Raw genomic sequence first — 41,477 nt, forward strand, 5'->3', positions numbered from 1 at the left:
CAGCGCCTGCCAGCCCGACAGAACGGGCCGGTGCATGACGCGGGCGCGGGCCATGCGCTGTGCGGCGGCCTCGACGATCTTCAGTTCCGTCACGACGGCGGGGCCCGCGCCCTCGATCTGCTGCAGCCGGGCCGGGGGTGCTGTGATCACACGGTTGAAATCGCCGAAGTTTTCGATCAGGCGCCGGGCCAGCGGCTTGACGTCCTGACGCGGGATGGCGCGGAACAGCACCAGTTCCAGCAGTTCATAATCCGGCATCGCCGCCGCGCCGCCCGCCATGAACCGCTCGCGCAGGCGCGCGCGGTGATCGGCCAGATAGGACGGTCCCGCGCCGCGCGGCTGCGCGGGCGCTGGCAGCGCCACGTCATCAGGCGCGGGCTGGAACAGGGGCAGGGGCATTTCGCCAAAGGCACGATTCGGGTCCATGCCGCCAGCATGATCCCGAAGCCGTAAAGAAATCGCTAACGCCTCAGCGGGTCATGCCGTCCCAGAAGCTTTTGACCTTGTCGAAAAAGCTGTCCGATTGCGGGCTGTTGTCCGATTTCTCGGCCTCGAACTCGCGCAGCAGCTCTTTCTGGCGCGACGAGAGGTTCACCGGCGTCTCGACCGTCAGCTCGATCAGCATGTCGCCAAAGTCGCCACCCGCGCCGGGACCGTGCCGCAGCGGCGGCATGCCCTTGCCGCGCAGCCGCATCTGGCGCCCCGACTGGCTGCCCGCAGGCACCTTGACCCGCGCGCGGCCGCCGTCGATCGTGGGCACCTCGACCTCGCCGCCCAGTGCCGCGGTCGCCATGCTGACCGGCACCTGACAGGCCAGCATCTTGCCCTCGCGCAGAAAGATATTGTGCTCGGCCACGTCGATAAAGATATACAGATCGCCCGCATGGCCACCGCGCAGCCCGGCCTCGCCCTCGCTTGCCAGACGGATGCGGGTGCCGGTCTCGACGCCTGCGGGAATATTCACCGCCAGCGTGCGGTCGCGCTCGATGCGGCCCGCGCCGTGGCAGGCCTTGCAGGGGTTCTTGACGATCTGGCCCGCGCCGCCGCAGGTCGGGCAGGTGCGTTCGACGGTGAAAAAGCCCTGCTGCGCCCGGACCTTGCCCATGCCCGCGCAGGTGGGGCAGGTGGCGGGCTGGGTCGCGCCCTCGGCGCCGGTGCCGTCGCATTCCTCGCAGGCGACCGAACCGGGAACGGTGATCGACTTCTGCGTGCCGCGATAGGCATCCTCCAGCGACACCTGAAGGTTGTAGCGCAGATCCTGACCGCGCTGCGACCGGGACCGTCCGCCCCCGCCACCGCCGCGCCGTCCCATCATATCGCCGAACAGATCCTCGAACACATCGGCGAATGCTGCGCCGAAATCGCCGGGATGGCCGCCCGGAGCCCCGCGCGCGCCGCCGAAACCGCCGCCGCCGCCCTCGAAGGCGGCATGGCCAAAGCGGTCATAGGCGGCCTTTTTCTGGTCGTCCTTGAGGCATTCATACGCCTCGTTCACTTCCTTGAAGCGCGCCTCGGCGGTGGTGTCGTCCTGATTGCGGTCGGGGTGCAGTTCCTTGGCCTTGGTGCGGTAGGCCTTCTTGATCTCGTCCGCCGCAGAGCCGCGGGCAATCCCCAGAACCTCGTAATAGCAACGCTTGCCCATTTGTCGTCCTGTTCAGAAGTCGCAACGAGCAGGCCGGCCCGCTTGCTTGCGCGGACCGGCCCGGTGCTGGACGCGGCTGCGATCAGCCGCGCTTCTTGTTGTCGCCCAGATCCTCGAAATCGGCGTCGACGATGTCGTCGTCAACGTCGCGGGGCCGGTCGCCATCATCGCCCGATGCCGCCTCTTCGCCGCCCTGCTGGGCTTTGTAGATCGCTTCGCCAAGGCGCATGGACGCATCCATCACGTTCTGAATGCCCGAACGGATCTTGCCCGAATCATCGGATTTCAGCGTCTCTTCCAGCGCGCCGATGGCCAGTTCGATCGCCTCGACGGTCGAGCTGTCGACCTTGTCGCCATGCTCGTCCAGCGACTTTCTGGTCGAATGGATCAGGCTTTCGGCCTGGTTGCGGGCCTCGACCAGTTCGCGGCGGCCCTTGTCAGCCTCGGCGTTCTGTTCGGCGTCCTTGACCATGCGTTCGATATCCTCGTCGGTCAGACCGCCCGAGGCTGCGATGGTGATCTTCTGTTCCTTGCCCGTGCCCTTGTCGCGGGCCGAGACCGACACGATGCCGTTGGCGTCGATGTCAAAGGTCACCTCGATCTGCGGCATGCCGCGCGGCGCGGGCGGGATGTTTTCCAGATTGAACTGGCCCAGCATCTTGTTGTCCGCCGCCATCTCGCGTTCGCCCTGGAAGACGCGGATGGTCACCGCGTTCTGATTGTCCTCGGCGGTCGAGAAGATCTGACCCTTCTTGGTCGGGATCGTGGTGTTGCGGTCGATCAGGCGGGTAAAGACACCGCCAAGCGTCTCGATCCCCAGCGACAGGGGCGTCACGTCCAGCAGCACGACATCCTTGACATCGCCCTGCAGAACACCGGCCTGAATGGCGGCGCCAAGGGCCACGACCTCATCGGGGTTCACGCCCTTGTGGGGTTCCTTGCCGAAGAATTCGGTCACCTCGGCCACGACCTTGGGCATGCGGGTCATGCCGCCGACCAGAACCACCTCGTCGATGTCGGATTTCGAGCAACCGGCATCTTTCAGGGCTTCCTGCACCGGCTTCATCGTGCGCTTGATCAGGTCGGCCACAAGGCTTTCCAGCTTGGCGCGGGTCAGCTTGACGACAAGGTGCAGGGGCGTGCCGCTGTTCTTGTCCATGCTGATGAAGGGCTGGTTGATCTCGGTCTGGCTGGAGGACGACAGTTCGATCTTGGCCTTTTCAGCGGCCTCTTTCAGGCGCTGGAGGGCCATCTTGTCCTTGGACAGATCGACACCGTGTTCCTTTTTGAACTCGTCGGCCAGATACTGGACGATCCGCATGTCAAAGTCTTCGCCACCAAGGAAGGTGTCGCCGTTGGTGGATTTCACCTCGAACAGACCGTCGTCGATTTCCAGAATGGTGATGTCGAAGGTGCCGCCGCCAAGGTCATAGACCGCGATGGTCCGGCTTTCCTTCTTGTCCAGACCATAGGCCAGCGCGGCGGCGGTCGGCTCGTTGATGATGCGCAGCACTTCCAGACCGGCGATCTTGCCCGCGTCCTTGGTCGCCTGACGCTGAGCGTCGTTGAAATAGGCGGGGACCGTGATCACGGCCTGGGTGACGGTCTCGCCCAGATAGGATTCAGCGGTCTCCTTCATCTTCTGAAGGATCATCGCGCTGACCTGTGCGGGCGAATATTTCTCGTTCTTGACCTCGACCCAGGCATCGCCGTTGCCGCCATCCACGATGGAATAGGGCACGAGATTGCGGTCTTTTTCCACGGCTGCATCGCCCATGCGACGGCCGATCAGGCGTTTGACGGCAAACACGGTGTTGGTGGGGTTGGTGACGGCCTGACGCTTGGCGGGCTGGCCGACCAGACGCTCACCATCCGTGAAGCCGACGATCGAGGGCGTGGTGCGTGCGCCTTCGCTGTTTTCGATGACCTTGGGCTGGCTGCCGTCCATGATTGCGACGCAGCTGTTCGTGGTGCCGAGGTCGATGCCGATGACTTTTGACATATGTGTGTAACCTTCTCTTGCGGCGATGTTCTGGGTCTTGGGTCCGTTATGGCCCCCGCGGCCCGATCCCTTGGTAGTACGTTGGCCCGGAACCTCCGGGGTCGTCGCGGCTGTATATAGGAATGGAATTCCGGCCCGCAAGCCGGGTGAGGGGGCAAATGAGGTAAGATCACGACACGGGGGAAGCCGGTCGCAACCTGATCTCAGGACCGCATGCTCCAGCTGAGGGATTCATATTTGCGGGTGGTAAAGTTGATCAGAAGCCCGATCATCAGCGCCGCAATGGCGACGTAAAGCGGGTAAAGCAGGACCGTTCTTTGCGGCGTGTAGTTGATGAACATGTAGCCGCGCATCTGGTCGATATTGTGGAAAAGCGGGTTCCAGATGAACCACGGCAGCAGGAAACCCGGCAGCAGATTGGCCACGAACATCTTGCCGGACAGGATCAGCTGGATGCGCATGTAGATGGTCGAGATGACGCCGGATCCCGACGGAAACCACGGGCGGATTCCCAGAAAGACCAGCCCGACACAGCAGCCGCTGAACCACGCAAGCCCGATCATGGCGGCGACGCCCAACGGGTCGTAGATATAGACCGGGGTGAACAGCAGATGATACGAGCCCAGGATGATGAGCAGCGCAAAGGTCTGCTGGTAAAGCGCCGCCAACGCCGCCGCGCAGATCAGAACGAACGCGTTCAGCGGCTCATGTTTCAGCACGCCCTTGCTGATCGAATGGGCGCCCGACACGGCTCCGACCGACTTGACATGCGTCATGAAGCAAAAGATGCCGGTCAGGATATAGAGCAGAAAGTCACCGCGAATAGGCGCGTTCCTGATCCCGATCAGGTAATACATCGCCAGCAGGATGCCGACCATCACCAGCGACTGCGAGACCTCAAGGAAGATGCCAACCAGCGCGTTGCGGTTGTTGGTGCGCAGTTTGTAGGCCGTCTGATGGTGGATCAGCGCCAGTGTCGCCATGGTCGCGTCGAGCATGGTTTTCGGGCGACGTGGCTCAAACATGGGCTGACCTCCGGGTCGGGCGGGGCTGAGGACGCTTGTCCAATGCGCCCCGGCTAATCTACATAGCGACAACGGCTGCCACAATACTGCCAAGGCCCGCCGGGCCCGCGCCACGAAAGGAAACTGGATGCAATTCGATCGACTGACGACCGAGATGCGTCGTCTGGCATTGCTGGCCGGCGAGCGGATCATGCAGATCTACACTTCGGATGACTTCGATATCCGGGCCAAGTCGGACGATTCTCCGGTCACGGCGGCCGACGAGGCCGCGGATGCGCTGATTTCAGAGGGGCTGCGCGCCGCGTTTCCCGACATCGCGCTGGTGACCGAGGAACAAGCCGAGACCCACGGTCAGGTTCTGAGCAGCTTTCTGATCGTTGACCCGCTGGACGGGACCAAGGAATTCGTGCAGCGGCGCGGCGATTTCACGGTCAACATCGCTTATGTGCAGGACGGCATTCCGGTTCGGGGCGTGGTCTATGCGCCCGCCAAGGGCAGGCTGTTCTATACAACTGATGACGGTCGATCGGTCGAAGAGACGGGGCCGTTTGGCGAGATGCCCGGTGCAACCACGCCGATCGGGGTCAATGCGACACCCGACAACCGGGCGCTGATGGTCGTGGCCTCCAAGTCGCACCGCGATGCGGCAACCGACGACTATATCGCGCGCTATGGCGTGCGCGACATGACCAGCGCGGGCAGTTCGCTGAAGTTCTGTCTGGTGGCTACGGGCGAGGCCGATCTGTATCCGCGCCTCGGCCGCACGATGGAATGGGACACGGCGGCAGGCGATGCGGTCCTGCGCGGCGCGGGCGGCGAGGTTGTGCGCTTTGACGATCACAGCCCGCTGATCTATGGCAAGCCGGGCTTTGAAAACCCGTTCTTTATCGCCTACGCGCCGGGCGTTCTGCTGGCGAAAGACTGAAATGTCGGTGCTGATCGTCATTCCCGCCCGCTTTGCCTCGTCCCGCTATCCGGGCAAGCCGCTGGTCGGATTGCGCGGCGCCACCGGCGAGTCGCGCAGCCTGATCCGCCGCAGCTGGGAGGCCGCGATGGGCGTTCCGGGCGCCGGTCGCGTCGTCGTCGCCACCGATGACGACCGTATCCGCGACCATGCCGAGGGTTTTGGGGCCGAGGTGGTGATGACCAGCCCCGCCTGCCGCAATGGCACCGAGCGCTGCGCCGAGGCTGTGAACAATCTTGGCCTCACCCCCGAGATCGTGGTGAACCTGCAGGGCGATGCACCGCTGACGCCCGCATGGTTTGTCGAGGATCTGGTCGCGGGTCTGCGCGCCGCGCCCGATGCCGAACTGGCCACGCCGGTCCTGCGCTGCACCGGCCAGATGCGTGCCGACCTGATTGCTGATCGCCATGCCGGCCGGGTGGGCGGCACCACGGCTGTTTTCGGACATGACCATCAGGCGCTGTATTTCTCGAAAGAGGTCATTCCTTTCGCCGCTGCCTCTTTTCAAGGCGATGCCCCCAGCCCGGTCTTTCATCATGTCGGCGTCTATGCCTATCGCCCCGCGGCGCTGGCGGCCTATCCCCACTGGCCCGAAGGCGTGCTGGAGCGGCTGGAGGGGCTGGAACAGTTGCGCTTTCTGGAACAGGGGCGCCGGGTTCTGTGCGTCGAAGTGCAGGCGCGGGGCAGACAGTTCTGGGAACTCAACAACCCCGAGGACGTTCAACGTCTGGAGCAAATGTTGGCACAAATGGATCAATCTTGAACTTTCAAGGTGTTGCCGCAGCGCAGAATGCGAATTTATTGTGTAACTTTATATGGTTTTCAAGGAATCTCTTGGCGGTATCCTGCCTAGACATTAAACTCGCATTTGAACATGGCTGTGGGTTGTGTACTGCAGCGGCAATGAAACTGTTGCGCGAAAGCGCGGTGCGAACACACGAGGTATCCCTATGGGTCGCAAGGTTACGAAGGCCATCTTTCCGGTAGCCGGGTTGGGCACACGATTTCTGCCAGCCACCAAGAGCATCCCAAAAGAGATCCTCTCTCTGGTCGATAAGCCACTGATTCAATACGCAATCGACGAGGCCCGCGCCGCTGGTATCAAGGAATTCATCTTTGTGACCTCGCGCGGCAAGGGGGCGCTTGAGGACTATTTCGACCACGCCCACGAATTGGAGTCGAACCTCAAGAAGGCCGGCAAGGACAAGCTGCTGGAGGTTCTGCGCCAGACAAACATGGATTCGGGCGCCATCGCCTATATCCGCCAGCACAAGGCTCTGGGCCTCGGTCACGCCGTGTGGTGCGCCCGCCGCCTGCTGTCCGATGACGAACCTTTTGCTGTCGTGCTGACCGATGACGTGATTCAGGGCGAGCCGCCCTGCCTGCAGCAGATGATCGAGGCCTATGGCGAAACCGGCGGCAGCATGGTCGCCACGATGGAGGTGCCCTCGGACAAGGTGTCGTCCTATGGCGTGCTGGACGTGGCCGAGGATATGGGCGCCATCGTCCGTGCCAAGGGCATGGTGGAAAAGCCCGCACCCGGCACCGAGCCGTCGAACCTTGCCGTGATCGGGCGCTATATCCTGGCGCCGACCGTGATGAAGAACCTCAACAAGCTCAAGCAGGGTGCAGGTGGCGAGATCCAGCTGACCGACGCCATCGCGGACGAGATTGCTGCCGGTCGCGGCGTTTATGGCCTGCGCTTCCGGGGTCAGCGGTTCGACTGCGGCTCCAAGGCGGGCTTTCTGCAGGCCACGGTGGCCTTTGGCCTCGAACGTGAGGATCTGAAGGAAGAGTTCGCCGAGTACCTCTATCAGGTCATGGCGATGCGCCGCGCGGCGGAGTGATCCGATGAGCGATGTCGTTCTTGTAACCGGCGGTGCCGGTTACATCGGCTCGCATGCCTGCAAGGCGCTGGCGGCGGCGGGCTATACCCCGGTGACGCTGGACAACCTGTCCACAGGCTGGCGCGATGCGGTGAAATTCGGTCCCTTTGTCGAAGCCGATCTGATGGATCGCGCCGCGCTGGACGCGGCCTTTGCCGAATGGAAGCCCGTTGCGGTTCTGCATTTCGCAGCCTTGTCGCAGGTGGGCGAAGCAATGGCCGAGCCGGGCAAATACTGGCGCAACAACGTGGCCGGGTCGCTGAACCTGATCGAGGCGGCCGTGGCGGCGGGTTGCATGGATTTCGTCTTCAGCTCGACCTGCGCGACCTATGGCGACCGCGACGGCGAGGTGCTTGACGAGGACACGCCGCAGGCGCCGCTGAACGCTTATGGCGCCTCGAAGCGCGCGATTGAGGACATGCTGGTCGATTTCGGCGCCGCCTATGGGCTGCGCCATGTGATTTTCCGCTATTTCAACGTCGCGGGCGCCGACCCGGACGCCGAGGTGGGTGAATTTCATCGCCCCGAGACGCATCTGATCCCGCTGATTCTGGATGCGGTCGATGGCAAGCGCGCGGCGCTGACCATCCACGGCACCGACTATCCGACCGAGGACGGCACCTGCATCCGCGACTATGTCCATGTGATGGATCTGGTCGATGCGCATGTGAAGGGTCTGGAATGGCTGCGCGCGGACAAGGGCAGCCGGGTCTTCTGTCTGGGCACCGGCGACGGGTTCTCGGTCCGCGAGGTCGTGGATGCGACGCGCCATGTCACCAACCGCGCGGTGCCGATGGTCGATGGCCCGCGCCGGGGCGGCGATGCGGTCAAGCTGGTCTGCGGCAGCCAGCGCGCCAAGACCGATCTGGGCTGGACGCCCGACCGCTCTACCATGAAGCAGATGATCACGGATGCCTGGCGCTGGCATCAGTCGGGCGACTACAGGGCGTGACCGATCTGCTGCGGCAGGTCTGGTGGGCCTATCGCCTGCGCTGGAAGCGGCGCCGCCTGCTGTGGCGGTGCTGGCGCGCGGCGCGCAGGCTGCGTCCGATAGCCGACAGGACGGCGGCCATCACGCCGGACGCGATCCTTGCTGTCGTCACCATCCGCAACGAGGCGCTGCGGCTGCCAGAGTTTCTGGCCCATTACCGGGGGCTGGGCGTTGACCACTTTCTGATTGTGGACAATGACAGTGATGACGGCTCGACCGAGTATCTCGCGGCGCAGCCGGATGTGTCCCTGTGGCACTGCGGTGACAGTTATCGTGCGGCCCGCTTCGGGATTGACTGGGCGGGGGCGCTGCTGTGGCGCTATGGCCACAGGCACTGGTGCCTGACGGTCGATGCCGATGAACTGCTGATCTATCCCGGCCATGACGGCCGCGACCTGCACGCCCTGACCGCGTATCTGGACGCGCAGGGCGTCGCGGGATTGGGGGCGCTGATGCTGGACCTGTATCCTCAGGGACCGCTTGGCACGGCGGATGCACCCGAGGGCGCGGCCCTGACCGACCGCCTGCCGTGGTTCGATGCCGGGCCGCATCGCAGCCGCCGCATGATGCCGCGCCGCAATCTGTGGGTTCAGGGCGGCGTGCGCGACCGGGCCTTTTTCGCCGACAGACCCCAGCGCGCGCCGACCCTGAACAAGCTGCCGCTGATCCGGTGGCGGCGGGGCTATGCCTATTTCAACTCGACCCATTCGATGCTGCCGCCGCGGCTGAACCTGCTGTGGGACGGGCCGGGCGATCCGCGCCTGTCGGGGGTGCTGCTGCACAGCAAGTTCCTGCCCGAGATCATCGGCAAGTCGCAGGAAGAGCTGGATCGCCGCCAGCATTTCGTCGATCCCGACCTCTATCGCAGCTATCATCAGGACCTGACCGATGCGCCCGTTCTGCATGGTCCCGCGTCATGCCGTTTTCTGGATTGGGGCCAGCTTGTCGGGCTGGAGCTGATGGGGACGGGCGGTTGGATGGATCAAGAACTGACCGATTAGCCCTTGCCAAGCGGCTCCGGCCTGCACATTGCTGTAGCGTGATGTTGTTTTGTAACGAGTGTGACGCCAGCAGGGGTTTATGCTGCGGTTAAGTCAAATTCCTGTGCCCGACCGCCTGCGCCGCAGGACCGAACGGCAATATCTGATCGCGCGGGCATTCAACCGTCGGCGCGCACTGAAACCTGTTCAGGACCGCAGCGCGCAGATCCGCAAGGACGACATCCTTGCCTTCGTCACCATGCGCAATGAGCGCGAGCGGCTGCCCTATTTCCTCGACTACTATCGCAATCTGGGTGTGAACCACTTTCTGTTCGTTAACAACGACAGTGAGGACGGCAGCGGCAACTACCTGCGCGAGCAACCCGATGTGTCGCTGTGGTGGACCAGGGCGCGCTACAAGAACGCCCGCTTCGGGATGGACTGGATCAACTGGCTGTTGCTGCGGCATGGCACCGGGCACTGGTGCCTGACGGTCGATCCTGACGAGTTTCTTGTTTATCCCCATTGCGATACCCGCCCGCTCTCCGCGCTGACAAGCTGGCTGGAGGCGTCGGGGCGGCGCAGCTTTCCCGCGATGCTGCTGGACATGTACCCCAAAGGCGATCTTGAGGATCAGCCCTACGCCGAGGGGATGGACCCGTTCACCATCGCGCGCTGGTTCGATCCGGCCAATTACACCATCAGCAAGAACGCCTTTTACGGCAATCTGTGGATCCAGGGCGGCCCCCGCACGCGAGAGTTCTTCAAGGCCGAACCTCTGGCCGGACCGGCCCTGAACAAGATCCCGCTGGTCAAATGGCACTGGCGCTATGCCTATGTCAGCTCGACCCATATGTTGCTGCCACGCAGCCTGAACATGGTTTATGATGAGGATGGCGGCGAACAGGCCTCGGGTTGCCTGCTGCACGCCAAATTCCTGTCCAGCTTTGGCGAGAAATCCGCCGAAGAGCTGGACCGCCGCCAGCATTACGCCAACAGCAAGGAATATCAGGCCTATCACGCGGGTCTCAGCAAGCGGGGCATGAATCTGTGGTGCAGCGAATCGCGGGAATACGAGGATTGGCGGCAGCTTGAGGATATGGGCCTGATCTCGCGGGGGAACTGGGCATGACCGGGCCGGTCCGGCTGGGTGTCGTGCTGCTGTGCCACTCTGAGCTGGAGATGGCGGCCCGGATGGCGCGCATCTGGGTGACGGGCGGGGCGAAGGTCGCGATCCATGTGGATGCCAAGGCCCCGGCGGCTGCGGTCGCTGCGATGAAGGCGGCGCTGTCCGATCTGGGGGGGGTGATCTACAGCAGCCGTCACCGCTGTGACTGGGGACGGTTCAGTCTGGTGCGCGCCACGCAGCAGGCGGCCGAGGCGCTGATGTCAGAGTTTCCGGACCTGACCCATGTGTATCTGGCCTCGGGATCGTGCCTGCCGCTGCGCCCGGTCGGTGATCTGATGGCCTATCTGGCCGAAGACCCGCTGCGTGATCACATCGAGTCGGTGAATGCGCTGGATGTCGGCTGGACCGTCGGTGGGCTGAACGAAGAGCGGTTTACCCTGTTCTATCCGCTGGACTGGCGGCGGCACCGCTGGACGTTCGACTGGCTGGTAGAGTTGCAGCGGTCGTTCAGGATTGCACGGCGTATCCCAAAGGGAATCATGCCGCATCTGGGGTCGCAATGGTGGTGCCTGACCACCGCCACGCTGCGCGCCATTCTGGAGGACCCCCGCCGCGCCGAATTCGACCGCTATTTCCGCCTGACGTGGATTCCCGATGAAAGCTATTTCCAGACCCTGGCACGCCATCATGCGGTGCGGATCGAAAGTCACTCGCTGACGCTGGCCAAGTTCGACCATGAGGGGCGACCCTATCAGCTGTATAATGACCACCTGCGGATGCTGGAGGAATCGCACTGCTTTGTCGCGCGCAAGGTCTGGGCGGGCGCGTCAGACCTGATGGAGCAGTTTCCCCGCGCGCCCGCAGGCAGGCCGGACCCGGCACCACCGCAGCCGCAGCGGTTTGAACGGCTGATCAATCGCACGGTGCGCCGCCGCCTGCTGGGCCGGCCGGGTCTGTATATGCAAAGCCGGTTTCCGCGCAAGGATTGCGAGAACGGCAAGACCTCGGCCCCCTATGCGGTGTTTCAGGGCTTTGGCGATATTTTCCATGGGTTCGAGGACTGGCTGGCCCAGCATGTCGAGGCAGATGTGCATGGCCATCTGCTGGGCCCCGACATGGTCGAATTCGCCGGACGGCCCGAGATCGGGCCGGGGGCCATCTCGTCCAACACGCTGATCCGCGACCGCGATCCGCAGGGGTTTCTGACGGCCTTGTTGCGCGTCACCAGCCGGATGCAGCTGTTTCAGTTCAGCCCGCGGGACAATCAGGCGCTGAACTGGTTCATGGCGACGGACCCGAACGCGCATTTTCATGTGATCACAGGGGCGTGGATGCTGCCGCTGCTGCAATGCGACATGCCCTTTGACGACATCCGCCGCGTGACCGCCCAGCTGCAGCGGGCGGAGCTGAAGCAGCTGGACGTACTGAACTCGGTCTGGGTCAAGGCGCGGGTGCAGGTCCACGAGCTGACCGATTTTCTGGCGCGCCCGCAGGCGATCCTGGGCGCGGCGCTGCAACAGCTGCAGGTGCCCGCCCGCGCGGTCACCGATCTGCCGCCGATGCGCGACATGACCGGGCTGTCCGAGTTGTTGCGGCGGCTGCGCAACTCCGGCCTTCAACCGCGGCTGACCGGTGACGGTCTTCCGGTCCCCGAAATTCCTCAGGCTGAAAGGACGGCTGCCGAATGACCGCCCCGTTTCGCTCTTTCGTGATCTTTGCCGAGATGCGCACCGGCTCGAACCTGCTTGAGGCGACGCTGAACGCCGTCAAGGGCGTCACCTGCTTTGGCGAGGCGTTCAACCCCTACATGATGGGCTGGCCCGACAAGGACGAGCTGCAGGGCATCACCCGCGACCAGCGCGAGGCCGAACCGCTGCAACTGTACCGCAAGCTGATGGACCGGCCCGGCCATCTGCCGGGATTCCGCTATTTCCACGACCACGACCCGCGCGTCTTCGATACGATCATCGACGACCGGACCTGCGCCAAGGTCGTGCTGACCCGCAACCCGCTGGACAGCTATGTCTCGACCCGGCTGGCATGGGAGACCAACCAGTGGAAGCTGAACGAGACCGAGACCCCGATCCCCGCCGCCACCACCTATGACGGCACCGAGTTCCGCGACATGACCACCGCGGTCGAGCGGTTCCAGCGCCGCGTGCTGCACCGGCTGCAGGTGTCCGGGCAGGCGGCCTTCTGGCTGGGATACGAGGATCTGCGCGATGCCGATGTGATGACCGGCCTGATCCATTGGCTGGGCCGCACCGATATTGCGCGCGTTGAACCGGCCCGCGATCAGGTGCCCCAGAATCCGCGTGAACTGGCCGAAAAGGTGCGCAATTTCGACGAGATGCAGGCCGATCTGCGTCAGCTTGACCCGTTCATGCTGCGTCGCGTGCCGAATTTCGAGCCGCGCCGTGGCCCCTCGGTGCCGGGATTTGTCGCGGTGGAGGCGGGGCAGGGGCTGTTGCACATGCCGGTCAAGGGCGGGCCTGCGGGCGTTCTGGACTGGATGGGCAGGCTGGGCACGCCGCAGACCGGCTTTACCCAGACCACGCTGCGCCAGTGGAAGCGCAAGCATCCCGGCCATCGCAGCTTTACCGTGCTGCGCCACCCGCTGTTCCGGGCCTGGACCGCCTTTGGCCAGTTGCTGACCGACGCGACCCCCGACACCCGGCAGCTGATGCGCGATGTTCACCGCGTGGCCTTGCCCCATGACGCGGACCTGCCCGGCCTGGGCCAGGACCGCAAGCTGGAGCTGTTCGCGGCCTTTCTGGATTTCCTGCGCCGCAACCTGAACGCGCAGACGACGCTGCCCACCCATCCCGCATGGGCCAGCCAGTCCGAGGTCGTGGCCGGGTTCGCCCGCTTTGTCCCGCCCGACATGATCCTGCGCGAGGACCGGCTGGCGCAGGACCTGCCCGCCCTGACCGATGCCGCCGGGATCAGGAACGCGAAGCCGCAGCATCTCGAACCTGAACAGATGCCCGGCTTCCTGCGCGACAAGCCGCTGTTGCAGGCCGCAAAGCAGGCCTATCTGCGCGACTACATCGCATTCGGTTTTGCGGACTAGCCCTCCAGCCCGGACCAGCCCTGCTCCACCACCGCCTCCATCGCCACATAGCTGGAGGTGGCAGTGATATGGGGCAGGGCCGAGATCTGCTCGGCCATGATGCGGCGGTAATCGGCCATGTCGCGCGACCGGACCTTGAGCAGATAGTCGAAGCCGCCCGCGATCAGATAGCATTCCTCGATCGCCTCGATCTTGCGGATGGCTGTGTTGAACGCCTCCAGCGCCTTTTGCCGCGTGTCCGACAGGCGCACCTCAACATAGGTCACATGGGTCAGCCCCAGCTTCAGCGGCGACAGGATCGCGCGGTATCCAGTGATCAGCCCGGCCTCTTCCAGCTGCCGGATGCGCAGCGCCACCGGCGTCTTGGACAGCCCCACCTTGCGCGCCAGCTCGGTCACCGGAATGCGGGCATTGGCCACCAGTTCCGACAGGATGCGGCGGTTGATCGGGTCCAGAAGGTCGGTCATGGCGGCTTTCTTTGTGCAATACGCCCATCATTCTGCCCCAGATTGGACACATTGACCACGCGCTATCCGCTATCCTGCGGTCATCATCTTCAGGAGTCCGCCATGACCGATCTGTCCGCCTTCGCCTCTGCCGCCAAATTCGCGCCCGAGCGTGAGGTGCTGGACCGGTTGGTGTCCGAAACCGCCCTGTCGTCCGAGGCCCGCGCCCGCATCAGCGCGGATGCCGCCGGTCTGGTCCGCAGCATCCGCGCCCAGTCCCGCCCGACGATGATGGAACACATGCTGGCCGAATACGGGCTGTCCACGCGCGAAGGCGTCGCCCTGATGTGTCTGGCCGAGGCGATGCTGCGCGTGCCCGACCGCATGACCATCGACGCGCTGATCGAGGACAAGATCGCGCCCTCGGACTGGGGCCGCCACCTGGGCGAAAGCGCGTCCAGTCTGGTGAACGCCTCGACATGGGCGCTGATGCTGACCGGCCGGGTGCTGGATGACCCGCAGCCGGGCATCGCGGGCACGCTGCGCGGCGCCATCCGCCGTCTGGGCGAGCCGGTGATCCGCACCGCCATGCAGCGCGCCATGCGCGAGATGGGCCGCCAGTTCGTGCTGGGCCAGACCATCGGCGCGGCGCTGGACCGCGCGCGGTCGCTGGAGGTCAAGGGCTATAGCTATAGCTATGACATGCTGGGCGAGGCGGCGATGACCGCCGAGGATGCCGACCGCTATGCCCGCTCCTATGCGGACGCGATTGCAGCGATTGCCAAGGCCTGCACCAGGGGCGATGTGCGGATGAATCCCGGCATCTCGATCAAGCTGTCGGCGCTGCACCCCCGATACGAGGTCGCGCAAGAGGCCCGCGTGATGGCCGAGCTGGTGCCGGTGGTGCGGGATCTGGCCCGCGCCGCGCGCGCCGCCAATATGGGCATGAACATCGACGCCGAGGAGCAGGACCGTCTGGCCCTGTCGTTGCAGGTGATCGCGGCCGTTCTGGCCGATCCCGAACTGGCCGGGTGGGACGGCTTTGGCGTGGTAGTGCAGGCCTATGGCAAGCGCGCGGGCGCCACGATCGACTGGCTGTATCAGCAGGCCGTGCGGCATGACCGCCGCATCATGGTGCGTCTGGTCAAGGGCGCCTATTGGGACACCGAGATGAAGCGCGCGCAGGTCGAGGGGTTCGATGATTTCCCGCTGTTCACCTCGAAAACCGCCACCGATGTCAGCTATATCGCCAATGCCGCCAGGCTGATCGGCTATGCCGACCGCATCTATCCGCAATTCGCCACCCATAACGCCCATTCCGTCGCGGCGATTCTTGAGATGGCGCAGGGCGTCGATTACGAATTCCAGCGCCTGCATGGCATGGGCGAGCGTCTGCACGACATCGTGCTGTCGGATCGCGGCACCCGCTGCCGCATCTATGCTCCCGTCGGCGCGCATCGCGACCTGCTGGCCTATCTGGTGCGCCGCCTGCTGGAAAACGGCGCCAATTCCAGCTTCGTCAACCAGATCGTGGACGATGAGGTCGCCCCCGAAGACATCGCCCGCGACCCCTTCGACGCCCTGCCCGAAGCCCGCGCCCCCGAAGCCCTGAAGGCGCCCACCGCCATCTATGGCGCGGGTCGCGTCAACTCGCAGGGCTTCGATCTGACCGCGCAGGACGTGCTGGCCCGCATCAACGCCGCCCGCGACGGCGCCATTGCCGATGCAGGCCCGCTGACCGTCCGCCCCGCCACCGGCACCCCCGTCCCGGTCCTGAACCCGGCCACCGGCGAGACGCTGGCCCATGTGACCGAGGCCGATGCCGCCACCGTCGCCCGCGCCATCGACGACGCGCAGCCCTGGGACGCCGCGCCGCGCGAGCGCGCCGCCACCCTGCGCCGCGCCGCCGACCTGTATGAGGCCGAATTCGGCCCGATCTTCGCCATCCTCGCCCGCGAGGCGGGCAAGACCCTGAACGACGCCGTGGCCGAACTGCGCGAGGCGGTCGATTTCCTGCGCTATTACCCGACCCAGGGTGAGGTCCGCGCCGATGCCCCCCGCGGCATCATCACCGCCATCAGCCCGTGGAACTTCCCGCTGGCGATCTTCACCGGCCAGATCGCGGCGGCCCTGATGGCAGGCAACGCGGTGCTGGCCAAGCCCGCCGAACAGACGCCGCTGATCGCCGCATTGGCCGTGCGCCTGCTGCATCAGGCGGGCGTGCCCGCATCGGCGCTGCAATTGCTGCCCGGCGACGGCGCCACGGTCGGCGCGGCCCTGACCCGCGATCCGCGCATCACGGGCGTGGTCTTCACCGGCTCGACCGACACTGCGCGTCTGATCGCCACCAGCATGGCCCAGCATATGGCGCCCGGCACGCCGCTGATCGCGGAAACCGGCGGCCTGAACGCGATGATCGTGGACAGCACCGCCCTGCCCGAACAGGCGGTGCGCGACATCATGGCCTCGTCCTTCCGCTCGGCGGGGCAGCGCTGCTCGGCCCTGCGCTGCCTCTATGTGCAGGAAGACATCGCCCCCCACCTGATCCAGATGATCAAGGGCGCGATGGACCAGCTGACAGTCAGCGACCCGTGGCACCTTTCCACCGATGTCGGCCCGGTCATCGACGATGAGGCCCGCGCGGGCATCCTCGACTGGACCCGCGCCCGCGGCACCGATGTGCTGCACCAGCGCCCCGCCCCCGATACGGGCTGCTTCGTGCCCCCCGCCCTGATCCGCGTTTCGGGCATCGAGGATATGGACCGCGAAATCTTTGGCCCCGTCCTGCATGTCGCCACCTACAAGGCCCGCGATCTGGACCGGGTGATCGCCGCCATCAACGCGCGCGGCTACGGGCTGACCTTCGGGTTGCACACCCGCATCGACAGCCGCGTGCAAGAGGTGACCGACGCGATCCATGCAGGCAACCTCTACGTCAACCGCAATCAGGTCGGCGCCACCGTGGGCAGCCAGCCCTTCGGCGGCGAGGGCCTGTCCGGCACCGGCCCCAAGGCGGGCGGTCCCCTCTACCTGCCGCGCTTTTTCGCGCCCGAGGCCCCAAAGGCCACCGAGGCATGGGAACACCCCGAAGACCCGGCCCGCCTGAGCACGGCCCTGACCGGCCACAGCGCGCAGCGCGTGGACGAAATGCTGATGCCCGGCCCCACCGGAGAGCTGAACCGCCTGACCCTGCTGTCGCGCCCGCCGGTCCTCTGCCTGGGGCCGGGTGCCGCTGCGGCCGAGGCGCAGGCGCAGGCGGTGCGCGCCCTTGGCGGGCAGGCGGTCACCGCCACCGGCACGCTGGACCCCGACGCGCTGACGGATCTGCCCGATCTTTCGGCAGTGCTCTGGTGGGGTGATGCGGCACAGGGCCGCGCGCTGGCACAGGCCCTGTCGCGCCGCCCCGGCCCGCTGGTGCCGCTGATCACCAGCCACCCCGACCGCGCCCATGTCCTGCACGAGCGTCACCTCTGCGTCGACACCACCGCCGCCGGAGGCAACGCGGCCCTGCTCGCCGGCTGATCCGCTTCTTCTTCACTGAAATATCCTCGGGGGGTCCGGGGGGCGAAGCGCCCCCGGCCGTCGCGGGACGCTCAGCCGCGCCCGACCCCAGAACCGGCCATCGCCGTCAGGGCTGAATCCAGCAGCAGCCCGTCAGCATGCGCGCGTCCTTGCCGGTCAGTACGGCAAGCGCGCGCATCCCCATGACCCGGTCCGACATGCCGTCGGAACACAGCTGCGGCGTGGCGGTCAGGGTGATCCCCTCGGCCACCACCGCACGGGTGGGGTCACGGAAAACGCCCGTGCTCAGGATCGCGCTGACCGGGCGGCGCTCTTCGACCATATCCGGGGTCGAATAGATCAGATCGGTGCCCGCGACGTGCATCGACCAGAATGGCTCGGTGCCATAGCAGCGAAAGCTGTCGGGCAGATGGCCCTCTTCCCAGACGTCAGTGCGATAGCTCAGGTAGCGCATCGAGACCCAACCCGAAACCTCACCCACCGACACACGGCCCCAGCTCCGCCCTTCTTCCACGACCTCGATCCGGGTCGCGTCGGGGGCGAGGGTGCCGATGATCTCGGCGCCCGCATTCGGAGCGGCGCGGATGTTCAGCACATCGTCCGGTGCCACGTCGGACACATCAAACAGGGTCGGCAGATAATACTCCTGTGTCGCGAATGCCGGGACGGCCAGGGTCAGCGACAGGATCAGCGCAAGCGGGGACAGAAAACGCATGGGGCACCTCTGGGCAGTGATCCCTTCAGCTTAGCGCGGCGCTGATGTGCGCGCGAGTCCCGGAGGCGTCGGGAACAATCGGCCTCCGGGCCGGTTAAGCAGCCCCAACACAGGCGGGACAGCCCCGCCGCTGCCCCATCGAAGGAGAGACGGATGACCACGAAGACATTGGACACTCTGTTTTACGCCACCCTGCGCGACGTCTATTATGCCGAGCGCAAGATCCTGAAATCCCTGCCCAAGATGGCGCGTGCCGCGCAGTCCGAAGATCTGCGCGCGGCGTTCAAGCATCACCGCGAGGAAACCGAAGTCCAGATCGAGCGTCTGCAGAAGGTCTTTGACCTCATCGGCAAGGCCGCACGCGGCAAGACCTGCGATGCGATCGAGGGTATCATCGCCGAAGCGGAAGAGATCATCGAGGACTTCGACGGCTCACCTGCGCTGGATGCGGGGCTTGTCGCCGCCGCGCAGGCGGTCGAGCACTACGAGATCGCCCGTTATGGCACCCTGAAGCGGTGGGCCGAGGCCCTGGGGATGGACGAGGCCGCGCGCCTGCTGGACGAAACCCTGGCCGAAGAGAGCGCGACCGACGAGAAGCTGACTGCACTGGCCGACAGCACCGCCAACCCCAAGGCGCTGGAAGCCGCATAAGACCGGCGCGCCCCGGCATCGTGCCGGGGCGTGGCGCCCGTCCGAGCCTCAGGCGTCCTCGTGCAGGGCGCGGCGCAGGATGCCGCGGGCGCGGTTCACGCGGCTTTTGATGGTGCCGATGTCGCAGTCCAGCACCTGCGCCGCATGCTGATAGCTTTCGCCGATCACCGCGACCAGCACCAGCGCCTCGCGGTAATGGACCGGCATGTCCCGCAGCGCCGCCTGCATTTCCCGCGAGGCCATGTGCCAGTCCTGCGTCGGCTGCATCACCGGGCCGCCGGACACGCAATCATCCGCCCCGGTGCGTTCGCGCGCCCGTTTGCGGCAATCGGTATAGAACCGGTTGCGCATGATGGTGAACAACCAGGCGCGCATATGGGTGCCGGGGCGATAACTGTCGGAATGTTCGATCGCGCGCAGCAATGTCTCCTGCACCAGATCCTCGGCGTCAGGGGCATTCCCGCACAAAGAGCGACCATATGCCTTCAGCGCGCGGACATGAGCTAGGATGTCATCTGACATGGGGCACTTTCGGCAGGTTTGGCTGAACATCGGGTCAATGCAGGACTGCATGTTTCAGTTCCTCAAGACCGCGCGCATGAGGCCGCGTTCGGCGGCAGGCCGCTGCCGCCCTGGAACAATCGCGGCCCGCCCCGGTTGCCAGCGCGGACGCAATTTCCGGAGGCCAAGATGAAAACCTATCCCAAACCGCCGTTCCCCAGACAGACGCAGGATCTGCCCGGCAGCTTTCGCAAGATGGACCCGGTGCCGGATCACGGCGAAGACTCGTGGGTCGGCGCAGGCCGGCTGGAGGGGAAGGTCGCGTTGATCACCGGCGGCGACAGCGGCATCGGGCGCGCCGTGGCCATCGCCTATGCCCGCGAGGGCGCCGACATCGCCCTGTCCTACCTGTCCGAGACCGCGGACGCCGCATCGACCGCAGAACTGGTCGAGGCCGCAGGGCGACGCTGCCTGCGCCTTCCGGGCGATATTGCCGATGCGGAGCATTGCCGGTCGCTGGTGGCCCAGACGGTCGACAAGCTGGGCGGGCTGGATGTGCTGGTGAACAACGCCGCCCATCAGCGCCTGTTCGACCAGATCGAGGATCTTCCCGATGAGGAATGGCAGCAGACCTTCGCCATCAACATCCATTCGATGTTCTATCTGTCCAAGGCCGCGATGACGCATCTGGAAAACGGCGGCGCGATCATCAACACCTCCTCGGTCAATGCCGACATGCCCAATCCGGGGCTTCTGGCCTATGCCACGACCAAGGGCGCGATCCAGAACTTTACCGCCGGTCTGGCGCAGATGGTGGCCGGGCGCGGTGTGCGGGTGAACTGCGTGGCGCCCGGCCCGGTCTGGACGCCGCTGATCCCCGGCAGCTTCGAGGCCGAGGAAACCGCCGAATTCGGCGCCAAATATCCGATGGGGCGGCCCGCGCAGCCGGTCGAGCTGGCCTCGGCCTATGTGATGCTGGCCGAGGATATGTCCAGCTATGTCTCGGGGGCGACCATCGCGGTGACCGGCGGCAAGCCGATCATCTGACCCGAGGGCGCGCGTGGCCGCCGCGGATCAGCGCGGCGCGTCGCCGGAAAGGTCTGCGGATGCGGCCAGATCGGCGATGCGGCGGTATTCGTCGGCCAGCGCCAGTTCCTCGGCCGCGTCCTCGACCGGGACGGCGCCGGGGTCTTCCTGCCCGTCACGCATGACCGTGCGGGTGTCGATCCAGTCGGTCAGGGTGCGGCGGTCAGACTGTGGCAAGGATGCGACAAGTTGCGCCAGCACGCGTCGATGCGCCAACAGACGCGCCTCCAGACTGGCCACGAGTTTCGGACTGTCGGTCATGGTCTGCCTCTCTTCTGATGGTCCGGGCTGGCCGGATGACGCCAGCTTGTCCGACAGTTGCCGCGCAAGCGCCTGCAAAACGTCCGAGACGGGCTCATCCTGCACCTGACGGCCCATCGCGGCCAAGGCCTCGGTCACCTTCTGGTCGTCATCCTGTTGGTCGCGGGCCATCGTTATCTCCGTCAGATGCCTTCAGATATAACTGAGATCAACGGCGCGGCCCATGTGGCTGATGCACCGGCGCCCGGTTTTTTCCGGCAGTGTGGCCGGGCACAGGGACAGTCCGGCGGGAACCCGCCCGTCGGGGCGGCGTTCCGTCACGAATGCGCGACACGCATATCCCGGCAATGAGGTCTGACATGTCCCCCACCCGCCCTGCGACTGCGCCGCATCTGACACCATGGGCGCGGCTTTTGCTGGGGCTTCTGGGACTGGTTCTGCTGGTCCTTGGCGGGGGAACCGCGTGGTTCGGGGTGCAGCTCGCATGGGCCGGGGGCAACTGGTACTACATGATCGCGGGCGTGCTGCTGGCCGTTGCCGGGCTGGCGCAGATCGGCGGGCTGGCCCGCGTCGGCGTGCCGCTGCAGGCGCTGGTGCTGCTGGGCACCGTGATCTGGTCGCTGTGGGAGATCTGGGGCAAGGGGTTCCTGCCTGCCTGGGGCGCAGATTTCGCGGGTCGCGTCGGCGTCATCGCGGCGCTGTTCCTTCTGTCGGCGCTGATTGCCGCCGCGGGCACGCCCCGGACCCTGCGCGCGCCCGGCCTGCTGCGGCTGACCTTTGGTGCCACGGCGGTCGCAGGGATCGCCGCCCTCGGGCTGATCGCGCTGTATTGGGAGCGGGTGCAGAGCCCCTCGGATCTGGCGCAGATCGCCCCCACGCCCCTGCCCGAGGGGTTGAACGATGCCGGGGAATGGCCCGCCTATGGCGGCTCGGCCCATGGTCAGGCGTTCACGCCCGCCCGCCAGATCACCCCGCAGAATGTCGCCGGAATGACCGAGGTCTGGCGCGCGCGGACCGGCGACCTGCCACCCAACGACCGGGTGTTCTATTCGGCCCAGAACACCCCGACCGTGGTCGAGGGGCGGCTGTTCACCTGCACGCCCAGCAATCAGGTGCTGGCGCTGGACCCGGCAACGGGCGCGGAACTGTGGCGTTTCGATCCCGGCGCCACCCCCGAGGATATGGAATCGCTGTTCTCGGCCGCCTGCCGCACGGTTGTCCATTACCGCGTGCCGGATGCAACGGGCCCTTGCGCCGCGCGCGTCCATGTCGCGGTGGTCGATGGCCGCATGTATGGCCTCAGCGCCGAGACGGGCGAGGTCTGTGCCGGTTTCGGCGATCAGGGGATCGTCGATCTGACGCTTGGGATGGGGATGCAGGAGACCGGGCTGGCCTCGTCCACCTCGGGGCCTGCGCTGGTGGGCGATGCGCTGATCGTGGGTCAGCAGGTCAGCGACAATCAGCGCCGCGATGCGCCCTCGGGCGTGGTGCGGGCCTATGATGCGGCGACGGGCGATCTGCTCTGGTCGTGGGATGCGCTGCGGCAGGGTCAGTCGCAGGAGCCGCTGGCCGAGGGCGAGGTCTATCCGCGCGGCACGCCGAATGTCTGGAACATCATCTCGGGCGATCCGGCGGCGGGGCTGGTCTATATCGGCACCGGGAATTCGGCCAACGACCACTGGGGCGGCTCGCGCACCCAGCCCGAGGACCGCTTTACCTCGGCGGTTGTGGCGCTGGACCTGGCGACGGGCGAGACGGTCTGGGATTTCGCCACCGTCACCCACGATCTGTGGGATTACGACATCGGCGCCCAGCCCATCGTGGGCGAGGTGACCATCGACGGGCAGACCGTGCGGGCGGTGATCCAGGGGACCAAGACCGGCTCGATCTTTGTGTTCGACGCGGCGACCGGTGAGCCGCTGACCGATATCGAGATGCGCCCCGCCCCGCAGGGCGCGCTGCCCGGCGACTGGACCGCAGAGGCGCAGCCGCAATCGGTGCGCTATCCGAATTTCGCGGCCCTGCCCGGACCCGAACCCGAGGTGATCGACGCCCGCCACGCCTTTGGCATGACGCCGCTGGATGCCGCGATGTGCCGGCTGGAGTTTCAGCGGATGCGCTATGAGGGGATGTTCACGCCACCGACCGACGATCCGGGCGGGATGCTGCTGTTTCCGGGCACGATCGGCGGGCTGAACTGGGGCGGTCTGGGGCTGGACCGCGACCGCAACATCCTGATCACCAACCATTCGCGCCTGCCCAACAAGGTCGTCATGGTCCCGCGCGACGAGGTGGCCGAGCTGCCCGTTGGCATGGGCGGCGCCCGCCCCGATCAGGAGGTGGCGCCGCATTACTTCTCGCCCTATGGCGTGGACCGCCCGATCTGGCTGTCGGCGCTGGAGGTTCCCTGCATCGCGCCGCCCTGGGGCTTTGTCGCGGCCACCGATCTGGACAGCGGCGAATTGCTGTGGAGCCAGCCCCTTGGCACCGGCTTTGACACGGGCCCGCTGAACCTGCCCACGTTCCTGAAGCTGCCCATCGGCACCGCCAATGTCGGTGGTCCGCTGGTGACGGCGACCGGGCTGACCTTTATCGCGGCCAGTCAGGACAACTGGCTGCGCGCCTACGAGACCGCGACCGGGCGCCTGCTGTGGCAGGGGCGCCTGCCCGCGGGCGGGCAGGCATCACCGATGAGCTACGAGGTGGATGGCCAGCAATATGTGGTCATCACGGCAGCAGGGCATGAACGGCTGCTGACCGATATGGGCGATTACATCGTGGCCTTCGCGCTGGAAACGACTGATGGCGGCGGGTGATCCCCCGCCGCGCGGCTAGTCCGCCTTGCGTCGCCGCAGCGACCGCAGCCCGGACGCGACACTGCGCATCGGACGGGTAACCCGCCAGGAGGTGCTGGCCAGCAGCCCCTCAACCTCTGCATGACGTGCCTCGGCCAGCGCGCGCATCTCTTCGGTCTGGCTGTAGGCCTTGGCCAGCTCGTTCCGCGTGGACGCCACCTGCTTGCGCGCGGCCGCTATCTCGGCGGCCCGACGCTCCAGCATGGCGGTCAGCGTTCTGATCTCGTTCTGACGCTGATGGGCCAGTTCTGTCGCTTCGTCGCGCGAATCAACGGTTGCCTGCAGCTGTTCTGCCACTTGCACCAGTGAGGATTCACGTGATTTCAGCCGCTGTTCCTGCGCAGCGAGGCGGGCGTGCAGATCGTCCCGCTCGGTCGTTGTGACATCAAGCCGGGCCTTCAGTTCCTCGGCCAGTTCGTTCGCCTTGGCACGTGCAGCTTCAAATTCGGCCACCTCGCGCTCGTGGGCTTCGGTTGCAACCTGAACCTCGGACAAACGCTGGTCGGCCAAGGTGCTGGCCGCGTCGCGGGCGTCGAGTGCCTCCTGTAGCTCGTCGCGCAGTTGCGCCAGCGAGGTCTCGTGCGATGCGAGTTGCTGTTCCTGTTCGGCAAGGTGCGACAGAAGGTCGTCGCGCTCTGTGGTGACGGATTCAAGCTCGGCTTTGCGCGCTTCGGCCAGTTCGGTTGCCTTGGTGCGGGCGGTTTCGACCTCGGCCAGCCCGCGTTCATGCATGGCCGTCAATGCCTGCACGTCGGACAGGCGCTGATCCATCAGCGTCCTGGCCTCGTCGCGCGCCTGCATCGTCGCCCGCAGATCTTCGGCCATCTGAGCCAGCGACATCTCGCGCGTCTGAAGCTGCTGTTCCTGAGCATCGAGACGGCCCAGCAATTCGTCACGCTCGGCGGTCAGCGCCTCGACCTCAGCCTGTCGCACCTGGACAAGCTGGCGCGCGCTGGCGCGGGCCTCTTCCATGTCCGTCAGCCCACGCTCGTGGATCGCGGTCATGGTCTGGACCTCTAACAGGCGCTGATCGGCCAGTGCCTTTGCCTCTGCGTGCCCCCGGGTGAGCGTCTCCAGCCTGTCGGCCATCCGGGCCAGCGCAACCTCTCGCGCGGCCAGTTTCTGTTCCAGATCGGCCTGATACGCCGCCAGGCCGCCATCCGGCCCAAGGTCCGGATGCGGATCGGCATGGGCTTCGTCGTTCGCGCATGACGTGCACTGCGATCTGTCGTCGCATCCGTTCAGCATGGCACGCAACTGCCGGGCTGTGCTGCGCTGCTGATCGGCCAGCGCGGACAGGTCTGCAAGCTCTGCTTTCAGGTCCGTCAACGCCGCCGTCATGACAGCCCCCGGTCCCGACTTTGAGCGCCGCCGCGAGGTTGGGCGCGGGGCCAGGGCTGTCAGCTGTTCGGCCAGTTCGGACAATCGCGCCTGAATCCTCGCGGCTTCCGCAAACTGCCGGGCTTCGGCTTCGTCGGAAAGAGGAGCCCCGTCCTGATCGGGCAGGGTGGCCAGAGGCTGTTCTGCGCTGCCGGATGCGGGATCGCCCGCAGCCGTCTCATCCGTGGTCATGGTTAATCCCTTTTGTTCGACACGTCGGTCTGCGGAAGCTGATAGGCCGCACGCCCATCTCCGTGCAGCACGACATCAAAATACTGCGCGATCGCAAAGCCCATATGCTCGGGCTTTAGCAGACCCGGCTCGACATGGAACTCGGCCATGCGGCCGACCATCCTGACAGGCTGGATGATATTCTCCACCTGCCGGTATTTCGGGCGGTCCGTATAATCATCGAACAATACTGTCACCGGCTGCGTGGCGCGCAGCATGGTGGTCATCAGGCAGGCGGTCCGGAAGCGGCCGTCGATCAGCACCACATCCGGATGGCGAAAGAAGGGCTGGTCCCAGACGCCGTTCGGGTAGGCGTGATAGTTGCGCCATGCGCGGTCATCCAGCGCGCGGCCCCATGGGCCGGTGGGGCCGATATCTGCATAGTGAATCACGACCGTTGCCAGTGGCCCGGACGCTGCGATCTCTTCGCGCAGGTTGTCCGCCCATTCGGGATCGCTTTCGACGCTCATGACCAGCCGCTTTTGCAGCTTTGCCGCGCCGCGGGTCGAATCACCCGAACCGTATTCAAGAATCACCTGTCCCGTCCGGTATGCGTCCTGGATATGGGCTGCTTCAGCCTCGGGCATGCGGACAATGGTCATCTACGGATTCTCCCTGCGCGTCGCATCTGATCTGCCAGATTTGTTACCCGAAAGCCCTGCGCAGCGCCATGCCTTGCAATAAGTACGCACGTCAAATCTAAAATTCTGCGGTGCAGCAAAATACAATTTTAGCGTGTATGGCTGCTTGCGCCACAGCAAATGTACGTGCATATAGGCGGAAAAATGCTTAGCGACAAAAAGTGGTTTGCGAAGTCCAGACAAAACGCCCAAGTCACGGGTAACAATCCCGTAAGTTCCGGTCCCTACTGCGCGAGTAAAGCCCAATGACACCTGATGAGCAAATTCGCCTGATGAAATCGTCTCAGCACATTCACAGCAATTGGTACCGCGACACCTATCCGGATGTCGCCGCCCTGGGCATCGACCCGGCGCTGCACTATCTTCGCTACGGCGCAGCAATGGGTCGCAATCCGGGCAAGCATTTTGATACCCGGTTCTATGTGACCAACCACCCTGAGGTTGCAAAGAGCGGCCTGAACCCTCTGGTTCACTATCAGCTGCACGGCCGCAAGATGGGGCTTGCGATCAAGCAGCCCAAGTCGCCCGGCCTGAAGCATGTCGCGTCAGTTCGGGCCAAGCTGCTGTCGCTTGGTTTCACCGAGCGCGCGCTGGCCGAGCTGGAAGAGATCCGCACCGACGCCAAGCGACCCGAAACGAGGGCCGTCGCGGCACGCGAGCTGGCCCTGTGGCACATGCGGGACAAAACCCCTGAGGGCTATCGCGAGGCGCTGCGCCTTCTGGACTGCGCGCGCACCGATGCCCCCAATCTGGCGTTCCGGCGCAAGCTGTCGGTTGTCGAGCTGCTGTGCCACCATTCTCTGGATGATCGCGAGGAAGCTCTCGCCTGCTATGACCGCGCAGTAAATACGGGCGAGCTGAGCCCCGATCTGATGCTTGCCTGCTCCAATCTGGAGTCGGAGGCCAGCGGGCGGTTGGACCTGATGAACCGGGTTCTTGAGCATTACAACCTTGCGCCGGTTGCGCTGAGCGGTGACGAAAACCTGTCCGCATATGACCAGCTGACGGCGGCCGAAGACCTGCTGCGCATCGAGCAGGGGCCAAAGGTGACGGTTCTGATCGCGGCCTATGACGCGGCGGACACGCTGCCGACGGCGTTGCGGTCCTTGCAGCAGCAGACCTGGCAGAACCTTGAAATTCTGGTGCTCGATGACTGCTCGCCCACGCATGACACCTGCCGCGTGGCCGAAGAGTTCGCCGCCAGCGATTCGCGGATCCGCGTGATCCGCATGCCGCAAAACGGCGGCGCCTATGTCGCGCGCAACCATGGGCTGGACGAATCGACGGGTGAGTATGTCACTCTGCACGATGCCGATGACTGGTCCCATCCGCAAAAGATCGAGACGCAGCTGCGCTTTCTGATGGGGCATCCAGACGTGGTGGGGTGCCTCAGCGATCAGGCGCGCGTGTTCGCCGACCTCAGCTTTACCCGTTGGGCGGGCGAGGGCGTCTTTCTGATCCCGAACACCTCCTCATTCATGTTCCACAAGCCGCGCATGAAAGACAGCCTTGGCTATTGGGACACCGTCCGCTTTTCTGCGGACAACGAATTGATCCGGCGGATGCAGGCGGTGTTCGGCAAGGATTCGGTCCGCTTTCTGCCCACGGGTCCGCTGTCGTTCCAGCGCGACTCTGCGACCTCGATCATTGCGGACGCGGTGATGGGGGTGAACGGTTTCTTCTTTGGGGTCCGGCGCGAATATCTGCACGCGCAGTCGCATTACCGCAAATTGCCGGGCGCAGACCTGAAATATTCGGGCGATCGCAGCGATCGTCCCTATCCGGTGCCGCTGCTGATGCTGCCGGACCGGGCCCGGCAGATCGAACAGCAAAAATACCTTGATGTCGTGATTGGCGCCGATCTGCGTGAGGGCGGAGGCGCAGAGGCGCTGGTGCTGGCAGAGGTCCGCAAGCTGCGTGATGCGGGTCTGTCGGTGGGCGTGTTCGAAAAGAACCGCTATCGCAACACCTCGGTCGCGGGCACACAGATCGCGGCCGGGGCCCGCACCGCATTATGGGATATGGGCGCACGCATCCTGTCCTTTGGCGAAGAGGTGGCGTGCGACAGGCTGCTGTTCATTGATCCGGGTGTGCTGGAGGACCGGCAGCGCTATCTGCCCACGATCGTCCCCTATTCCGTGGACCTGATCGTGGATGGCACTGTCCGGATCGGCGGCGACACCGAAGCAGACGTTGTACAGCACATCGGCAAGTCGATTTCCGAAGTCATCTCGCAATACGAAGTCGTCCCGATTTTCTACGCCGCGAATGAACAGTCGCAGCAGCTCCTCAAGGATGCAAAGGCGCATCTGGGGATGAAGATGCTGGCATCTTCAAAATACTGGAACGCCACTCTGGTGCATCAGAAGAAGCACGAGCAGTATGCAGAAATTTGGAAAGCGAACATCAATAACGGAGTAATTTACGCCAAGAAGCAAGACGCCGCCGGTCGTGAGAAGAAGGCAGTTCTTGGCAGCATCGGCAAAACATCAGGCGCGGCCTTGGCGGACATTCCCCGTATAGACCTGAAGACAGGCGGACAGGTATCCGCGTCGCGGACCGCGATATTGCAGTGCGAGTTCGGGGGGCACCGTTTCGACTACCTGTGGAGCCCCAAGCCGGGAGCAGATCGACTGTTCGTCTTGTTTTCGGGGGACGCACAACGAAAGCGCAACAATCCGCCCGTGTTTCAGAGATGGAGCTGGGCTGAGCACTTCCCCGGACACTGCCTTTACGTCTCGGACCCGATGCTGCACATGGCCGATGATCTCGGTTTGGCATGGTATGCCGGAACAGCAAAACTTGATCCGTTGGAGGTCATCATCCGGCGCGTTAGAGCGATGCTGCCGCTCGTTGCGCTGGCGTCCGAAGATGTGGTCACCTACGGCTCAAGTGGCGGCGGTTTTGCGGCCTTGCGGATGGCCGCTATGATGCCTGGGGCGACAGCTGTTGCAATCAATCCTCAAACGAACATCGCTCGCTACCACTCTTATGCGCCAAACCTATACGCGCGAACTTGTCTCGGGCGTGCTGACCGGCATATGGCCCTTGCCGATTTCCCGAAGCGGATGGATTTGCTGCAGCACACAGATGAGCTGTCCAAGCGGCGAATCATTCTCCTGCAGAACCTCGTGGACGAACATCATTATGATGGCCACTATCTGCCGTTCTGCGCGGCGATGGGGGTTTCCGGCGAAGACAACCGCGATTCGGGCCTTTTCCGGCGTATGCTCTTCAGACACGATGATGGTCATAGCAAAGCCGAAACCCCAGACGCATTCGCTGCGGCAATGGAAATACTGCGGGCTGATTTTGCGGATACCGCGCGGGCACGGCAGCGCGCCTGACGCGTGGCAAACGGCGACGAGCTCCGGTAGACCAATAGGCGGGGCGTGATCGAATAGAAAAAAGGGGGCAACTGGCCCCCTTTCGCATTTCGTGTGTCGGGTAACCTTAATCCGCGCCGAACAGATCGCGCGTATAGACCCGGTCGCGGACAGCTTCGAGATCTGCGCCCAGACGGTTGGCGACGATCACCTCGGCCTCGGTCCGGAAGGCGTCAAGGTCGCGCACCACGCGAGAGCCGTAGAACTCGTCCTCGGCCATGGCGGGTTCGTAGACGATGACCTCGATCCCCTTGGCCTTCAGTCGCTTCATGATGCCCTGCACCGCGCTTTGGCGGAAGTTGTCCGAGCCCGATTTCATCACCAGACGGTAGATGCCCACAACACGCGGCTTGCGGGCCAGAATGTTGTCGGTGATGACGTCCTTGCGGGTGCGGTTCGCCTCGACGACGGCGGCGATCAGGTTCTGCGGCACGTTGCTGTAATTGGCCAGCAGCTGCTTGCTGTCCTTGGGCAGGCAGTAGCCGCCATAGCCGAACGAGGGGTTGTTGTAGTGCCGCCCGATCCGCGGGTCCATGCAGACGCCGTCGATGATCTGGCGGGTGTCCAGATCATGGGTCAGGGCATAGCTGTCCAGCTCGTTGAAATAGGCGACGCGCAGGGCGAGGTAGGTGTTGGCGAACAGCTTGATCGCCTCGGCCTCGGTCGGGCCGGTCAGCAGAACCGGCACATCGCTGTCCAGAGCGGCCTCGGACAGCAGACTGGCGAAGGCCTGACCGCGCGGGCTGTTCTCGCCCACGACGATGCGCGAGGGGTGAAGGTTGTCGTGCAGCGCGCGGCCTTCGCGCAGGAATTCCGGCGAGAAAATCACCTGATTGCAGCCAAGGCGTTCGGACACATCGGCAGTGAACCCGACCGGAACCGTCGACTTGACCACGATCGTGGCGTGCGGCGCGTATTGCATCACGGTCTTGATGACGGTCTCGACGCTGGAGGTGTCAAAGAAGTTCGTCATCGGGTCATAATTCGTGGGCGTGGCCACAATCACGAAATCGGCGCCGGTATAAGCGGCCTCAGGATCGGTCGTCGCGATCAGATCCAGTTCTTCCTCGGCCAGATAACGGGCCATCTCGACATCATGGATCGGGCATTGGCGGGCGTTCAGCATCTCGCAACGGCGGGTGTCGATGTCGATGGCGCGGACGTGGTTATAGCGTGCCAGCAGCACAGCATTGGACAGGCCGACATAGCCGATCCCGGCGACAGCGATGGTTTTTCCTGACATTTCGGCGGGCTCTCTTATTGTTTGGCGCACGGCATGAAAGGCCGTCGCCGAGGTTATGACCCGCGCGTGTAAAGATTTGAACAAACAAATGAAAAATAGATGGGCAAATGTTGCAGCAAGGCCCTAATGCGGCCCTGCTGCGCAATTCCTCGCCATCAGGCGGCGGAGTTCTGCGCTTTTGCTTCTTTGCGCCGGGCATGCAGCGCGGGTTCGGTATAGCCCGAGGGCTGCGTCGTGCCGGTCAGAATCAGGTCGCGCGCGGCCTCGAAGGCGGGGCCGTCAAAGTCCGGCGCCATCGGGCGATAGGCCGGATCGCCCGCGTTCTGGGCATCGACCTTGGCGGCCATGCGGCGCAGCGCCTCCTCGACCTGATCGCGGGTGATCAACCCGTGCTCCAGCCAGTTGGCCAGATACTGCGCGCTGATGCGGCAGGTGGCGCGGTCTTCCATCAGGGACACGTCGTCAATGTCGGGCACCTTGGAACATCCGATGCCCTGATCGACCCAGCGCACGACATAGCCCAGAATGCCCTGCGCGCTGTTGTCCAGCTCGCGTGCGACCTCGTCGCGGGTCAGCGGCGTGGTGGCGATGGCGGGGGTCAGCAGCAGGTCCAGACCGGGCAGCGGTTGGCCTGCCAACTCGTCCTGACGGGCCGCGACATCGACCATGTGATAGTGCATCGCATGCAGCGTGGCGGCGGTGGGGCTGGGCACCCATGCCGTCGAGGCACCCGATTTCGGGTGGCCGATCTTGATCTCCAGCATCTCGGCCAGCGCGTCGGGCTTGGCCCACATGCCCTTGCCGATCTGCGCGCGGCCCTTCATGCCCGCCGCCAGCCCGATCAGCACGTTGCGATCCTCATAGGCCTGCAGCCATGTCGCGGCCTTCATGCCCGCGCGGCCCACAAAGGCGCCCGCCTGCATCGAGGTGTGGATCTCGTCGCCGGTGCGGTCCAGAAAGCCGGTGTTGATGAACACGATCCGGTTGCGGATCGCATGGATGCAGGCGGCGAGGTTGGCGCTGGTGCGGCGTTCCTCGTCCATCAGGCCCAGCTTGACGGTGTTGGCGGGCAGGCCCAGCACCTGTTCGACATGGGTGAACACGCGGTCGGCAAAGGCGGCCTCGTCGGGGCCGTGCATCTTGGGTTTGACGACATAGACCGAACCGGCGCGGCTGTTGCCCAGACCTTTGGCGCGGTTCAGATCGTGCATGGCGCAGGCCACGGTCACCATCGCATCCATCAGCCCTTCGGGCGTCTCGACGCCGTCTTTCAGCACCACATCGGTGGTCATCAGATGGCCCACATTGCGCACCAGCAACAGCGCCCGGCCCGGCAGGGTCAGGGTGCTGCCATCGGGGCGGGTGATCTGGCGGTCATCGGCCAGACGGCGGGTCAGGGTCTTGCCGCCCTTCTGGAAGCTTTCGGTCAGATCGCCCTTCATCAGGCCCAGCCAGTTGGCATAGACGGCGATCTTGTCCTCGGCATCGACGGCGGCGACGCTGTCCTCGCAATCCTGAATGGCGGTCAGCGCGGCCTCCATCACCACATCGCGCAAGCCGCTGGCCGAGGCGGCCCCGATCGGGTGATCCGGGTTCACGACCAGTTCGACATGCAGCCCGTGATGGCGCAGGACATAGGCGGTATCGCCGCCCTCAACCCGCGTGCCGACAAAGGCCGCCGGATCGTCCAGACGCACCGGCTGTTCCGCGATGGTGGCAACCAGCCCCTCGGCGTCGGCACCATAGGCGCTGACGGCGGTGTGGCTGCCGGCCTGCAGCGGGAAGGTCCGGTCAAGGAATTCGGCGGCCTTGGCGACCACCGAATCCCGCCGCTCGGGGTCGATGCCACCTCCCGCAGGTGCAGGCCCCATCACGTCCGACCCATACATCGCATCATAAAGCGAGCCCCAGCGCGCATTCGCCGCATTCAGCGCAAAGCGGGCATTGCTGACCGGCACCACCAGTTGCGGCCCGGCAAGGCTGGCGATTTCCGGGTCCACATCACCGTTTTCAACAGCATAGGGCGCGGGATCGGGGGTCAGGTAGCCGATCTGGGTCAGAAATTCGCGATAGGCCGTCGCATCCCACGGCTGATTGCCATGCGCCTTGTGCCACCCGTCAATCTGGGCCTGCAATTCGGCGCGGCGGTCCAGCAGGGCGCGGTTTTCGGCGGCAAAGCCGTCCAGCAGTTCGGCATAGCCCTGCCAGAAACGGTCGGCCCCGACCCCGGTGCCCGGCAGCACCTGCGCCTCGATGAAGCTGACGAAATCCTGATCGACCTCAAGCCCGTGACGGGTGACGCGTGCCATGCCTTCCTCCTGATGCAGTTGCGGGCGTGGGGGGCCCTTGAAACACCCTCTACGACAGATGAAAGATCATGCCAAGCCAAGCGGAATATTTTTCCAGAAATGGAAAAAGGCAAAGAGGGCTTTGGCCCCGAAAGAAGGCATCCGGTCTGGCTGATGGCGGCGGACGGGCATCGCCGCATTCTGCCGCGGTTATCTGCCGCGCATGTCTGTTTCCGTGGGCCGAGTGTCGCAATCCTGCCAGTCGCGCGCCGGGGCCGGGCTAGGGTGGGGCACCTCAGCCCGCTCTACAGGAGTCGAGCCGCGCCATGACGACCACACTGACCACCGGCGAATTGATCGCCGCCCGCATGCCCGGCCATTCGCTGCCCCGCGATCTGTATTGCGGGCCGCAGGCGTTCCGGGACGATCTGGAACAGATCTGGTATCGCGAATGGCTGTTTGCGGGCCCGGCGGCGGCGCTGCCCAAGACCGGCAGCTATGTCACCCTGCAGATCGGCGATTATCCGGTGATCCTGACGCGCGGGGCGGATGGCCGCATCCGCGCCTTTCACAATGTCTGCCGCCATCGCGGCCAGCGGTTGTGTGCCAAGGACAGCGGCACCAACCCCAAGCTGGTCTGCCCCTATCATCAATGGACCTACGATCTGAACGGCAAGCTGCTGTATGCCCGCGATATGGGCGAGGGTTTTGACGCCGCGAAATACGGCCTGAAATCCGTGCATTGCGTCGATCTGGGCGGAATGGTGTTCATCTGTCTGGCCAAGGTTCCGCCCGCGATCAATGAGCTGGCAGCAGGCCTGATGCGCTATGCCGCGCCCTCGGGGCTGGCGGATGCCAGGGTCGCCCATGTCTCGACCATCGTGGAAAAGGGCAACTGGAAGCTGGTGATGGAGAACAACCGCGAATGCTATCATTGCGGTGGCTCGCACCCCTCGCTCTGCCGGACCTATTCCGACGATCCGCTGATGACGGTGATGGAGGGGCCGAATGCCGCCAGCCCCGAAATCCTGGCCCATTGGGACCGCTGCGACGCGGCGGGGCTGCCCTCGCGCTTTGTCAATGCGCCGGACATGCAGTGGCGCATGGCGCGGGTGCCGCTGATGGACGATCAGGAAAGCTTTACCATGTCGGGCAAGGCCGCCGTGGCGCGACGCATGGGCCAGATGCCGTGGAACGACGCGGGCAGCCTGATGTTCTATCACTTCCCGTCCAGCTGGAACCACTTTCTGCCCGACCATGCGATCGTGTTCCGCATCATGCCCGTCAGCCCGACCGAAACGCAGGTGACGACCTGGTGGCTGGTGCACAAGGATGCGGTCGAGGGGGTCGATTACGACCTCAAGACGCTGACCGAGGTGTGGCTTGCCACCAATGACGAAGACCGGCAGGTGGTCGAGGAAAATCAGGCCGGCATCCTGTCGCCCGCCTACGAGCCCGGCCCCTATTCCCCCACGCAAGAGGCGGGGGTGATCCACCTTGTCGACTGGTATTGCGGGCTGATGGCCGCGCGTCTCGGGCTGCGGCAGGCAGCGGAATAGATGGCCAGACCTCGCCAGAACTGGACCGCCGAGCCCTGGTCGGATGACGAGCCGCTGGAATGCGTCATGATCGTGCCGGAAACCCGCGACACCGCCACCTTTATCTTTCGCGCGCCGTCCGGGGCGTGGTTCGACTATCAGCCGGGGCAGTTTGTGACGCTTGACCTGCCCGTGGACCCCGCCAAGGGGCCGGGGGGCAATGTGCAGCGGACCTATACGATCAGTTCGTCGCCCTCGCGGCCGCTGTCGATCTCGGTCACGGTCAAGGCGCAGGCGGCGTCGGTCGGCACGCGCTGGATGCTGGATCATCTGCGGCCGGGCATGCGGCTGAAAGCCTATGGACCGGGTGGCATTTTCAGCTTTCACCGCCACCCCGCGCCGAAATATCTGTTCATCTCGGCGGGGTCGGGGATCACGCCGATGATGTCGATGACGACATGGGCCTGGGACCGGGCGCAGGACACGGACATCGTCTTTGTCCATGCCGCGCAGCGCCCGTCCGACATCATCTTCCGCGACCAGCTGGAACATTACGTCGCCCGCGTGCCGGGCCTGCAGCTGCGCCTGACGGTCGAGCAGCCCGAGCCGTTCCGCGTCTGGCATGGCTATCAGGGCCGCCTGAACAGCCTGATGCTGGGCCTGATGGCGCCTGACTATCTGGACCGCGAGGTGTTCTGCTGCGGCCCCGAGCCTTTCATGCAGGCCGTGCGCGAGATGCTGACCGCGCTTGGCTATGACATGGACCGCTATCATCAGGAAAGCTTTGGCGCCCCCGTCGCGTCCGAGGCCGAGGCGCCGGTGATCGAGGATGTGGCCCCGGACGAGGATGCCCGCGCGCAGGTGGTCTTTGCCGCCAGCGGCGTCACCGCGGCCTGTGCCGAGACGGATACCGTGCTGGCGGTGGCCAGGCGGGCGGGGCTGAACATTCCGTCGGGCTGCACCTTCGGGCTGTGCGGGACCTGCAGGATCCGCAAGCTCTCGGGCGAGGTGCATATGGTTCATAACGGCGGCATCAGCGATGAGGACATCGCCGAGGGCTGGATTCTTGCCTGTTGCGCCAATCCGATGGGCAAGATCGCGGTCGAGGTCTGAGCGGGGGTCGTTCGGTCAGACGGCAGGGCGGGCGCGGCTTGCTTCCGCGTGTTCCAGCCGGGTGGCGGCGCGGCGCAGCGCCAACAGCAAGGCGCGGCTGAATTCTCCGGGCTCAAAGCTGCGATAGCCGGAATGGGCGACGACAAGGTGGCGCAGATCGGCGCAGTCGGCGGCCAGCCCCTGAGCCCAGACCCGGAAATCGCGGACGGCACCGGGGCCGGGCGACAGGGCGCGCGGCAGGGTCGGGTGCAGGAACATCCTTGGCGGCGGCAGCACGCCCCGCAGCAGGCGCGGCACCGGCAGCAGGTTCAGCGTGTCGTCCACATGCAGCGTGCGGCTGGCCTTGTGCCATGCCAGCAACGAGCCTGCGTGGACCTGCTCATCCGCGCTGATATAGTCGATGCCAGCAGGCAGCGAAAACGCCAGATCATCGGCGAAGCGCGTGGCGACCGTTTCACTTTCGACGGCGGCGTCGGCCCATGGCAGATGTGGCATCCGCGCCCGGTGGCGGGCCGAACCGAAAAGCTGGGCCTGCGGAAAGTCGCGGTGCATCGCCGCGCAATGCAGCGTGTGGAACGGATGCAGGTTCAGCACCGCCTCGACCGCCTGCCCGCCATCGGTCAGCGCCATGACCCGGTCGCGCAGATCGCCCGAAAGCTCATAGCTGTCCAGAAACACAAAGCGCCCCGAGGACAGCTGCACCAGCGAGGCATGCGTGCCGACGTTCAGCACCCCGCCGATTTTCAGATTGCCCCGGATGTTCCACAACCCGTGGCCCAGATCCAGAAAGTTCCCCGTCATGTCGGCCTCTGCTGTGCTTTCGCCCGGCATCATCACGACCCCGCCGGGCAGCCGCTGTCGCGGTTGGGTGGTTGCGGCAGGGCGGCCTGCCTGCAAATCTGACGCAGGGCCGGGCGCAGCCCTTCCTCCAGCGTTGGGTGGTAGAACGGCAGGGCAAGCACGTCGTCCGCGCTTGCCCCGGTCTGGATCGCCCAGGCCAGCAAATGGGCAAGATGCTCGCCCCCCGGCGCGCAGAGATCGGCACCGGTCAGGCGCCCCGTGGCATCGGCATGGATCCGCACCAGCCCCTGGTTCTGACCATCGACGCGCGCGCGGCCCTGATCGCCGTAATCCGAGGTGGCGCTGATGGCAGCCGCCTCCGCCGCGACACCGATCGCGGCCAGAGGCGGGTCGGTGAAGGTCAGCGTGAACGGGATGCTGCGCCGGGCCGCTGCGACATGGGGAAAGCGGGCGGCATTGCGACCGGCAATGGCGCCCTCGTCCGAGGCTTCGTGCAGCAGCGGCGCATCGGCATTGGCGTCGCCCGCCAGAAAGACCGGGGCATCGCCGCATTGCATGGTGTCGCGGTCGAACACGGGCGTGCCCCGGTCATCCAGATGCAGGCCGCTGGCAGGCAGGTCCAGCCCCTCCAGCGCGGGCGCCCGGCCTGTGGCGATCAGCACATGGTCAAACAGAGCCTCGCCATCCGCGCAGCCCTGCGGATCATCCTGGTGCGCCTGCCAGCTGATGCGAACCTTGTCGCCCGCGCGCGCGGCGCGGGTCGAGCAGCCAAGCCGCAGGATGACGTCCTGCGCGACCGCTGCCCGCAGGGCTGCGTGAACATCAGGGCAGCGCGCCTTGCCCAGCACAGCCTGCCCGTCAAAGAGGGTCACCTCTGCACCCAGCCTGCCCATGGCCTGCGCGATCTCCAGCCCGATCGGGCCGCCACCGACCACGGCGAGGCGGCGTGGCAGGTCGGGCTGGTCGAACAGTGTGTCGGTTGTCAGCACCGCATCGCCCAGATCGCGGAACGCATCCGGGATCACCGGGGCCGAGCCGGTGGCGATCACGATGGCACGCGCCCTGATGCCGCGACCATCCGTCAGCACCAGCCTCCCCGGTCCGGCAAAGCGCGCCCGGCCCCGGATCGCCGCCCCTTCGGGCAGGTCATCAAAGCTGTCACGGGTCAGACGTGCAAAGCGGTCCCGTTCCCGCCGGACGCGCGCCATCACGCGGGGGCCGTCGATCCGAAGGTTGCCGGCGCTGATGCCGAACTCTGCTGCCCGCCGCGCGTGATGGGCCGCGCGGGCCGCCGCGATCAGCAGTTTGGAGGGCATGCAGCCCGCCGTCGCGCAAAGCGTGCCGTCGAAATCGGGGTCGATCAGCAAGGTGCGCGCACCTGCGGCCCGTTCTGCGGACAGACCGGCACTGCCCGCGCCAATCACGGCGACATCGCAGGTCAGCGTGGCGGGCCGGGTCATAATGCGCCCCTGGCGCGCAGGGGCCGGGGCTGGGGCCGGGTCTTGGGCAGGGGCCTGGGCAGGGTCGAAAGGTGCGGGGGCATCGGCGTGTCCTTGGAGTGGCGCAGGTCAACGGGCAAACGGGCGGGGCGTTCCTCTGCCCGCTGCGAATTCTGCCGATCGGGTGGCGCCTGCGACAAGGCGCCCGGCCCGGCCTCGTGCTGCGACGCCATGTTGCACCGCCGGGCGCGCGACCCTGGGGGCGTGCCGCGGGCAAGGGGCGCGGCACGCAATGGGCCACTCTGGCGGCAGGGCGGGCGATAACAAGTTCGTTTTAAATGCGTCCGATTGCGCCGCTGCTGCGTAATTAAGGGCAATGGCTGCGACACGCGCAGTCTGTGACGACGCAGAAACGAGAGGAAAATCTGATGTTCCGCATTGCTGCCTATTCGACCACCGCACTGGCCCTGTCGCTGTCGGCTGCCGCTGCCGCGCCTGCCATCGGCCTTGCCGGGGACCGCACATTGGTGATGTTCGACACCGAGAGCCTCGAAGTGACCGGCATGATGGAAGTCGAGGGCGTGACCCGCCTGCATGGCATCGACCTGCGCCCGGCTGACAACACGCTGGTCGGCGTCACCGATGACAATCGCATCGTGACCATCGACACCGCCACCGGCGCGGCAACCGACCTGTCCACCATGGACACCGACCTGCCCGACACCGACGCGCAGGTCGTGGTTGACTTCAACCCCGCCGCCGACCGTCTGCGCCTGATGACCGGCGTCACCAACCATCGCGTGAATGTCGATACCGGCGAGGTCGCGGTCGATGGCGAACTGGTCTTTGAATCGGGCGACGCGAACGAGGCCGCGACGCCGATGGTTGTGGCCGTCGGCTATACCAACAGCTTTGGTCAGCCCGAGGAAACGGCGATGTTCGACATTGATGCGGGTCTGGGCGCGCTGCTGCAGCAGACCGCACCCAATGACGGCATTCTGGCCACCATCGGCGATCTGGGCATCGCAGAGCCCGGCGATCTGATGGGTTTTGACGTGCAGACCACCGAGGCGCTGGAAAACACCGCGTGGCTGGTGACGAACAACACCCTCTACACCGTTGATCTCGAGACCGGTGCCGCGACCGAGGCGGGCCCGATTGCGGGGGCCGAAGCCGACATCCGCGACATCACGATCATGCCCGCGATGTGACCGCCTTCCACAGGCATCAGACCGGGGCGCGAAGTTTCGCGCCCCTTTTTCATGCGGCGTGGCCGGACCACCCCGAATAGCGCGTCTCAGACCGGCTTTTGCAACTGATCCTCGATTTCTCCGGGCGAGATGCCAAGCGCGTCCAGCCCTGCCTCCAGCAGGTCGGCCAGACGTGGCTCGCCCATCAGATAGTCGGCGGTGGGTGAACTGCGCTCGGTGCGGGCGGTGGTCATCGCCTCGGCCAGTTCCTCGGCCTCGAAACTCTCGCGGCCGATCCACATCAGCGCGACAAGGCTGGCCTGCTCATCCTCATTCAGCCCGTCGATGAAATCGTGCAGCTCGGTGCGCGTGCTGTGCTGACGGCGGCTGCCCTGATGGGCCCAGGCATTGACGCCGCTGTCATAGTCGCGGGCGCGGATGATGACATGGGCGATCTTGTCCAAGGCGATTTGCAGCATGATGCACCTCCTGTCGGGCGCCCTACTGTCGCCCTGCGGCGGCGCCGGGTCAATCCTTGCGCCCGAACAGACGCTCAATATCCGACAATTGCAGTTTGACCCAGGTGGGCCGCCCGTGATTGCACTGGCCGGATCGCGGCGTCCGCTCCATCTCGCGCAGCAGGGCGTTCATTTCGTCGGCATTCATCCGCCGTCCCGACCGGACCGAGCCATGGCAGGCCATCGAGGACAGCACCGCGTCGATCCGCCCCCGCAGCCGGTCCGAGGCGCCCTGATCGGCCAGATCGTCCAGAATGTCGCGGATCAGCGCCGCCCCGTCCAGCCGGGGCAGGGCGGCGGGCACCTCTCGGATGGCGATGGCGCCGGGGCCGAAGGGCTCGATCACCAGCCCCAGCGCCGCCAGAACATCGGTCAGCGACAGGATCGTGGTGGCGTCGGCCTCGGGCAGGGTCACGATTTCGGGGATCAGCAGCGCCTGCGTTGCAATGCTGCGCGCCTCGGCCTGCGCCTTCAGCCGCTCGTAGACCAGCCGTTCATGGGCGGCGTGCTGATCGACGATGATCATCCCGTCTTCGGTCTGGGCGATGATGTAATTCTCGTGGATCTGCGCCCGTGCGGCGCCGAGCGGGGCCGAGACCGGGGCTGCGTCCTCCGCAGCCTCGAACCGGGCCGAGGCCGCGCTTTCGGCAAATCCCGTGTCCAGCATCGGCGTCGGGGCCTGCGCCTCCAGCGCCGCCCGGATCGCCGGGGCCGACGGGTGCTGTGCGCGATAGCCGGGGTGCGGCGCATGCGCCTCCGGGCGGAACGCCTGCACCGTCGCCTCGCCCAGGGTGGCCGAGGCGCGGTGCCCGGCCCCGGCCATGGCGTGGCGCAGCGCGCTGACCAGCAGTCCGCGCGCGGTCTGCGGATCGCGGAACCGGACCTCGGCCTTGGCGGGGTGGACGTTCACATCGACCAGATGCGTGTCGCAGGCCAGATACAGCACCGCCGCCGGGTGGCGCCCCGGTGCCAGCACATCCATATAGCCCGCCCGCAAGGCGCCGGTCAGCAGTTTGTCGCGCACCGGGCGCCCGTTCACATAGACATGCTGCGCCACCGCCGCGCCGCGCGAATAGGTCGGCAGCGCCGCAAAGCCGGTCAGGGTGATCCCGTCGCGCTCGGCGTCCAGCGGCAGGGCGTTGTCGATGAATTCCGCACCCATGATCCGGGTCAGGCGGGTGGTCAGGGCGCCGAACAACTCGCCCTGCTCGGCATCGGCGCGGAAAATCTCGCGCCCGTCGGCGGTCAGGGAAAAACCGACATAGGGCTCGGCCATGGCGAGGCGGCGGACGGTTTCAGCCACGGCCTGCGTCTCGGCCCGGTCGCCGCGCAGGAATTTCAGCCGCGCGGGCGTGGCAAAGAACAGGTCGCGCAGCTCGACCACGGTGCCGCGATTGGCCGCGGATGGGCGCACCGGCGCGATGCGGCCGCCGGTCACGGCGATCTGCGCGCCCTCGGCCCCACCCGCGCGCGAGGTGACGGTCAGCCGCCCGACCGCGCCAAGCGAGGGCAGCGCCTCGCCCCGGAAACCAAAGCTGGTGATCGCCAGCAGGTCGCTGCCGTCGATCTTGCTGGTGGCGTGGCGCGACAGGGCCAGCGGCAGGTCATCCGCCGTCATCCCGCAGCCATCGTCGCTGACCCGGATCAGCCGCCGCCCGCCCTCTTCGATGGCGATCTCGATGCGCGCGGCGCCTGCGTCCAGCGCGTTCTCGACCAGTTCCTTGACCGCCGAGGCCGGACGCTCGACCACCTCGCCCGCCGCGATGCGGTTGGCGGTGGCCTCGTCCAGCTGCCGGATGATGGGGCGGATATGGGGGGCGTGGCTGTTCATGGCGCTAAATCTAGCAGGCCCGTCCCGCCTCCGCCAGAGATTCGGCCACGGGGCCGCGCAACCGCGCCGCGCCCCCCGGACCAGGGGGCGCGGGGCCCCCGCCGGCGCGCCGGGGCGGGGAGTACGCCCCCCCAGGGGCCGCGCCCCCC

32 protein-coding genes are annotated in these 41,477 nt (G+C 65.6%); 16 read left to right on the forward strand and 16 right to left on the reverse strand.

Annotation, left to right across the window (positions count from 1 at the left end; translation table 11 throughout):
- From ACK41U_RS11075 to ACK41U_RS11090, 4 genes are all read right to left on the reverse strand, one after another.
- Window positions 1-426, reverse strand: a 426-nt coding sequence (locus ACK41U_RS11075; RefSeq protein WP_409679794.1) for a UPF0758 domain-containing protein, incomplete at its 3' end; no start/stop codon positions are given.
- 43 nt (window positions 427-469) lie between these two features.
- On the reverse strand, window positions 470-1,642 hold the full coding sequence (gene dnaJ, locus ACK41U_RS11080; protein WP_409679797.1) for a molecular chaperone DnaJ: 1,173 nt from the start codon (window positions 1,640-1,642) through the stop codon (window positions 470-472).
- 82 nt (window positions 1,643-1,724) lie between these two features.
- Window positions 1,725-3,644, reverse strand: a complete 1,920-nt coding sequence (gene dnaK / locus ACK41U_RS11085; RefSeq protein WP_409679800.1) for a molecular chaperone DnaK — start codon at window positions 3,642-3,644, stop codon at window positions 1,725-1,727.
- Between the two features lie 203 nt (window positions 3,645-3,847).
- Entirely contained in the window at window positions 3,848-4,669 is an 822-nt protein-coding gene (locus tag ACK41U_RS11090; RefSeq protein ID WP_409679803.1) for an ABC transporter permease, read from the reverse strand.
- Window positions 4,670-4,796: 127 nt separating this feature from the next.
- Between ACK41U_RS11090 and cysQ the strand changes: the two genes are divergently transcribed.
- From cysQ to ACK41U_RS11130, 8 genes are all read left to right on the forward strand, one after another.
- Window positions 4,797-5,594, forward strand: coding sequence for a 3'(2'),5'-bisphosphate nucleotidase CysQ (gene cysQ, locus ACK41U_RS11095; protein ID WP_409679806.1), 798 nt, complete (start codon window positions 4,797-4,799; stop codon window positions 5,592-5,594).
- A gap of 1 nt (window position 5,595) precedes the next feature.
- A complete protein-coding gene (locus ACK41U_RS11100) occupies window positions 5,596-6,396 on the forward strand; it encodes a 3-deoxy-manno-octulosonate cytidylyltransferase (RefSeq protein WP_409679809.1) in 801 nt (266 codons plus the stop codon).
- A gap of 187 nt (window positions 6,397-6,583) precedes the next feature.
- Window positions 6,584-7,480 carry a UTP--glucose-1-phosphate uridylyltransferase gene (locus ACK41U_RS11105; protein WP_409679812.1) on the forward strand — a complete coding sequence of 299 codons (897 nt, stop codon included), beginning with the start codon at window positions 6,584-6,586 and terminating at the stop codon, window positions 7,478-7,480.
- 4 nt (window positions 7,481-7,484) lie between these two features.
- On the forward strand, window positions 7,485-8,471 hold the full coding sequence (gene galE / locus ACK41U_RS11110) for a UDP-glucose 4-epimerase GalE (RefSeq protein ID WP_409679815.1): 987 nt from the start codon (window positions 7,485-7,487) through the stop codon (window positions 8,469-8,471).
- Window positions 8,468-9,511 carry a glycosyltransferase family 2 protein gene (locus tag ACK41U_RS11115; RefSeq protein ID WP_409679818.1) on the forward strand — a complete coding sequence of 348 codons (1,044 nt, stop codon included), beginning with the start codon at window positions 8,468-8,470 and terminating at the stop codon, window positions 9,509-9,511. Before galE ends, ACK41U_RS11115 begins: the two co-directional genes overlap by 4 nt.
- Window positions 9,512-9,590: 79 nt before the next feature.
- The gene (locus ACK41U_RS11120) at window positions 9,591-10,622 is read left to right on the forward strand and encodes a glycosyltransferase family 2 protein (RefSeq protein WP_409679821.1); all 1,032 of its coding nucleotides are present in this window, start codon (window positions 9,591-9,593) and stop codon (window positions 10,620-10,622) included.
- Window positions 10,619-12,307, forward strand: coding sequence for a beta-1,6-N-acetylglucosaminyltransferase (locus ACK41U_RS11125; RefSeq protein WP_409679824.1), 1,689 nt, complete (start codon window positions 10,619-10,621; stop codon window positions 12,305-12,307). Before ACK41U_RS11120 ends, ACK41U_RS11125 begins: the two co-directional genes overlap by 4 nt.
- Window positions 12,304-13,692 (forward strand): hypothetical protein, encoded by a 1,389-nt coding sequence (locus tag ACK41U_RS11130; protein ID WP_409679827.1) that lies wholly within the window; start codon window positions 12,304-12,306, stop codon window positions 13,690-13,692. Before ACK41U_RS11125 ends, ACK41U_RS11130 begins: the two co-directional genes overlap by 4 nt.
- Here the strand turns inward: ACK41U_RS11130 and ACK41U_RS11135 are convergent.
- A complete protein-coding gene (locus ACK41U_RS11135; protein ID WP_409679830.1) occupies window positions 13,689-14,159 on the reverse strand; it encodes an Lrp/AsnC family transcriptional regulator in 471 nt (156 codons plus the stop codon). The genes ACK41U_RS11130 and ACK41U_RS11135 overlap by 4 nt on opposite strands.
- A 102-nt stretch (window positions 14,160-14,261) precedes the next feature.
- Between ACK41U_RS11135 and putA the strand changes: the two genes are divergently transcribed.
- Window positions 14,262-17,660 (forward strand): bifunctional proline dehydrogenase/L-glutamate gamma-semialdehyde dehydrogenase PutA, encoded by a 3,399-nt coding sequence (gene putA / locus ACK41U_RS11140; RefSeq protein ID WP_409679833.1) that lies wholly within the window; start codon window positions 14,262-14,264, stop codon window positions 17,658-17,660.
- 106 nt (window positions 17,661-17,766) lie between these two features.
- Here putA and ACK41U_RS11145 read toward each other — a convergent pair whose 3' ends face one another.
- Window positions 17,767-18,375, reverse strand: a complete 609-nt coding sequence (locus ACK41U_RS11145; protein ID WP_409679836.1) for a COG3650 family protein — start codon at window positions 18,373-18,375, stop codon at window positions 17,767-17,769.
- 153 nt (window positions 18,376-18,528) lie between these two features.
- Between ACK41U_RS11145 and ACK41U_RS11150 the strand changes: the two genes are divergently transcribed.
- Complete coding sequence (locus tag ACK41U_RS11150; RefSeq protein ID WP_409679839.1) at window positions 18,529-19,026, forward strand: ferritin-like domain-containing protein; 498 nt, start codon at window positions 18,529-18,531, stop codon at window positions 19,024-19,026.
- Between the two features lie 48 nt (window positions 19,027-19,074).
- Here ACK41U_RS11150 and ACK41U_RS11155 read toward each other — a convergent pair whose 3' ends face one another.
- Window positions 19,075-19,548: a sigma-70 family RNA polymerase sigma factor gene (locus ACK41U_RS11155; protein ID WP_409679842.1), complete on the reverse strand. Its 474-nt coding sequence runs from the start codon at window positions 19,546-19,548 to the stop codon at window positions 19,075-19,077.
- 168 nt (window positions 19,549-19,716) lie between these two features.
- Here ACK41U_RS11155 and ACK41U_RS11160 point away from each other — a divergent pair, with 168 nt between their 5' ends.
- Window positions 19,717-20,574, forward strand: a complete 858-nt coding sequence (locus tag ACK41U_RS11160; protein ID WP_409679845.1) for an SDR family oxidoreductase — start codon at window positions 19,717-19,719, stop codon at window positions 20,572-20,574.
- Window positions 20,575-20,601: 27 nt separating this feature from the next.
- Here ACK41U_RS11160 and ACK41U_RS11165 read toward each other — a convergent pair whose 3' ends face one another.
- Complete coding sequence (locus tag ACK41U_RS11165; RefSeq protein WP_409679848.1) at window positions 20,602-21,045, reverse strand: hypothetical protein; 444 nt, start codon at window positions 21,043-21,045, stop codon at window positions 20,602-20,604.
- A 188-nt stretch (window positions 21,046-21,233) separates the two neighbouring features.
- On the opposite strand from ACK41U_RS11165, the gene ACK41U_RS11170 reads away from it, so the two are divergent.
- Window positions 21,234-23,690 (forward strand): PQQ-binding-like beta-propeller repeat protein, encoded by a 2,457-nt coding sequence (locus tag ACK41U_RS11170; protein ID WP_409679851.1) that lies wholly within the window; start codon window positions 21,234-21,236, stop codon window positions 23,688-23,690.
- Between the two features lie 15 nt (window positions 23,691-23,705).
- Here ACK41U_RS11170 and ACK41U_RS11175 read toward each other — a convergent pair whose 3' ends face one another.
- Together ACK41U_RS11175 and ACK41U_RS11180 are read right to left on the reverse strand one after the other, a co-directional pair.
- A complete protein-coding gene (locus tag ACK41U_RS11175; RefSeq protein ID WP_409679854.1) occupies window positions 23,706-25,301 on the reverse strand; it encodes a hypothetical protein in 1,596 nt (531 codons plus the stop codon).
- A 2-nt stretch (window positions 25,302-25,303) separates the two neighbouring features.
- Window positions 25,304-25,942, reverse strand: a complete 639-nt coding sequence (locus tag ACK41U_RS11180; RefSeq protein ID WP_409679857.1) for a hypothetical protein — start codon at window positions 25,940-25,942, stop codon at window positions 25,304-25,306.
- Between the two features lie 284 nt (window positions 25,943-26,226).
- Here ACK41U_RS11180 and ACK41U_RS11185 point away from each other — a divergent pair, with 284 nt between their 5' ends.
- Window positions 26,227-29,328: a glycosyltransferase family 2 protein gene (locus ACK41U_RS11185; protein ID WP_409679860.1), complete on the forward strand. Its 3,102-nt coding sequence runs from the start codon at window positions 26,227-26,229 to the stop codon at window positions 29,326-29,328.
- A 106-nt stretch (window positions 29,329-29,434) separates the two neighbouring features.
- Here the strand turns inward: ACK41U_RS11185 and ACK41U_RS11190 are convergent, their stop codons facing one another.
- Both ACK41U_RS11190 and ACK41U_RS11195 read right to left on the reverse strand, forming a co-directional pair.
- Window positions 29,435-30,610, reverse strand: a complete 1,176-nt coding sequence (locus ACK41U_RS11190) for a nucleotide sugar dehydrogenase (RefSeq protein ID WP_409679864.1) — start codon at window positions 30,608-30,610, stop codon at window positions 29,435-29,437.
- Window positions 30,611-30,765: 155 nt separating this feature from the next.
- On the reverse strand, window positions 30,766-32,919 hold the full coding sequence (locus ACK41U_RS11195) for a malate synthase G (protein ID WP_409679867.1): 2,154 nt from the start codon (window positions 32,917-32,919) through the stop codon (window positions 30,766-30,768).
- 305 nt (window positions 32,920-33,224) lie between these two features.
- Between ACK41U_RS11195 and ACK41U_RS11200 the strand changes: the two genes are divergently transcribed.
- Both ACK41U_RS11200 and ACK41U_RS11205 read left to right on the forward strand, forming a co-directional pair.
- A complete protein-coding gene (locus ACK41U_RS11200; RefSeq protein WP_409679870.1) occupies window positions 33,225-34,457 on the forward strand; it encodes an aromatic ring-hydroxylating oxygenase subunit alpha in 1,233 nt (410 codons plus the stop codon).
- Complete coding sequence (locus tag ACK41U_RS11205; protein WP_409679873.1) at window positions 34,458-35,549, forward strand: 2Fe-2S iron-sulfur cluster-binding protein; 1,092 nt, start codon at window positions 34,458-34,460, stop codon at window positions 35,547-35,549.
- Window positions 35,550-35,564: 15 nt separating this feature from the next.
- On the opposite strand, the gene ACK41U_RS11210 is transcribed toward ACK41U_RS11205, so the two are convergent.
- Both ACK41U_RS11210 and ACK41U_RS11215 read right to left on the reverse strand, forming a co-directional pair.
- Entirely contained in the window at window positions 35,565-36,350 is a 786-nt protein-coding gene (locus ACK41U_RS11210) for a hypothetical protein (protein ID WP_409679876.1), read from the reverse strand.
- A gap of 32 nt (window positions 36,351-36,382) precedes the next feature.
- Complete coding sequence (locus tag ACK41U_RS11215) at window positions 36,383-37,810, reverse strand: dihydrolipoyl dehydrogenase (protein ID WP_409679879.1); 1,428 nt, start codon at window positions 37,808-37,810, stop codon at window positions 36,383-36,385.
- A 407-nt stretch (window positions 37,811-38,217) separates the two neighbouring features.
- Here ACK41U_RS11215 and ACK41U_RS11220 point away from each other — a divergent pair, with 407 nt between their 5' ends.
- Window positions 38,218-39,000: a DUF4394 domain-containing protein gene (locus ACK41U_RS11220; protein WP_409679882.1), complete on the forward strand. Its 783-nt coding sequence runs from the start codon at window positions 38,218-38,220 to the stop codon at window positions 38,998-39,000.
- An 86-nt stretch (window positions 39,001-39,086) separates the two neighbouring features.
- On the opposite strand, the gene ACK41U_RS11225 is transcribed toward ACK41U_RS11220, so the two are convergent.
- Window positions 39,087-39,458 (reverse strand): DUF3775 domain-containing protein, encoded by a 372-nt coding sequence (locus ACK41U_RS11225; protein ID WP_409679885.1) that lies wholly within the window; start codon window positions 39,456-39,458, stop codon window positions 39,087-39,089.
- Window positions 39,459-39,507: 49 nt separating this feature from the next.
- Entirely contained in the window at window positions 39,508-41,328 is a 1,821-nt protein-coding gene (gene mutL / locus ACK41U_RS11230; RefSeq protein ID WP_409679888.1) for a DNA mismatch repair endonuclease MutL, read from the reverse strand.
- Between the last annotated feature and the right edge of the window lie 149 nt (window positions 41,329-41,477).

Source organism: Paracoccus sp. (in: a-proteobacteria) (genome assembly GCF_046289755.1).
Lineage (GTDB): Bacteria > Pseudomonadota > Alphaproteobacteria > Rhodobacterales > Rhodobacteraceae > Paracoccus.

What these genes read in the sequence shown, in the direction of transcription:
- dnaJ (WP_409679797.1), bottom strand. Translation starts at nt 1,642, where the DNA reads ATGGGCAAGCGTTGCTATTACGAGGTTCTGGGGATTGCCCGCGGCTCT.
- dnaK (WP_409679800.1), bottom strand. Translation starts at nt 3,644, where the DNA reads ATGTCAAAAGTCATCGGCATCGACCTCGGCACCACGAACAGCTGCGTC.
- ACK41U_RS11090 (WP_409679803.1), bottom strand. Translation starts at nt 4,669, where the DNA reads ATGTTTGAGCCACGTCGCCCGAAAACCATGCTCGACGCGACCATGGCG.
- cysQ (WP_409679806.1), top strand. Translation starts at nt 4,797, where the DNA reads ATGCAATTCGATCGACTGACGACCGAGATGCGTCGTCTGGCATTGCTG.
- ACK41U_RS11100 (WP_409679809.1), top strand. Translation starts at nt 5,596, where the DNA reads ATGTCGGTGCTGATCGTCATTCCCGCCCGCTTTGCCTCGTCCCGCTAT.
- ACK41U_RS11105 (WP_409679812.1), top strand. Translation starts at nt 6,584, where the DNA reads ATGGGTCGCAAGGTTACGAAGGCCATCTTTCCGGTAGCCGGGTTGGGC.
- galE (WP_409679815.1), top strand. Translation starts at nt 7,485, where the DNA reads ATGAGCGATGTCGTTCTTGTAACCGGCGGTGCCGGTTACATCGGCTCG.
- ACK41U_RS11120 (WP_409679821.1), top strand. Translation starts at nt 9,591, where the DNA reads ATGCTGCGGTTAAGTCAAATTCCTGTGCCCGACCGCCTGCGCCGCAGG.
- ACK41U_RS11125 (WP_409679824.1), top strand. Translation starts at nt 10,619, where the DNA reads ATGACCGGGCCGGTCCGGCTGGGTGTCGTGCTGCTGTGCCACTCTGAG.
- ACK41U_RS11130 (WP_409679827.1), top strand. Translation starts at nt 12,304, where the DNA reads ATGACCGCCCCGTTTCGCTCTTTCGTGATCTTTGCCGAGATGCGCACC.
- ACK41U_RS11135 (WP_409679830.1), bottom strand. Translation starts at nt 14,159, where the DNA reads ATGACCGACCTTCTGGACCCGATCAACCGCCGCATCCTGTCGGAACTG.
- putA (WP_409679833.1), top strand. Translation starts at nt 14,262, where the DNA reads ATGACCGATCTGTCCGCCTTCGCCTCTGCCGCCAAATTCGCGCCCGAG.
- ACK41U_RS11145 (WP_409679836.1), bottom strand. Translation starts at nt 18,375, where the DNA reads ATGCGTTTTCTGTCCCCGCTTGCGCTGATCCTGTCGCTGACCCTGGCC.
- ACK41U_RS11150 (WP_409679839.1), top strand. Translation starts at nt 18,529, where the DNA reads ATGACCACGAAGACATTGGACACTCTGTTTTACGCCACCCTGCGCGAC.
- ACK41U_RS11155 (WP_409679842.1), bottom strand. Translation starts at nt 19,548, where the DNA reads ATGTCAGATGACATCCTAGCTCATGTCCGCGCGCTGAAGGCATATGGT.
- ACK41U_RS11160 (WP_409679845.1), top strand. Translation starts at nt 19,717, where the DNA reads ATGAAAACCTATCCCAAACCGCCGTTCCCCAGACAGACGCAGGATCTG.
- ACK41U_RS11165 (WP_409679848.1), bottom strand. Translation starts at nt 21,045, where the DNA reads ATGGCCCGCGACCAACAGGATGACGACCAGAAGGTGACCGAGGCCTTG.
- ACK41U_RS11170 (WP_409679851.1), top strand. Translation starts at nt 21,234, where the DNA reads ATGTCCCCCACCCGCCCTGCGACTGCGCCGCATCTGACACCATGGGCG.
- ACK41U_RS11175 (WP_409679854.1), bottom strand. Translation starts at nt 25,301, where the DNA reads ATGACCACGGATGAGACGGCTGCGGGCGATCCCGCATCCGGCAGCGCA.
- ACK41U_RS11180 (WP_409679857.1), bottom strand. Translation starts at nt 25,942, where the DNA reads ATGACCATTGTCCGCATGCCCGAGGCTGAAGCAGCCCATATCCAGGAC.
- ACK41U_RS11185 (WP_409679860.1), top strand. Translation starts at nt 26,227, where the DNA reads ATGACACCTGATGAGCAAATTCGCCTGATGAAATCGTCTCAGCACATT.
- ACK41U_RS11190 (WP_409679864.1), bottom strand. Translation starts at nt 30,610, where the DNA reads ATGTCAGGAAAAACCATCGCTGTCGCCGGGATCGGCTATGTCGGCCTG.
- ACK41U_RS11195 (WP_409679867.1), bottom strand. Translation starts at nt 32,919, where the DNA reads ATGGCACGCGTCACCCGTCACGGGCTTGAGGTCGATCAGGATTTCGTC.
- ACK41U_RS11200 (WP_409679870.1), top strand. Translation starts at nt 33,225, where the DNA reads ATGACGACCACACTGACCACCGGCGAATTGATCGCCGCCCGCATGCCC.
- ACK41U_RS11205 (WP_409679873.1), top strand. Translation starts at nt 34,458, where the DNA reads ATGGCCAGACCTCGCCAGAACTGGACCGCCGAGCCCTGGTCGGATGAC.
- ACK41U_RS11210 (WP_409679876.1), bottom strand. Translation starts at nt 36,350, where the DNA reads ATGACGGGGAACTTTCTGGATCTGGGCCACGGGTTGTGGAACATCCGG.
- ACK41U_RS11215 (WP_409679879.1), bottom strand. Translation starts at nt 37,810, where the DNA reads ATGACCCGGCCCGCCACGCTGACCTGCGATGTCGCCGTGATTGGCGCG.
- ACK41U_RS11220 (WP_409679882.1), top strand. Translation starts at nt 38,218, where the DNA reads ATGTTCCGCATTGCTGCCTATTCGACCACCGCACTGGCCCTGTCGCTG.
- ACK41U_RS11225 (WP_409679885.1), bottom strand. Translation starts at nt 39,458, where the DNA reads ATGCTGCAAATCGCCTTGGACAAGATCGCCCATGTCATCATCCGCGCC.
- mutL (WP_409679888.1), bottom strand. Translation starts at nt 41,328, where the DNA reads ATGAACAGCCACGCCCCCCATATCCGCCCCATCATCCGGCAGCTGGAC.